This is a genomic window from Streptomyces sp. NBC_00236, assembly GCF_036195045.1.
Classification (GTDB): domain Bacteria; phylum Actinomycetota; class Actinomycetes; order Streptomycetales; family Streptomycetaceae; genus Streptomyces.
In genome coordinates this window covers 6,744,200-6,799,937 of the sequence record NZ_CP108100.1, presented here as the reverse complement: position 1 = coordinate 6,799,937, position 55,738 = coordinate 6,744,200, and the positions used below count along the sequence as shown (strand labels likewise).

The 55,738-nt window shown below is 72.6% G+C and carries 51 protein-coding genes and 1 pseudogene (1 of these 52 only partly in view); 24 read left to right on the top strand and 28 right to left on the bottom strand.

The window, feature by feature from the left end; genetic code table 11:
* A protein-coding gene (gene treZ, locus OG446_RS30325; RefSeq protein ID WP_328896989.1) for a malto-oligosyltrehalose trehalohydrolase crosses the window boundary here: on the top strand, positions 1 to 1,434 show its 3' portion. 327 nt of this gene lie to the left of the window's left edge; 1,434 of the gene's 1,761 nt are visible here — the last part of the coding sequence; its start codon lies beyond the left edge, outside the window; its stop codon occupies positions 1,432 to 1,434.
* 10 nt (positions 1,435 to 1,444) lie between these two features.
* Here the strand turns inward: treZ and OG446_RS30320 are convergent, their stop codons facing one another.
* Positions 1,445 to 2,575, bottom strand: a complete 1,131-nt coding sequence (locus OG446_RS30320; RefSeq protein ID WP_328896988.1) for an aminopeptidase P family protein — start codon at positions 2,573 to 2,575, stop codon at positions 1,445 to 1,447.
* 67 nt (positions 2,576 to 2,642) lie between these two features.
* On the bottom strand, positions 2,643 to 3,284 hold the full coding sequence (locus tag OG446_RS30315) for a nucleoside/nucleotide kinase family protein (protein WP_328896987.1): 642 nt from the start codon (positions 3,282 to 3,284) through the stop codon (positions 2,643 to 2,645).
* 66 nt (positions 3,285 to 3,350) lie between these two features.
* Here OG446_RS30315 and OG446_RS30310 point away from each other — a divergent pair, with 66 nt between their 5' ends.
* Complete coding sequence (locus OG446_RS30310; RefSeq protein ID WP_328896986.1) at positions 3,351 to 3,737, top strand: VOC family protein; 387 nt, start codon at positions 3,351 to 3,353, stop codon at positions 3,735 to 3,737.
* 6 nt (positions 3,738 to 3,743) lie between these two features.
* On the opposite strand, the gene OG446_RS30305 is transcribed toward OG446_RS30310, so the two are convergent.
* Both OG446_RS30305 and OG446_RS30300 read right to left on the bottom strand, forming a co-directional pair.
* Positions 3,744 to 4,403: a response regulator transcription factor gene (locus OG446_RS30305; RefSeq protein ID WP_328896985.1), complete on the bottom strand. Its 660-nt coding sequence runs from the start codon at positions 4,401 to 4,403 to the stop codon at positions 3,744 to 3,746.
* Positions 4,391 to 5,620, bottom strand: a complete 1,230-nt coding sequence (locus tag OG446_RS30300) for a sensor histidine kinase (RefSeq protein ID WP_328896984.1) — start codon at positions 5,618 to 5,620, stop codon at positions 4,391 to 4,393. The genes OG446_RS30305 and OG446_RS30300 overlap by 13 nt, the downstream gene beginning before the upstream one ends.
* Positions 5,621 to 5,789: 169 nt before the next feature.
* On the opposite strand from OG446_RS30300, the gene OG446_RS30295 reads away from it, so the two are divergent.
* Complete coding sequence (locus OG446_RS30295) at positions 5,790 to 6,500, top strand: ABC transporter ATP-binding protein (protein ID WP_328896983.1); 711 nt, start codon at positions 5,790 to 5,792, stop codon at positions 6,498 to 6,500.
* The gene (locus OG446_RS30290) at positions 6,497 to 9,109 is read left to right on the top strand and encodes an ABC transporter permease (protein ID WP_328896982.1); all 2,613 of its coding nucleotides are present in this window, start codon (positions 6,497 to 6,499) and stop codon (positions 9,107 to 9,109) included. The genes OG446_RS30295 and OG446_RS30290 overlap by 4 nt, the downstream gene beginning before the upstream one ends.
* Here the strand turns inward: OG446_RS30290 and OG446_RS30285 are convergent.
* From OG446_RS30285 to tdh, 4 genes are all read right to left on the bottom strand, one after another.
* On the bottom strand, positions 9,069 to 9,632 hold the full coding sequence (locus OG446_RS30285; RefSeq protein WP_328896981.1) for a cysteine hydrolase family protein: 564 nt from the start codon (positions 9,630 to 9,632) through the stop codon (positions 9,069 to 9,071). The two genes, OG446_RS30290 and OG446_RS30285, sit on opposite strands and share 41 nt — an antisense overlap.
* A gap of 102 nt (positions 9,633 to 9,734) precedes the next feature.
* Entirely contained in the window at positions 9,735 to 10,655 is a 921-nt protein-coding gene (locus OG446_RS30280) for a LysR family transcriptional regulator (RefSeq protein ID WP_328896980.1), read from the bottom strand.
* Positions 10,656 to 10,698: 43 nt separating this feature from the next.
* Positions 10,699 to 11,892 carry a glycine C-acetyltransferase gene (locus OG446_RS30275; protein WP_328896979.1) on the bottom strand — a complete coding sequence of 398 codons (1,194 nt, stop codon included), beginning with the start codon at positions 11,890 to 11,892 and terminating at the stop codon, positions 10,699 to 10,701.
* 26 nt (positions 11,893 to 11,918) lie between these two features.
* The gene (gene tdh, locus OG446_RS30270; protein WP_328896978.1) at positions 11,919 to 12,947 is read right to left on the bottom strand and encodes an L-threonine 3-dehydrogenase; all 1,029 of its coding nucleotides are present in this window, start codon (positions 12,945 to 12,947) and stop codon (positions 11,919 to 11,921) included.
* Between the two features lie 314 nt (positions 12,948 to 13,261).
* On the opposite strand from tdh, the pseudogene OG446_RS30265 reads away from it, so the two are divergent.
* Positions 13,262 to 13,510 (top strand): annotated as a pseudogene (locus tag OG446_RS30265) (TetR family transcriptional regulator); the annotation flags it as partial.
* A 165-nt stretch (positions 13,511 to 13,675) separates the two neighbouring features.
* Here OG446_RS30265 and OG446_RS30260 read toward each other — a convergent pair.
* The 4 genes from OG446_RS30260 to OG446_RS30245 form a co-directional block, all read right to left on the bottom strand.
* Positions 13,676 to 14,512 carry an alpha/beta fold hydrolase gene (locus tag OG446_RS30260; RefSeq protein WP_328896977.1) on the bottom strand — a complete coding sequence of 279 codons (837 nt, stop codon included), beginning with the start codon at positions 14,510 to 14,512 and terminating at the stop codon, positions 13,676 to 13,678.
* Between the two features lie 71 nt (positions 14,513 to 14,583).
* Complete coding sequence (locus OG446_RS30255; protein ID WP_328896976.1) at positions 14,584 to 16,692, bottom strand: bifunctional serine/threonine-protein kinase/ABC transporter substrate-binding protein; 2,109 nt, start codon at positions 16,690 to 16,692, stop codon at positions 14,584 to 14,586.
* A gap of 6 nt (positions 16,693 to 16,698) precedes the next feature.
* A complete protein-coding gene (locus tag OG446_RS30250) occupies positions 16,699 to 18,843 on the bottom strand; it encodes a bifunctional serine/threonine-protein kinase/ABC transporter substrate-binding protein (RefSeq protein ID WP_328896975.1) in 2,145 nt (714 codons plus the stop codon).
* Positions 18,844 to 18,859: 16 nt separating this feature from the next.
* On the bottom strand, positions 18,860 to 19,615 hold the full coding sequence (locus OG446_RS30245; protein ID WP_328898459.1) for a hypothetical protein: 756 nt from the start codon (positions 19,613 to 19,615) through the stop codon (positions 18,860 to 18,862).
* Positions 19,616 to 19,887: 272 nt separating this feature from the next.
* Here OG446_RS30245 and OG446_RS30240 point away from each other — a divergent pair, with 272 nt between their 5' ends.
* Complete coding sequence (locus OG446_RS30240) at positions 19,888 to 21,867, top strand: RICIN domain-containing protein (protein ID WP_328896974.1); 1,980 nt, start codon at positions 19,888 to 19,890, stop codon at positions 21,865 to 21,867.
* A gap of 76 nt (positions 21,868 to 21,943) precedes the next feature.
* Here OG446_RS30240 and OG446_RS30235 read toward each other — a convergent pair whose 3' ends face one another.
* Positions 21,944 to 22,390: a MarR family winged helix-turn-helix transcriptional regulator gene (locus tag OG446_RS30235; RefSeq protein WP_328896973.1), complete on the bottom strand. Its 447-nt coding sequence runs from the start codon at positions 22,388 to 22,390 to the stop codon at positions 21,944 to 21,946.
* A 255-nt stretch (positions 22,391 to 22,645) separates the two neighbouring features.
* Between OG446_RS30235 and OG446_RS30230 the strand changes: the two genes are divergently transcribed.
* The 3 genes from OG446_RS30230 to OG446_RS30220 all read left to right on the top strand — a co-directional run bounded on the left by OG446_RS30230 (position 22,646) and on the right by OG446_RS30220 (position 24,793).
* On the top strand, positions 22,646 to 23,266 hold the full coding sequence (locus OG446_RS30230; protein ID WP_328896972.1) for an L-threonylcarbamoyladenylate synthase: 621 nt from the start codon (positions 22,646 to 22,648) through the stop codon (positions 23,264 to 23,266).
* 83 nt (positions 23,267 to 23,349) lie between these two features.
* Positions 23,350 to 23,760: a RidA family protein gene (locus OG446_RS30225; RefSeq protein WP_328896971.1), complete on the top strand. Its 411-nt coding sequence runs from the start codon at positions 23,350 to 23,352 to the stop codon at positions 23,758 to 23,760.
* A gap of 262 nt (positions 23,761 to 24,022) precedes the next feature.
* Positions 24,023 to 24,793 (top strand): SDR family oxidoreductase, encoded by a 771-nt coding sequence (locus OG446_RS30220; RefSeq protein WP_328896970.1) that lies wholly within the window; start codon positions 24,023 to 24,025, stop codon positions 24,791 to 24,793.
* 136 nt (positions 24,794 to 24,929) lie between these two features.
* On the opposite strand, the gene OG446_RS30215 is transcribed toward OG446_RS30220, so the two are convergent.
* The 4 genes from OG446_RS30215 to OG446_RS30200 form a co-directional block, all read right to left on the bottom strand.
* Entirely contained in the window at positions 24,930 to 25,103 is a 174-nt protein-coding gene (locus tag OG446_RS30215) for a hypothetical protein (RefSeq protein WP_328896969.1), read from the bottom strand.
* Positions 25,104 to 25,316: 213 nt separating this feature from the next.
* Complete coding sequence (locus tag OG446_RS30210; RefSeq protein ID WP_328896968.1) at positions 25,317 to 26,159, bottom strand: helix-turn-helix transcriptional regulator; 843 nt, start codon at positions 26,157 to 26,159, stop codon at positions 25,317 to 25,319.
* Between the two features lie 313 nt (positions 26,160 to 26,472).
* Positions 26,473 to 27,369 carry a LysR family transcriptional regulator gene (locus OG446_RS30205; protein ID WP_328896967.1) on the bottom strand — a complete coding sequence of 299 codons (897 nt, stop codon included), beginning with the start codon at positions 27,367 to 27,369 and terminating at the stop codon, positions 26,473 to 26,475.
* Between the two features lie 190 nt (positions 27,370 to 27,559).
* Positions 27,560 to 29,536 (bottom strand): serine/threonine-protein kinase, encoded by a 1,977-nt coding sequence (locus OG446_RS30200; protein ID WP_328896966.1) that lies wholly within the window; start codon positions 29,534 to 29,536, stop codon positions 27,560 to 27,562.
* A gap of 596 nt (positions 29,537 to 30,132) precedes the next feature.
* On the opposite strand from OG446_RS30200, the gene OG446_RS30195 reads away from it, so the two are divergent.
* From OG446_RS30195 to OG446_RS30185, 3 genes are all read left to right on the top strand, one after another.
* Positions 30,133 to 30,279, top strand: coding sequence for a hypothetical protein (locus OG446_RS30195; protein ID WP_328896965.1), 147 nt, complete (start codon positions 30,133 to 30,135; stop codon positions 30,277 to 30,279).
* Between the two features lie 205 nt (positions 30,280 to 30,484).
* Positions 30,485 to 32,944: a GTPase-associated protein 1-related protein gene (locus OG446_RS30190; RefSeq protein ID WP_328896964.1), complete on the top strand. Its 2,460-nt coding sequence runs from the start codon at positions 30,485 to 30,487 to the stop codon at positions 32,942 to 32,944.
* A 96-nt stretch (positions 32,945 to 33,040) separates the two neighbouring features.
* Positions 33,041 to 33,502, top strand: a complete 462-nt coding sequence (locus OG446_RS30185) for a hypothetical protein (protein ID WP_328896963.1) — start codon at positions 33,041 to 33,043, stop codon at positions 33,500 to 33,502.
* Positions 33,503 to 33,534: 32 nt separating this feature from the next.
* Here the strand turns inward: OG446_RS30185 and msrB are convergent, their stop codons facing one another.
* The 4 genes from msrB to OG446_RS30165 all read right to left on the bottom strand — a co-directional run bounded on the left by msrB (position 33,535) and on the right by OG446_RS30165 (position 36,747).
* Positions 33,535 to 33,939: a peptide-methionine (R)-S-oxide reductase MsrB gene (gene msrB / locus OG446_RS30180; RefSeq protein ID WP_148021520.1), complete on the bottom strand. Its 405-nt coding sequence runs from the start codon at positions 33,937 to 33,939 to the stop codon at positions 33,535 to 33,537.
* A gap of 10 nt (positions 33,940 to 33,949) precedes the next feature.
* Positions 33,950 to 35,341 carry a UDP-N-acetylmuramate--L-alanine ligase gene (gene murC / locus OG446_RS30175; RefSeq protein ID WP_328896962.1) on the bottom strand — a complete coding sequence of 464 codons (1,392 nt, stop codon included), beginning with the start codon at positions 35,339 to 35,341 and terminating at the stop codon, positions 33,950 to 33,952.
* A gap of 40 nt (positions 35,342 to 35,381) precedes the next feature.
* Complete coding sequence (locus tag OG446_RS30170; protein WP_328896961.1) at positions 35,382 to 35,834, bottom strand: indole-3-glycerol phosphate synthase; 453 nt, start codon at positions 35,832 to 35,834, stop codon at positions 35,382 to 35,384.
* A gap of 142 nt (positions 35,835 to 35,976) precedes the next feature.
* Positions 35,977 to 36,747, bottom strand: a complete 771-nt coding sequence (locus tag OG446_RS30165) for a pyrimidine reductase family protein (protein ID WP_328896960.1) — start codon at positions 36,745 to 36,747, stop codon at positions 35,977 to 35,979.
* A gap of 35 nt (positions 36,748 to 36,782) precedes the next feature.
* Between OG446_RS30165 and zapE the strand changes: the two genes are divergently transcribed.
* The 4 genes from zapE to OG446_RS30145 all read left to right on the top strand — a co-directional run bounded on the left by zapE (position 36,783) and on the right by OG446_RS30145 (position 41,194).
* Positions 36,783 to 37,877 carry a cell division protein ZapE gene (gene zapE, locus OG446_RS30160; protein ID WP_328896959.1) on the top strand — a complete coding sequence of 365 codons (1,095 nt, stop codon included), beginning with the start codon at positions 36,783 to 36,785 and terminating at the stop codon, positions 37,875 to 37,877.
* Between the two features lie 84 nt (positions 37,878 to 37,961).
* Positions 37,962 to 38,387, top strand: a complete 426-nt coding sequence (locus tag OG446_RS30155; RefSeq protein WP_148021515.1) for an OsmC family protein — start codon at positions 37,962 to 37,964, stop codon at positions 38,385 to 38,387.
* A 356-nt stretch (positions 38,388 to 38,743) separates the two neighbouring features.
* Positions 38,744 to 40,117 carry an alkaline phosphatase PhoX gene (locus OG446_RS30150; protein ID WP_328896958.1) on the top strand — a complete coding sequence of 458 codons (1,374 nt, stop codon included), beginning with the start codon at positions 38,744 to 38,746 and terminating at the stop codon, positions 40,115 to 40,117.
* Between the two features lie 213 nt (positions 40,118 to 40,330).
* Complete coding sequence (locus OG446_RS30145; RefSeq protein ID WP_328896957.1) at positions 40,331 to 41,194, top strand: polysaccharide deacetylase family protein; 864 nt, start codon at positions 40,331 to 40,333, stop codon at positions 41,192 to 41,194.
* 16 nt (positions 41,195 to 41,210) lie between these two features.
* Here OG446_RS30145 and OG446_RS30140 read toward each other — a convergent pair whose 3' ends face one another.
* From OG446_RS30140 to OG446_RS30125, 4 genes are read right to left on the bottom strand one after another with little or no spacing between them, the layout of a single operon-like run.
* Positions 41,211 to 41,402, bottom strand: coding sequence for a hypothetical protein (locus tag OG446_RS30140; RefSeq protein ID WP_328896956.1), 192 nt, complete (start codon positions 41,400 to 41,402; stop codon positions 41,211 to 41,213).
* A gap of 14 nt (positions 41,403 to 41,416) precedes the next feature.
* Complete coding sequence (locus OG446_RS30135) at positions 41,417 to 42,088, bottom strand: ABC transporter (protein WP_328896955.1); 672 nt, start codon at positions 42,086 to 42,088, stop codon at positions 41,417 to 41,419.
* Positions 42,085 to 42,894: an ATP-binding cassette domain-containing protein gene (locus tag OG446_RS30130; RefSeq protein ID WP_328898458.1), complete on the bottom strand. Its 810-nt coding sequence runs from the start codon at positions 42,892 to 42,894 to the stop codon at positions 42,085 to 42,087. The genes OG446_RS30135 and OG446_RS30130 overlap by 4 nt, the downstream gene beginning before the upstream one ends.
* A gap of 60 nt (positions 42,895 to 42,954) precedes the next feature.
* Entirely contained in the window at positions 42,955 to 43,632 is a 678-nt protein-coding gene (locus tag OG446_RS30125) for an AIM24 family protein (protein ID WP_328896954.1), read from the bottom strand.
* A 71-nt stretch (positions 43,633 to 43,703) separates the two neighbouring features.
* Between OG446_RS30125 and OG446_RS30120 the strand changes: the two genes are divergently transcribed.
* The 5 genes from OG446_RS30120 to OG446_RS30100 all read left to right on the top strand — a co-directional run bounded on the left by OG446_RS30120 (position 43,704) and on the right by OG446_RS30100 (position 48,883).
* Positions 43,704 to 44,450, top strand: a complete 747-nt coding sequence (locus tag OG446_RS30120) for a peptidyl-tRNA hydrolase (protein ID WP_328896953.1) — start codon at positions 43,704 to 43,706, stop codon at positions 44,448 to 44,450.
* A gap of 400 nt (positions 44,451 to 44,850) precedes the next feature.
* The gene (locus OG446_RS30115; protein ID WP_328896952.1) at positions 44,851 to 45,588 is read left to right on the top strand and encodes a DUF4142 domain-containing protein; all 738 of its coding nucleotides are present in this window, start codon (positions 44,851 to 44,853) and stop codon (positions 45,586 to 45,588) included.
* 123 nt (positions 45,589 to 45,711) lie between these two features.
* Complete coding sequence (locus OG446_RS30110) at positions 45,712 to 47,019, top strand: DUF692 domain-containing protein (protein ID WP_328896951.1); 1,308 nt, start codon at positions 45,712 to 45,714, stop codon at positions 47,017 to 47,019.
* Between the two features lie 6 nt (positions 47,020 to 47,025).
* On the top strand, positions 47,026 to 48,024 hold the full coding sequence (locus OG446_RS30105; RefSeq protein WP_328896950.1) for a TIGR04222 domain-containing membrane protein: 999 nt from the start codon (positions 47,026 to 47,028) through the stop codon (positions 48,022 to 48,024).
* 64 nt (positions 48,025 to 48,088) lie between these two features.
* Positions 48,089 to 48,883: a TIGR04222 domain-containing membrane protein gene (locus OG446_RS30100; protein WP_328896949.1), complete on the top strand. Its 795-nt coding sequence runs from the start codon at positions 48,089 to 48,091 to the stop codon at positions 48,881 to 48,883.
* Positions 48,884 to 49,054: 171 nt separating this feature from the next.
* Here the strand turns inward: OG446_RS30100 and hemQ are convergent, their stop codons facing one another.
* Entirely contained in the window at positions 49,055 to 49,789 is a 735-nt protein-coding gene (gene hemQ / locus OG446_RS30095) for a hydrogen peroxide-dependent heme synthase (protein ID WP_328896948.1), read from the bottom strand.
* Positions 49,790 to 49,793: 4 nt separating this feature from the next.
* Positions 49,794 to 51,293, bottom strand: a complete 1,500-nt coding sequence (gene hemG, locus OG446_RS30090; RefSeq protein ID WP_328896947.1) for a protoporphyrinogen oxidase — start codon at positions 51,291 to 51,293, stop codon at positions 49,794 to 49,796.
* A gap of 127 nt (positions 51,294 to 51,420) precedes the next feature.
* Here hemG and OG446_RS30085 point away from each other — a divergent pair, with 127 nt between their 5' ends.
* Entirely contained in the window at positions 51,421 to 52,356 is a 936-nt protein-coding gene (locus OG446_RS30085; protein ID WP_328896946.1) for a DUF4349 domain-containing protein, read from the top strand.
* An 84-nt stretch (positions 52,357 to 52,440) separates the two neighbouring features.
* A complete protein-coding gene (locus OG446_RS30080; RefSeq protein ID WP_328896945.1) occupies positions 52,441 to 53,823 on the top strand; it encodes an FAD-dependent oxidoreductase in 1,383 nt (460 codons plus the stop codon).
* 54 nt (positions 53,824 to 53,877) lie between these two features.
* Here the strand turns inward: OG446_RS30080 and hemE are convergent, their stop codons facing one another.
* On the bottom strand, positions 53,878 to 54,951 hold the full coding sequence (gene hemE, locus OG446_RS30075; RefSeq protein WP_328896944.1) for a uroporphyrinogen decarboxylase: 1,074 nt from the start codon (positions 54,949 to 54,951) through the stop codon (positions 53,878 to 53,880).
* A 92-nt stretch (positions 54,952 to 55,043) separates the two neighbouring features.
* Between hemE and OG446_RS30070 the strand changes: the two genes are divergently transcribed.
* A complete protein-coding gene (locus OG446_RS30070) occupies positions 55,044 to 55,703 on the top strand; it encodes a DUF3000 domain-containing protein (RefSeq protein ID WP_328896943.1) in 660 nt (219 codons plus the stop codon).
* Positions 55,704 to 55,738 lie beyond the last annotated feature (35 nt).

The following is a 55,738-nucleotide window of genomic DNA, read 5'->3' as shown; positions in this document are numbered from 1 at the left end:
TTCGACGCGGCGGCGGCCCGGCTGGGGCATCTCGCCGAGCTGGGCATCACCCATGTGTCGCTGATGCCGGTCTGCCCGTTCCCCGGGGTCCACGGGTGGGGGTACGAGGGGGTGTCGCTGTGGGCCGTGCACGAGCCGTACGGCGGCCCCGAAGGGCTGAAGCGCTTTGTCGACACGGCGCACGGGCTCGGGCTCGCGGTCGTCCTGGACGTGGTCCACAACCACCTGGGCCCGTCCGGCAACTACCTTCCCGCCTTCGGCCCGTACTTCACCGAGACGCACCACACCCCCTGGGGCGCGGCCGTCAATCTGGACGCGCCGGGCTCCGACGAGGTGCGGGCCTTCCTGCTGGGCAGCGCGCTCGCCTGGCTCCGCGACTACCGGCTGGACGGGCTCCGGCTCGACGCGGTCCACGCACTGGCCGACACCCGGGCGCTGACGTTCCTGGAGGAGCTGTCCGCCGCCACCGACGCGCTCTCGGCCGAACTGGGCCGTCCGCTCTCCCTCATCGCCGAGTCCGACCTCTGCGACCCGCGGACGACGACTCCGCGCGAGTCCGGCGGCATCGGTCTGCACGCCCAGTGGAACGACGACTTCCACCACTGTCTGCACACCGCGCTGACGGGCGAGGCCCAGGGCTACTACGCGGACTTCGCCGCCGCCCCGCTGGCCGGCCTCGCCAAGACCGTGACGAGCGCCTTCTTCCACGACGGCACGTACTCCAGCTTCCGCGGCCGTACGCACGGCCGCCCCGTCGATGTCACGCGCAGCGCCGCCCACCGCTTCGTCGGCTACGCCCAGACCCATGACCAGATCGGCAACCGGGCGCTCGGCGACCGGCTCGCCGCCTCCCTCTCCCCCGGCATGCTGGCCTGCGCGGCGGCGCTCGTGCTCACCGGGCCCTTCACCCCGATGCTGTTCATGGGCGAGGAGTGGGGCGCCCGTACGCCCTGGCAGTTCTTCACGGACCACACCGATCCGGAGCTCGCCGAGGCCGTACGCACCGGCAGACGGCGGGAGTTCGGGGCGCACGGCTGGGCCGAGGAGGACATCCCGGACCCGCAGGACCCCGCCACCCGCGACCGGTCGTGCCTGGACTGGAGCGAGCCGCGACGCGAACCGCACGCCCGCCTGCACGCCTGGTACCGCGAACTGATCGCGCTGCGCCGCTCCCTGCCCGACCTCTGCGACCCGGATCTGGCGACGGTCCGGACGGCGTACGACGACGAGGCCCGCTGGCTGGCGCTGCGCCGGGGCGACCTGCGGATCGCCGTCAACCTCGACGAGAAGCCGGCCACGATCCCGCTGGGCGGCGGCCGGCACCGCGGTGGCGGGGGCCGGGTGCTGGCCGCCTGGCTGCCCGTCGACGCGCCCGGCCCGGACGGGGCGCTGCATCTGCCGCCGGAGTCGTGCGTGGTGCTGGCCGACGACTGAGAAGGCGCTCCTACTCGACGATCGCCAGCTCGCGGGCGGTGGCGTTGAGGCGCCGGCCGCCGTCCTCGGTGACGGTCACGATGTCCTCGATCCGGACGCCGAACCGGCCCGGCAGATAGATGCCCGGCTCCACGGAGAAGCACATACCGGGAACGAGCGGCTGCTCCTCGCCCTCGATCATGTACGGCGGTTCGTGGGTGGTGACGCCGATGCCGTGTCCGGTGCGGTGGATGAAGCGCTCCCCGTAGCCGAACTCGGTGATGACAGCGCGGGCGGCCCGGTCGATCTCCTGGCAGGCGACACCGGGCCGGACGGCCTTGCAGCCCGCGTCCTGTGCTTCCCGCACGATGTCGTGGACCCGCTGCTCCTCGGCGGTGGGTTCGCCGACGTGGACCGTACGGGAGGTGTCGGAGCCGTACCCGTGCTTGAGGCCGCCGAAGTCGAGCACCACCATGTCGCCGCGCTCGATGGTGCGGTCGCCCGCCTCGTGGTGGGGGTTGGCGCCGTTGGGTCCGGAGCCGACCACGGTGAAGTCGACCTGGGAATGCCCGGACTCGGTGAGCAGCCGGGCCAGGTCGGCCGCGACGTCGGTCTCCCTGCGGCCGGAGAACCGGACCTTCAGGATCTCCTCGTACGTGGCGTCGGCAGCGGCCCCGGCGGCGGCCAGCCGGTCCAGCTCAGGGCCGTCCTTCACGGCGCGCAGCATCGGCAGCGCCTCGGTGAGGGAGGCGTACGACGTCCCGGGCAGCAGCTGCTGGAGGCCGAGCAGATGCATGGCCCAGGCGTTGTCGCTGATCCCGAACCGGCCCTGGCCGTCGAGCAGCGGCGCGGTGATGGCGTAGGGGTCCTTGCCGTCGGTCCAGTCGCGCAGGGTCAGCGCGGGCGCGCCGACGGCCTTCTCGGCGTCCGCGGCCTCCAGAGTCGGTACGACCAGGACCGGGTCCTGGCCCGCGGTGAGGACGAGGAGGGTGAGGCGCTCGGTGTCCGCCGTGGGCCGGTAGCCGGTGAGATGGACCATGTCCGGTCCGGGGGCCACCAGTACACCCGCGAGTCCGGCGGCTGCGGCACTCTCGGCGGCCCGCGTCATCCGGGCCCGGTAGTCGTCGGCGGTGAACGGTACGGGCTGCTTCGGGCTGGACATGCGGAACCTCCTGGCGACGCGGAACGGCTCTGTGCATCCTGCCCGCCCGGGGGCCCGGCCGCGAGCGTCAGGGCGGCGTGCCGTCGGTCAGTCGTACGACGAGGTCGGCCCGGTCACGCCCGGCCGCGACGAGCCGCGCGTTGGCCTCGTCGGAACCGGCCACCCAGCGCTCCGCGTGGGGCCGGGGCTTGCCGAACCGCACATGCCGGTCGACGAGCCTGCGGATCCGTACGTCCTGGTCGAGCTCCAGGAACCACGCCTCGTCGAGCAGCTCCCGCACGGGCGCCCAGTCCCCCTCCCCGTGCAGGAGGTAATTGCCCTCGGTGACGACCAGCGGGACGTCCGGCGGTACGGGGACGGATCCCGCGACCGGCTGATCCAGGGACCGGTCGAAGACGGGGGCGTAGACGACGGTCCCCGCTTCGGGCGCCCGCAGCCGCCGGAGCAGGGCCGCGTACCCGGCGGCGTCGAAGGTGTCGGGCGCGCCCTTGCGCCCGGCCCGGCCGAGCCGTTCCAGTTCGGCCCGTGCCAGGTGGAAGCCGTCCATCGGCACGAGGACGGCGAGCGGGCCGAGCGCGGCGACGAGCTGCTCCGCCAGGGTGGACTTCCCGGCACCGGGCGGCCCGGCGATTCCGAGGATGCGGCGGTCCGCGGCCAGGGCGAGGCGGCGGGCGCGGGCCGTCAGCCCGATGAGGTCGCTGGTGTCCATGGCGGATATTGTCCTGCCAGGTCCTGTCTGGAGCCGCCCGTCCCCTTCCGTACCGCGAGGAATCCCATGTCCCACATCGCTCTGGTCACCCTGGTCGTCCGCGACTACGACGAGGCGCTCGGCTTCTACACCGGCGCCCTCGGCTTCGAGCTGGTGGAGGACACCGACCGGGGCGACGGCACCCGCTGGATCGTGGTGCGTCCGCGCGGAACCGAGGGATCCGGGCTGCTGCTGGCCCGGGCCAAGGACGAGGCGCAGAGTGCCAGTGTCGGAGCCCAGACCGGCGGGCGGGTCGGCTTCTTCCTGCACACCGAGGACTTCGCCGGTGACCACGCGCGCATGCGGGCGGCCGGGGTCCGGTTCCTGGAGGAGCCGCGGCACGAGGTCTACGGCTCGGTCGCGGTCTTCGAGGACCTGTACGGCAACCGCTGGGATCTGCTCCAGCCTGCGTGAGCGCACTCAGCGCGCCCCGTTGCCCTCCAGGTACGCCAGGACCGCGAGGACCCTGCGGTGGACCGATCCGTCGTCCGCTTCGAGTCCGAGCTTGGCGAAGATGGAACCGATGTGTTTGCTCACCGCCCGTTCCGTGACGACGAGTTCGGTGGCGATCGTGCCGTTCGCCTTGCCCTGCGCCATCAGTTCCAGCACCTCCCGCTCCCGGGGGGTGAGGCTGAGCAGCGGCTTCGCGGACGCCTTGCGGGTCAGCAACTGGCTGACCACCTCGGGGTCGAGCGCGGTGCCGCCGGACGCCACCCGGTCCAGGGCCTGGAGGAACTGGTCGACGCGGCCCACCCGGTCCTTGAGCAGATAGCCGATGCCCTGCGCGCCCCGGGCCAGCAGCTCGGCGGCGTACGTCTCCTCGACGTACTGGGAGAGGACCAGGATCGGCAGGCCGGGCATCTCCTCGCGGGCGGCGATGGCGGCGCGCAGCCCCTCGTCACGGAACGTGGGCGGCAGCCGTACGTCGAGCACGGCGGCGTCCGGGCGGTGCTCCAGCAGGGCGGGCAGGACCTCGGGGCCGGCCGCGGCGTCGGCGACCACCTCATGGCCCGAGCTGGTGAGGAGCAGGATCAGCCCCTCCCGCAGCAGGGCGTTGTCCTCGGCGATCACGATCCGCACGGCAGCTCCACTTCGATGTCCGTCGGCCCCCCGGTGGGGCTGCTGATGCGGGTGGTGCCGTCCAGGGCGGCGATCCGCCGCCTGATCCCGACCAGCCCGCTGCCGCCGCGTTCGTCCGCGCCGCCGTGCCCATCGTCGCCGATGGCCACGAGCAGGGCGTCACGGGCCCGGCCGACCCGTACATGGGCCGTTGTGGCACCGCTGTGCTTGCCGATGTTGGTGAGTGCCTCGGCGATCACGAAGTAGGCGGCGGCCTCGATGGCCGCCGGCAGCCGGCGCCCGTCCTCGACGCCGTCGAGCACCACCGTGACGGGGACGGCCGAGTCCGCCGCCAACGCCCTTACGGCTCCCGCGAGTCCACGGTCCGTCAGGATGGGCGGGTGGATGCCGCGGACCACGTGCCGCAGCTCCGCGAGCGCCGCGTCGACGCCGTCCTGGGCCTCGTCGAGGCGTTGCCGTGCGGCAGCCGGGTCCCGGTCCAGGAGCTGCTTGGCCAGGCCGATGCGCATCGACAGGGCGACGATCCGCGCCTGCGCGCCGTCGTGCAGGTCCCTTTCGATACGGCGGAGTTCGGCGCCGTGCGCCTCGACCGCGCCCGCCCTGCTCTCCGTCAACTGAGTGATGCGTTCGGTGAGTTCGGCGGAGTGCGGTGCCGTCAGCAGGGCCCTCGTCCAGCTCGCGGAGAGTTCCGCGAGTACGGGGTGCCAGCGCAGGAGCAGGCCCTGGCGCTCGGGCGGCGTCGTGCCGTACTCGTCGCTGCTCCGCCGGTCCAGCAGGTGCGCGGCGCTGAGCACGATCCCGTCCACCAGCAGGCCCACCGGCCACAGCACCATCGTGGCGTAGCCGATGAGGTTGCCCGCCAGCGCCTGGAACGGCAGCCACACCGCCTCGCGCCGGACGACGGGGTCGGTGAGCGCATGCCTGACCCGCGCGGCGAGTTCGCCGCCGTCGAGCGGGAGATACGGCGTGGGCCGGAAGGCCAATCCGAGGTGGGCCGCCGCCCTGCGCCGCTCGAACTCCGCGAACCGGTGCAGCGCCTTGGCCGCCTCGGGAAGCGCCGGCAGCCCGATGACCACGACCGCGAAGAACAGCGCCGCCACCAGCAGGAACGTGGCGACGTACGCGATCAGTGCGATCGGGATGCCGATGAGGACATAGCGCGAGGCGTGCCAGGAACGCCGGACTGCGACGGTCAGCGGGACGGGGGCGGTGCTCATGCCGCACTACGTTACGGGGGCTCGCCCACCCCCGGAGTGGAGCCGTCACCCCGGGCGGTGGTGGTGCCCGCTACACCCCCGGTCCGGGAGCGTGCACCCTCGCCCCCACACCCGCGCACTCATAGCGTTTACACAGGTCAGAAGGTACGCAAGAGGCGAGGGGACCACGGTGGGGACAACCACGGCAGTGCGCACGGCGGCGCTGGAGCTCAAGTCGGTGAGCCGGCGCCACGGGCGGCGCGGCAGCGGCCGGGAGGCGGTCGCGCTGGATGCGGTGAGCTGTGTGATTCCCGTGGGGAGTTTCACCGCGGTGGTCGGCCCCTCGGGGTCGGGCAAGAGCACGTTCCTCCAGTGCGCGGCGGGCCTGGACCGTCCGTCGTCGGGCACGGTACGGATCGCCGGGACCGATCTCGGCACGCTCTCCGAGGCCGCGCTGACCCGGCTGCGCCGGGACAGGATCGGCTTCGTCTTCCAGTCGCACGCGCTGAACCTGGTGGCATCACTGAGCATCGAGGAGAACGTCGTACTGCCGCTCGTCCTGGCCGGTGCCGATCCCGGGGCCACTGACGTGCTGGACCGTGGACGCCGGTTGCTGGAGCGGGTCGGGCTGTCCGGCCGGGGCAGTGGCGGACCGGCGGCCCTGTCGGGCGGTGAGCAGCAACGGGTGGCGGTCGCGAGGGCGTTGGTGACCGAACCCGATGTGGTCTTCGCGGACGAGCCGACGGCCTCCCTGGACCCCGAGTCCGCGGCGCTGGTGCTGGGGCTGCTGCGGGACGCGGTACGGCTCGACGGCCGCACGGTCGTCATGGTCACCCATGACCCGGTGGCGGCGAGCTGGGCGGACACGGTCATGACGATGGACGGGGGCCGGCTGCGATGACGGTCACCAGGGCGGAGAACCCGGTGCGCGCGAGCGTGCGGACCGGGAGCAGGCGGGCCTCGGCGTTCCTGGCCCGCCGCTCGCTGACATCCCATCGCCGGGCCTGGACCGCGGTGTTCGCCGCGACGGCGGCCGCTGCCGCGCTGCTCGGCGCCTTCGCGCTGGTGCTCGGCTCGCTGTTGCTGGCCCTGCCGCCGGTGGAGCGCTACACCGGGGCCGATGCGGTGGTGGTGGCCGATCAGCGGGTGACGTACACGGCGAAGCCGTGGGGCAGCGAACCGCAGACGGCCACCGCCCATCTGCCGGAGCGGGTACGGCTGGAGCGTTCCGTGCTGGCGCGGGCGGCAGCGGCGGACGGCGTGGCGCGAGCCGTCGCGGACGACTCGGTTCCGGTGACGGTGGGCAAGGGGGCGTCGGCGGTGGGCCGTTCCTGGCCGTCCGCCGCACTCACTCCGTACGAGCTGTCCGAGGGGCGTGCGCCCAGGTCCGCATCCGAGGTGGTCGTGGACGCGGCGCTGGCGTCCCCGGGCAGGCGCGTCACGCTTCAAGTGGGCGGCGCGGCGCGGCAGTACACCGTCAGCGGGGTTGCCGCGACCGGTCACCGGGGCGGCACACCCGCCGTGTTCTTCACCGAGCACCGGCTCACGGCACTGGCAGGGCATCCCGGCACGGTGGACGCGATCGGCGTCGTGGCCGAGCGGGGTGTGTCCGCCGACACGCTGCGGGCCTCGCTGGACAGGGCCGTGGCGGGGCTGGGCGGCGGCGAGCGCGGGCCGCGCGTGCTGACCGGGGCCGGGCGCGGCGAGGCGGAGCACATCGACGCGCTCGGCGGCCGCGGCGATCTGCTGGCGATGCTGGCGTCGATCGCCGGGACGGTGGTCATGGTGGCGCTGCTGGTGATCGCCACGACGATCTCCCAGGCCGTGCACCAGCGCTCCGGTGAACTGGCGCTGCTGCGGGCGGTCGGGGCGACGCCCCGGCAGCTCAGGTCGGCGGTCGGCCGTGAGGCAAGCCGGGTCGCGGGCGCCGCCGCGCTACTGGGCGCGGCCGGGGCCGTGCCGCTCGGCCTGCTGATGCGGTCGCTGCTGACCACGGACCCGCTGCCGCTGCCCGTCCCGGTGTGGCTGCCGGTCGCGGCGGGCGTCGTGGGCGCGCTGCTCGTCGCCCTGGCCGCCCGGCCGGTGGCGCTGCTCGCGGCGCGTGCGGTGACCCGGATGCGGCCTGCGGCGGCCCTGAGCGCGGCGCGGGCACCGGAGCCCGGCGAGCCGGGGCGGCTGCGCACGGGCGCGGGTGTGCTGCTCGCGGTCGCGGGGCTGGGGTCGGCCGGTACGGCGGCCACGCAGAGCGGTCAGGCCGCGGCGCTCGCCGCGTCCGGGGCGGCGACCTCACTGATCGTCGCGGTGGCGCTGCTCGGTCCGTGGATCGCCCGGATCTCGATGCGGGTGCTCGGTGCGCCGGCCCGGCGTGCGGGCGGGGCCGCCGGATTCCTTGCCGCCCGGTCCGCCGCCGCACACCATCGCCGGCTGGGTGCGGCGCTCACCCCGATCGTGCTGGTCGTCGCGTTCGTGTGCGTCCAGCTGGCGGCCGGTACGACGCTGGAGCGGGCCGCCGGCCGGCAGGCGGCCGACGCCCTGCGCGCGGACCTGGTGGTGACGGGCCCGGCGGCGGGTATCCCGGCCGAGGCCGCCGAGGCCGTGCGCGGGGCGCCCGGGGTGGCTGCCGCGACGGGCCTGCTGCGGTCGGCCGTCGTCCTCGCCCACCGCGAGACCGGCGAACCGGCGCTGGACCGCTTCCCGGTGCTGGGCGTCACCGCGGACCAGTTGTCCGGCACGCTCGACGCCCGGGTCACGGACGGTGATCCGGCCGCGCTCACGGGCCGGGGCACGGTCGCCGTGGGCGAGGACCGGGCCGACGATCTGGGCGTCGGTGTCGGGGACGACGTCGCGCTGCGCCTCGGGGACGGGACGCGGGCACGGCTCAGGGTGGTGGCGCTCTATGAACGGTCCCTGGGGCTCGGCGAGTTCATGCTTCCCCGCGAGGCCCTGGCCGGTCATGTCTCGGCTCCGCGCGACCGGCAGATCCTGGTCCGCTCGACGGACGGGGACGCCACGTCCGCCGTACGGCGTGCGCTGGCACCGTACAAGGGCCTCGATGTCCGCCCGGCGACCGCGGACGACGTGCGGATCAGCCCGTCGTCCTCGGACCAGGACGACGCCCTGATCGTCATCGGCGTCGGAGTGATCGGCGGCTTCGCGCTGCTCGCCGTGGTCAGCACCCTCGCCCTGATCTCGGTCGGCCGCCGCCCGGAGTTCCGCCTGCTGCGGCTGGTCGGCACGGGACGCGGGCAGCTGCTGCGCATGCGGGTGCTGGAGACGGGCCTGGTGACGGTGGCCGGTCTGACCATCGGAACCGTGGTCGCGGCGGTCCCGCTGCTCGCGTTCGCGCTCCCGGCGACGGGCGGGCTGCCGTACCTGCCGCCCGTGCAGTACGGGGTGCTCGCACTGGCCGTCACGGTGGCGGCGGCCATGGGCACACTGTTCCCGGGGGCTTCACGGCCCGGGCCGGCCGCTACCGCGGGGCGACGGCCTTCAGCCAGTCCTCGACCGTGATGACGTCGCCCCAGCGCGGGAACAGGGTCTCGGTGAGCGCCCGGTGCAACTCCGTCTCGGTGTCGTGGCAGGCGTCCACCAGGACGGTGAGGCCGAGGTCCAGGTCGACGGCGTGGCACAGGGTGGACAGCACCACACCGCTCGTGGCGATACCGGTGACCACGAGGCTGTCGATGTCGCGGGCCCTGAGCACCAGATCGAAATCGCTGCCCGAGAACGCGCTGCCCCGCCTCTTGGTGACGACGGCGTCGCCCGGCCGGGGCGCGACGGCGGGATGGATCGCGGTGCCGGGCTCGCCCTCGGTGAACCAGCCGGCCCGCACGGCGTTCGTGATCACCCGGTTGCGCGGGCTGACCTCGGGATCTCCGGACGGCAACGCGATGACCACGTAGATCACGGGTATGTCCGCCGCCCGGGCACCCTCGATCGCCCGGTTCAGACGCGACAGGTAGCCGGTGCCGGCACCGGTGATGTCCACGATGTCGCGCTGGACGTCCATCACAAGGAGCGCGCTCTTCGCCATGCCTGCTGTCCTCTCGTCACCGGGAAGCGGGAAACAGGAGCAAGTCTGGCCGGTCGGCCGGGAACGCGGTGCGGATTGCGGAGATCCGCGGCGACCCGGTCCTCAGCCCGTCCTGAGGACGTCGTCCCCCGCCGCCCCCGCCAGCGCCTCCAGCACCGGGGCGATCAGCGGATGCGCCTCCGCGCCCCGCCGCACCGCCGCGAAGACCCGGCGGGTGGGCGCACTGCCCTGCACCGGGCGGACCACCACTCCGGCCAGGGCCACCCCGCGCAGCGCGGAACGCGGGACCAGGGCCACTCCGGCGCCGGCCCCGGCGAGCGCGACCACCGCGTGGAAGTCGTCCGAGGAGTGTTCGAGGTTCGGTGCGAAACCGGCGTACTCGCAGGCCAGGACCACCACGTCGTGGCAGGGGTTGCCCGGGTAGGGGCCGATCCACGCGTCCTTCGCCAGGTCGGCGACGGCCACCTGCTCCTGGCCGGCCAGCCGGTGCCCCACCGGGAGCACCGCGTCGAACGGTTCCGAGTACAGCGGTACGCGGGTGAGCCGCCGGTCGTCCTCACCCGGGGCGCCGCGGTACTCGACGGCGACCGCCACATCGACCTGCCGGTCCAGCACCATGGGGACGCTCGCGTCGCCCTCGGCGTCCTGGACGCGGACCTTGATGCCGGGCGCGGTCCGGCCCAGGGCGGCTATCGCGGGGGCGAGGACCAGGCCGATGCCGGTGGCGAAGGCGGCGACCGTGACCGTACCGGCGTCGCCCGCGCCGTACGCGGCCAGTTCGGCCTCCGCCCGTTCCAACTGGGCCAGCACCGCGTTGGCGTGGGTCAGCAGGATCTCCCCGGCCGGGGTGAGCCGGGCGCCGCGGGCGTTCCGTTCGACCAGCCGGTGGCCGGTCTCCTGTTCCAGCGCGGCGAGCTGCTGGGAGACGGCGGAGGGGGTCAGATACAGCGCGGCGGCCGCGGCCGTCACCGTGCGGTGGTCCGCCACCGCACGCAGGATGCGCAGCCGCCGTGCATCGATCATGTGCCCCATTGTCCCAGGTCGCGAAGGGCGACCCCGTCGGGCCTCACTCCCCCAGCGCCGCCCGGGCGTCGACGAAGGCGTCGACCGCCCGGTTCACGTCCGCCGTGGAGTGGGCGGCGGAGAGCTGGACGCGAATACGGGCCGCGCCCTGCGGGACGACCGGGTACGAGAACCCGATCACGTACACACCGCGCTCCAGGAGCAGCTCCGCCATCCGGCCTGCCTTCGCCGCGTCCCCGATCATCACGGGGGCGATGGCGTGGTCGCCGGGCAGGACGTCGAAGCCTTCCTCGGTCATCCGGGTACGGAAGAGCGCGGTGTTGGCGTTGAGCTGCTCGCGCAGGTCGCCGGCGGACTCCAGCAGGTCGATGACCTTGAGGGAGGCCGCCGCGATGACCGGGGCGAGCGAGTTGGAGAAGAGGTACGGGCGCGAGCGCTGGCGCAGCAGCGCCACGATCTCGGCGCGGGCGGCCACGTAGCCGCCGGACGCGCCGCCCAGCGCCTTGCCGAGGGTGCCGGTGATGATGTCGACGCGGTCCATCACGTCGTGCAGTTCGGGCGTGCCGCGACCGCCGGGGCCGACGAAGCCGACGGCGTGCGAGTCGTCGACCATGACCATGGCGTCGTAGCGCTCGGCCAGGTCGCAGATCTCGCGGAGCGGGGCGACGTACCCGTCCATGGAGAAGACGCCGTCGGTGACGACGAGGCGGCGCCGGGCCCCGGACGCCTCCTTGAGCTGCTGCTCCAGGTCCGCCATGTCGCGGTTGGCGTAGCGGAAGCGCTTGGCCTTGCACAGCCGGATGCCGTCGATGATCGAGGCGTGGTTGAGGGCGTCGGAGATGACCGCGTCCTCCGGGCCGAGGACGGTCTCGAAGACTCCGCCGTTGGCGTCGAAGCAGGAGGAGTAGAGGATCGTGTCCTCCTGGCCCAGGAAGGAGGAGAGCCGCTGCTCCAGCTCCTTGTGGACCTCCTGGGTGCCGCAGATGAAGCGGACGGAGGCCATGCCGTAGCCCCAGCGGTCCAGCGCCTCGTGCGCGGCGGCGATCACGTCGGGGTCGTCGGCGAGGCCCAGGTAGTTGTTGGCGCAGAAGTTCAGCACCTCACCGGGGCGGCCGCCCGCGGTGACGGCCACGGTCGCGGACTGCGGGGTACCGATGACGCGCTCGGGCTTGTGCAGCCCGGCGGCCTCGATCTCTTCGAGGGTGGTGCGCAGATCGTCGCGTACGGAGTCGAACATGCGGGATTCCTTAAGAGGTGTGAGGGTCAGACGGTCCAGTCGAGGATGACCTTGCCGCCGAGTCCGCTCGCCGCGTCGTCGAAGGCCGCCTCGAAGTCGCGGTAGCCGTACCGGCCGGTGATCACGGGGGCGAGGTCGAGGCCGCCCTCCAGCAGGACGGACATGGCGTACCAGGTCTCGTACATCTCGCGGCCGTAGATCCCCTTGACCGTGATCATGGAGGTGACGATCCGGGACCAGTCGACGGCGAACTCCTCGGACGGCAGTCCGAGCATCGCGATGCGGCCGCCGTGCGTCATGTTCGCGATCATGTCGCGCATCGCCTCGGGGCGGCCGGACATCTCCAGGCCGATGTCGAAGCCCTCGCGCAGCCCGAGCTCCCGCTGACCGTCGGCGATGGTCTGCTCGCCGACGTTGAGGGCGAGGCTGACGCCGACCTTGCGGGCGAGCTCCAGGCGGGCCTCGCTGACGTCGGTGATCATCACGTTGCGCGCGCCGGCGTGCTTGGCGACGGCGGCCGCCATGATGCCGATCGGGCCGGCGCCGGTGATGAGGACGTCCTCGCCGACCAGCGGGAACGACAGCGCGGTGTGCACGGCGTTGCCGAACGGGTCGAAGATCGCGGCGATGTCCAGGTCGACGGGGACCCGGTGGACCCACACGTTGGACGCGGGCAGGGCGACGTACTCGGCGAAGGCCCCGTCGCGTCCCACGCCGAGCCCCAGCGTGGAGCGGCAGAGGTGGCGGCGTCCGGCCAGGCAGTTGCGGCACTTGCCGCAGACCAGGTGGCCCTCCCCGCTGACCAGGTCGCCGACGGCGATGTCGACGACGTCGGAGCCGATCGCGGCGACCTCGCCGACGAACTCGTGGCCGAGGACGAGCGGGGTACTGATCGCGTTCTGCGCCCATCCGTCGTAGTTACGGATGTGCAGGTCGGTGCCGCAGATGCCGGTGCGGAGCACCTTGATCAGCACGTCCGAGGGGCCGGTCTCCGGCTCGGGCACGTCCATCAGCCAGAGTCCCGGCTCGGCCTTCTGCTTCACGAGTGCCTTCACGGCTGCGGCTCCCTGTACCTGGTGCGGCGTTGATGTCCCCGGGCCGGGGGCATGCCAAAGGAAGCCTGCGGCCCGGGGAAGTATGAGAGGGACTGCGTGGCAGCGCGTTCGACCGGCTGCCGCGCACCATCCTCCGCCGTCACGGAGAAATCTGCCGTACCCCGCGCCCCAGGTCCATCGAGGTTTTCTTAAGCGCGCCCGCAGCTTGGCTTCACACCCGGCCTCACGGCGTGAGGGCAGCCTGCTCCGTTCGGCGGACGGGACGAGGCTGAAGGGGCCCGGCCGGGGCCCGGCCCTGCCGTCACCCTGACCCGATGACCCAGTACCCCATGACGGCCGGGCGGAGGCCCGCGAACCGGGGCCCGAAGGCCGCCGCCGGCAACCGGGCCGCCCTGATCTCCGCCGCCCGGGAGATCTACGCGACGGACGGCCTGGACGCCCCGCTGTCCGGGATCGCGCGCCGGGCCGGGGTGGGGCAGGCCGTTCTGTACCGGCACTTCCCCGACCGGGACGCCATCGCGGCCGCGGTCCTGGAGGAGAACGTGTGCCAGATCGCGGAGGCGCGACCTTGGCGTGCCCGTCCGCGCAGGGAGCGGCTCGCTGCCACCGATCGCACGGATTCCTGCTGCTGAGAGCAGATAGCTGACCGCATCGGCAAGCAGGCGGCCGGCGAAGGCACCGCGCTCGACGGCGTCCTGGGAGTACTGACATGGTCAGCGGCTGGGCCTTTACGCCGTCCGGAGAAACTCCCGCATGTGCCGGGCGAGTTCCTCCGGCCGGTCCTCCGGGATCAGGGTGTAGCTGTCCCCGATCTCCACCAGCTCGCCCTGGGGCAGCATGCCGGCCAGCCGGCGGCCGTGCTCGGGCGGCATGACCCTGTCCTCCGAGGCCCAGGCGACGAGCGCGGGCCGGTCGAAGGTGCGCAGGGCTTCGGCCCAGCGCAGGAGTTCGGCCTTCGGTGGCACGCCCAGGACGTACTTCCGCAGGTCCCGGCGGATATCCGGGGAGGTCCACAGTGGCCGGAACCAGCCGTCCATGACCGCGTCGGGCACCGGCCGCTTGCTCATCCGGCCCCAGGTCATCGGCAGCCGCCGCATCGGCTTGAACCTCAACAGGGTGAAGGCCATGTTCAGGCCGCCGGGCATCTTGGCGGAGGCGTACAGGTTGTTGCCGGGCAGACCGGGCGGGAAGTTGTCGAACGCCTCGCAGGAGGTGATGACCAGCTTGCCGATCCGCTGGTCCCGGCCGTCCGCGACCAGGGCCTGCGCGCCGCCCCAGTCGTTCATGACCAGCGTGACGTCGATGAGATCGAGCGCTTCGAGGAACTCCGCGACCAGCCGTGCCACGCCGAGGACCGAAAGGTCGGCGTCGGGCTTCATCGGCCGCCGGTGACCGCCGAGCGGCAGCGTCGGCACGACGCACCGGTGGCCGTCCCGCAGATCCGCGACGACGTGCCGCCACAGCGAGCCGTCCATCGCCACACCGTGCAGCAGGACCACGACCGGCCCGTCCCCGCCGGTGTCCTCGTACTCCACGACACCTGCGGAGAGCTGCAACTCGGCCATGCGGTACTCCTCTTCGGTGGGTCCGGCACTCGTCGCTCCACCGTACCGAGCGCGGGGAGGGGAGCCTCGGCTCACACCGACGCGGCGGGCCCCAGGAAGCGGACCCGCCCCTTGTCGACCCGATAGAGAAGGATGCCTGTGGCGTTGTCCACCTGGTGGGTGGAACCGCCGAAGGAGAGCTGCCGGGTGATGCCCCGGTAGCTGCTCCGCGAGATCCGTGCGGCCACCCCGTCGCGCGGGGCGTCGGTGGCGCTGGTGGTGCGGCCGGCCTGTGCGATCAGTCCCACGGCGTCGTACGTCTCCGCCGCCCAGGTGGCGGGTGGGGAACCGAACCGTCTGCGGTGCGCGGCACTGAACGCCTGGGCGGAGGACAGGGCCGACGGATCGGTGTACGCCTCGGCGAAGACCCAGCCCTCGGCGGCCTTGCCCGCGTCCCGGAGGAAGGCCCGGGTGAGGACGGGGCCGACCGCCAGGCCGGTTCCGGTGAAGCCGGCAGCGACCAGGTCCTTGGCGCAGCGGGCGCCCCGGGCGGCGGACGATCCGGCGTAGACGACCGCGCCTGCTCCGGCGGCGACGGCGGCCCGGGCGGCCGGGGCGATGGTGCGGGCGCCGGCTGTAACGGTGTGCACGGTGTACGCGGCCCCGTCGGCCGGGGCGCTCGGCAGCAGGTTCCTGATCGCCCAGCTGCTCTGCGGGTCCTCGGGGTCCTCGATGACGACGACCTGCTTGGCCGGCCGGACGCGGGCCAGGTAATGGTTCAGTCCGATGGCCAGGCTCTTGTCGAACAACCGCAGTACGCAAAGGGACTTGGATTCCACCCACTCGGCCGTGGTGGAGCGTGCCGCGACGATGACCTGGGCGAGGCCCGCCTTCTCGTAACGGCTGACGACCTTCGCGTCCGCGACTTCCCCGGTGGGGCCGACGACGGCGAGCACCCGGGGATCGGCGGCGATCCGGTCCGCGACATCGAGGGCGCGCTCCGCGTCACCCGCGTCGTTCTCCGTGCGCAAGGTGAGCGTGAACGCCTTGTCCGTACGGGCGTTGTGGTCGTCGATCGCGAGTCGGGCCCCGCGCTCATGGGCGAGGCCGACGGCCTTCCCCGGTCCGGTCAGGTCCGCGTGCAGGGCGATCCGGTAGGCGGGAAGGGTGCGGGGTGCCGTTCCGGTGCCGCCGCGCCGGGCGGCGGCCACCCAAGCGGCCGTCCCTCCGCCGGCGAGGAGCACGGCACCGGCGGCTCCCGCGGTGAGCACGCGCCGCCGGGTGGGGCGCGGCGCCCCGGGGTCCTGGACGACCGTGGGCGGTTCGGGGTCGGGCAGGGCCAGTGCGGCGGCCGAGCGGGCGGCGACCGTGGCGGACAGGCCCGGCACCTCCCAGCCCGCACCGCTCCCGGCGAGCTCCCGCGCGGCCTCCCGGGCGCCCGGCCGGTCCGCCGGGTCCTTGGCCAGGCAGGCCGTGATCAGGGGCAGCAGGGCGGCCGGCACCCCCTCCAGATCCGGCGCCTCGTGCACCGTGCGGAAGAGCACCCCGGCCGGGGAGCCCTGACCGAACGGGCGCCGCCCGGTCGCCGCGTACACGAGCACGCAGCCGAGGGAGAACACGTCGCAGCCCGGACCCAGCGGCCCCGCCGAAGCCTGTTCGGGGGCGAGGTAGCCCGGCGTGCCGATCACCGAGTCGGTCGCGGTGAGCGCGGTGGCGCCCTCGTGGCGGGCGATGCCGAAGTCGATGAGCCGGGGGCCGTCCAGCGCGAGGAGCACGTTGCCGGGCTTGACGTCGCGGTGCAGGAGGCCCGCGTCGTGCACGGCGGCGAGCGCTTCGGCCAGCCGGGAGCCGAGCGCCCGGACCGTTGCGGTGGGCAACGCCCCCTGCCCCTCCACGACTTCGCCCAGCGAAGGGCCGGGCACGAACACGGTGGCGAGCCAGGGCTCCGGGGCCTCGGTGTCCGCCCCGGTGACCGGGACCACCCACGGCCCGGTGATCCGCGCCGCTGCCTCGGCCTCGCGACGGAACCGCGCGCGGAATCCGGGGTCCGCGGCGTGCTCGGCGCGGATCACCTTCACGGCGGCGAGCGTGCCGCCCAGGGAGCGGGCCAGGTAGACGACACCCATGCCGCCCGCGCCGAGGCGGACGAGCGTGCGGAACTCGCCGATGGTGCGCGGGTCGTCCGAGGTGAGCGGTCGCATGCCGGATCAGGCCGCGGCCTTCGGCGCGGCGCCGAGGTAGACGTAGCGCCCGTTCCGCACCCCGTACAGGTGGGCGTCATCGCCCACGAGCCGGTGGTCCTCGGCGAAGGCGTACGTGCGGGAGACGCCCTTGTACGTGGACGCGGCGATCTTCGCGACGAGTGCGCTGCGCGACGGGCGCCTCGGCCGGCCTGCCGTCACCTTGGCGAGGGCGGTCACGGCGGCGATCACCATCCCGGCCGCGTCGTACCCCTCGGCGGCCCAGTGCGCGGGCGCGGTGCCGAAGGCGGCGCGGTGGGCCGCGGCGAACTTCTTGGCCGCGGGAACCGACGGGTCGACGTAGGGCGCGGTGAACTCCCAGCGTTCGGCGCCCTGTCCGGCGTCCTCGATGAAGCGCGCGTCCATGGCCGTGTGCATGGCCATCCGGGGCCCCTTGAAGGGAGTTGCCGCGAGCGCGCGAGCGGTGCGGGCGGCGCCGGCCGCGTCACCGGCGTAGAAGAAGGCGTCGCTGGCGTGCGCGAGCATGTCCTTGATCACGGGTGCCAGGTCCTGCGTTCCGGACGGGATCACGCGCGGATAGGTGGTCCCGGTGGTGATCTGGCCCGTCACCATATTGGTGAGGTAGCCGACCTGGTAGGCGGACTGGCCGCCGGCCCGGTCGAGCAGCACCCCGAGCCGTTCGACGTCGGGTCGCAGCACGAGTCGTCTGACGATCGGCTGGGCCAGTACGGCGTCGGCGGGGGCCGCCTGGAAGAAGGACTTCCTGGACCGGGCCGCGTAGGTGAGCTGGAGCGAGGACACGGTGATGAGCGGCAGCATCGCCTCGTCGTACACGCCGAGGACGGCCTCCGTGGCGGCGTCTCCGGTCGGGCCGACGACGGCGAGCACGTCGCGGTCGCGGGCGAACCGGTCGGCGGCCTTCGCCGCGCGAGTGGTGTCACCCCCGTCGTCGACGGCCTTGACGGTCAGCGTGAAGGGCTTGTCCTCACGGGCGTTGAACTGCTCGACGGCCAGCCGCACCCCGCGTTCCTGAGCCTGCCCTGCGGCCTTCCGCGGACCCGAGAGGTCGGCCTGGACGCCGATGGTCCAGGCCCGCTCGCCGGACGTGGCGGCGGAGCCCTCCGTCTCGTCGGTCAGCCATTCCCGTACGGCGAATCCGCCACCGGCCGCGACCACGAGGCCGGCACCGGCGAACAGCAGCACCTTGCGCCGCCCCGGTCCGGGCTGCGGGGTGTTCTCGTCGAGCGTCGGGTCGATGTCGGGCAGCTCCAGCATGGCGGCGGACCGGTCGGCGATCAGCGCCACGACGTCGCTGGGCAGCCAGTCGGCGGTGCCGTCCGGCGCGTCCTCGGTGATCAGCGTGTCGAGGTCCGCCGCCGTGGGCCGCGCGCCGGGGTCCTTGGCCAGCAGGGCAGCGAGCAGCGCGGGGAGTTCGGGGTCGTCGACCCCCGCGAGGTCGGGCTCGTCGTGGACGGTGCGGTAGAGCAGGGCGTCGACGGCCCCGCTGCCGAACGGAGGGCGTCCCGTCGCGGCGTATGCCAGGAGGCAGCCGAGCGAGAAGACGTCGCTCGCGGGCCCGGCCTCCGTGCGGCCTCCGGTGGCCTGTTCCGGGGAGAGGAAGCCGGGGGTGCCGACGACGAGGTCGGTGGCGGTGAGCGCCGTGGCGTCGGCGGCCCGCGCGATCCCGAAGTCGATCAGGCGCGGCCCGTCGACGGTGAGCAGCACGTTGCCCGGCTTGACGTCTCGGTGGACAAGTCCCGCCGTGTGTACGGCGGTCAGGGCTCGGGCGAGCAGACGGCCGAGCACCCGGACGCTGCGTGCGGGCAGCGGTCCGCACCGGGCGACGGCTTCGGACAGTGCGGGACCGGGCACGAACGCGGTGGCCAGCCAGGGCTGTTCGCCTTCCGTGTCCGCGCCGGTGACCGGCACGGCCCAGGGGCTGTCCACCCGCCGGGCGGCCTCGGCCTCGCGCCGGAAGCGGGTCCGGAAGGCGTCGTCGGCGGCGTACTCGGGCAGGATCACCTTGATCGCGGCCAGGGCCCCGGTGTCCGTACGGCCGAGGTAGACGACTCCCATGCCGCCGGTGCCGAGCCGCCCGATCAGCCGGTGCCCGCCGATCCGTGGGGGGTCGGAGGGGCGCAGCTTCTCCATCACGCTCTCCGCTCTCTCAGCTCTGTTTCTCGACTGCGGACCCGAGCCGCAGCAGCATGGTGGCGTGGGCCTGGTTCGCCAGCACGTCGATCTCCTCTGCGCTCCAGCCCTTGGCCCCCTTGCCGGTCACGGCGACGGTGAACTGGAGGCTCTGCGACAGGTACCAGGAGTACGGGTACGGACCGCCGCCGAGCTCCGCGTTCTGATACTCACCGGACTCCAGCAGGAAGTCCTCGGCGCTGTCCATGACGCCCTTCTCCTGCCCCAGCGAGGACGCGATCATCGACCCGATCAGCTCGCCCTGCCGCAGTTGCTGGGTGGGACAGCGCATCGTCTCCTCCACCGATTCGGCCATCTCCCAGCGGGCGTCGTCGCGCGTGCGGTGGACGGTGACGACGGCGGAGAGCCGCATCGGCCCCTTGCCGCCCGCGGCGGGCACCTCGAAGGAGCGGCTCACAGTGGCGAGGACACTGCTCACCGGCTTCTCCTGCCGCCAGACGCAGTCGGTGCCGAGGACGGGCCAGGTGGCCGGATCACTCTCGTACGGGCTCCGCTTGACCACGCCGGGGCCGAACGTCGAGGGTTCCGCGATGACGCGGCCGATGAGGTCGAGGGCTTCCTTGCGGGTGGCCGGCAGCCTGGCCGGGTCCGCGTCGATGCCGCCGGAGTCCTCGGGTGTCGAGCTGGGCTCCGCGCTGACGCCGCCGGTCGCGGAGGCGCTCGTCCCCTCGCCGCCCGGACTTCCACCGCTGCTGGAACAGGCCGCCAGCATCAGTGGAGCCAGCACCAGTACTCCGTATCCGCGTATCGCCCTTGCGCACGCCACGACCGACCACCCCGTCTCCCCCGAAGGCCGTCCCGATCCTATGATCGCGGGTCGCCCAGGGGCAGGAGGCGTCAAAACTGTTGCGCCATCCGGACGTTGAGGCACCGGCCACCGGCCGTCGATTGACATGAACAGGTCTTGACCACTGACACCCCGGCTCCCTAATGTGAGCGGGCATCAGACGTCTGCTGTCCGTTTTCAGAATATGGAGTCGTTCCATGACCGGAAGACGAACCCTGCTCCTCTCGGCCCTGTCGCTACCGCTGGCATCCCTTCTGACCGCGGCCCCCGCCACAGCAGCGCAGGCCGCCGCGCAGTCCTTCTACGTCGACTGCGGTGCCGCAGCCGCGGGCGACGGAACCCAGGCCGCACCCTGGAACGCACTGGCTCCGGTGAACTCCCGCACCTTCCGGCCGGGCGACTCCATCCTCCTCAAGCGCGGTTCGACCTGCACCGGCCAGACGCTCTTCCCCAAGGGCTCGGGCGCGGCCGGAGCGCCGGTCGTGGTCGACGCGTACGGCACGGGCGCCAAGCCGGCACTGGCCGGCGCGGGCCTGGTCACCGACGTCGTCCGGCTCGCGGACCAGCAGTACTGGGAGATCCGCAACCTGGACGTCTCCAACAAGGGTGCGGCCGCGGCGACCCGTCGCGGTGTCCACATCACCAGGACCGACTCGGGTACCGGCACCTACTACCGGCTCACCGGTCTCGACATCCATGACGTCAACGGGAACCAGACCAAGAAGGACGACGACGCCAGCGCCGGAATCTTCTTCGAGGTCCTGGGCAACACGACGCCCACGAAGTTCGACGACGTCGTCCTGACGGGCAACACCGTGCGGGCCGTGGACCGTTACGGGATCCATTTCTGGACCCGGTGGATGCAGCGCCCCGAGCTCGCCAACGCCAACTGCGGGACGACCTGCGGGGCATGGACCCCTCAGACACGGGTCGTCATCCGCGGGAACACCGTCTCCGACATCGGTGGCGACGCGATCGTGCCGCATCACACCGAGGGCGCGCTCCTCGAATACAACAAGGTCGACGGATTCCGCGAGCGCGAGCCCGCGCACTGCGCGGCCGGCCTCTGGGGATGGAACACCCAGGACACGCTGTACCAGTTCAACGAGGTGAGCGGCGGCAAGAGCACCTGCGACGGGCAGGGGCTCGACCTCGACGAGGGCAATATCCGCACCATCTACCAGTACAACTACAGCCACGACAACGAGGGTGGCTTCATCCTCCTGTGCAACGGCTCGGGGTCGACGACCGCCGACAACATCGTCCGGTACAACATCAGCCAGAACGACGGCGGCCAGCTCTTCGACATGGTCTGCGCCAAGACGACGAACACGCAGATCCACAACAACACCTTCTACCTCTCGAAGCCGGTCGAGATCATCAGCAACTCGAACGGTTCGACGGCGGCGAACGCCACGTTCACCAACAACATCTTCCACGTGGCGACGGCCGACGCGAGTTACGTCAACGCCGCAGGTCTCGGGTACGACGCGAACGTCTTCTACGGCACCCACCCGGCCGGTGAGCCGGCCGACGCCCACAAGGTGACGACGGACCCGAAGCTGACGGCCCCCGGCACGGCCACCTCACGCACGGACGCCGACGGCTACCGGCTGCGGGCGGGCTCCTCCGCCCTGGCCAACGGCGCGGTCGTGGCGAACGCGGGTGCACGCGACTACTTCGGCGGCCCGGTCGCGGCCGGCTGCGTACCGGACCGCGGCGCCCACCAGTCGTCCACCACCTGCGTGAAGCCGACGGGACCGACGGCCGGGATCAACCGGATCTCCGCCGGCACCCAGGCGATCGACGTACCGGCGCACTCCACGGCCCAGGGCACCCAACTGGTCGGCTGGCTCTGGAACGGCGGCGACAACCAGAAGTGGAACGTCACGGCCAACACCGACGGCACGTACACCCTGAAGAACGTCACGAGCGGCCTGTGCGCGGAGGTCTACCAGAACTCCAAGGCGGCGGGGGCCGCCATCGACCAGTGGGCGTGCAGCGGCGACGCGAACCAGCGCTGGACCGCGACCCCCGCGGCCGGGGGCTACCGGCTGACGAGCAGGTCCAGCGGGCTGCTCCTCACCGCGGCCTCCACCACGAACGGGGCGCCGCTCACCCAGCAGGCGCCCTCCACCACCGCGGTCCAGACCTGGGCCTTCACCAAGCTGTCCTGACCGGACCGCGGTACACAGGGGCGGGGCCGGGTGCCGAGAAGGCACCCGGCCCCGTTCCGCATCCCTGCCGTCCCGCTCAGTCTCTCGGCCAGGGCCGTCCGTCGAGGCGCTCGATGTCGCGGTTGAGGCGTGCGAGGCAGTCCGCGAGCTGGGCCGCCTCCTGCGGGGTCCACTCGGCCAGTACGCGCTGCAGACCGTCCCGGTTCTCGGCGCGGTCCTTGTCCAGCCGGTGCTCGCCCTCGGCCGTGATGGCGAACTTCCGGGCGATCCCGCCGTCCGGGTCGGGGATGCGCTCGACGACTCCGACCCGGAGCATCGCCGCGGTCTGCCGGTTCAGCGTGGATGTGTCGAGGCCGAAGGCGTCCCGGAGCTGCCCGATGGACATCGGGCCCTGGGCCCGGATGCGACTGAGGAGGATGTAGGCACTCCGGTCGAGCCGCCCGCCGCCTCGCGAGGTCAGCAGACTCATATGCCGCCCGAGCAGCATCGTCTCGAACTCGATCCGGTCCACGGGCATGTCCACGCGAGGCTTCCTTCGACTGCCGGGCTCGCCTCCCCACGGGGCGGGCGACCTCTTTTGTACATATATACCACACGTGTGCATCATGCAATTCATGTGCACTCTACATGTCACATGCCACGTGCACATCGCCGGACGCCTGGCTGAAAAGGTTTGAGTGACGCCCCACCACTCGAAACGGTTGTCCTGCTCCTCCCAGGGGCAGGACAACCCGCTTTCCCCTCGTACCACTCACCACCCCCGCCGTAGACTCGCCGGATGGCGAAGTATTTCGACGTACACCCCGAAAATCCCCAGCGGCGCACCATCACCAACGTGGCCGAAAGCATCCGCTCCGGATCACTCGTCGCGTATCCGACGGACTCCTGCTACGCCCTCGGGTGTCAGCTCGGCAGCCGTGACGGCATCTCCCGCATCCGCGCGATCCGCAACCTCGACGACCGTCATCACTTCACGCTCATGTGCCAGAACTTCGCCCAGCTCGGGCAGTTCGTGCAGATCGACAACGACGTGTTCCGCGCCATCAAGGCCGCGACGCCGGGCCAGTACACCTTCATCCTTCCGGCGACGAAGGAGGTGCCGCGCCAGCTGCTGCACCCGAAGAAGAAGACCGTCGGCGTCCGCATCCCCGACCACCCCGTCGTCCAGGCCCTGTTGGAGGAACTCGGCGAGCCGCTGCTCTCCAGCACCCTGCTCCTGCCCGAAGAGGACGAGCCGATGACCCAGGGCTGGGAGATCAAGGAACGCCTCGACCACGAGGTGGACGTCGTCGTCGACTCCGGCGACTGCGGCACGGAGCCGACCACCGTCATCGACTTCTCCAGCGGCGAGCTGGAGATCGTACGACGCGGAGCCGGCGACCCGGCCCGATTCGAGTAGCCGGACGCGCGCGGGCCGGGACCACACCCCGGCCCGCCGGTCCCGATTCCCCTGCCCCCTCACACCGGAGGACCTGACCGACCATGCCCCGTGCCGTCACCCTCATACGCTCCGCCGCCCTGTCGGACGTCGCCGAGTACGCCTACGCCGCCACGGCCCCTGCCGAGGCGCGGCTGATCTTCCTCGCGGGCGCGTGCCCGTTGAACGAGGACGGTTCGACGGCGGCCGTCGGGGACTACGCGGGCCAGGCCGCGAAAGCCGTGGAGAACATGCGGACCGCGCTGAAGGACGCCGGCGCGTCCCTGGAGGACGTCATCAGCACCCGCGTACTCGTCGCCTCCTCCCGCCAGGAGGACCTGGGCACCGCCTGGAAGGTGGTCCGGGAGGCTTTCGGCGACCACGACGTTCCCAGCACGCTGATGGGCGTCACCGTGCTCGGCTACACCGACCAGCTCGTCGAGATCGAAGCCGTCGCCGCCGTCCTCGACGCCTGACACCGGCTCAGCGCAAGAGGTCCCGCTCCGCACGTACCGTGCTTGACCTCGGCACGCAGCGTGCGCGGAGGTCGCCACCTGACCCACCGCCCGGACCCAATTCGTCGCTACCGGGTCGGTCCAGGGCTGAGCACACAACTCCAGGCGCTATAGGAATCCCCTATAGCGCCTGCTGACATTTGGTCTTTGCCTCTCGTTCTCTCCCGGTCGTACCTTCAGAACAACGCGGAAGCGTACGAATTCACCGAGAGGAACAGCGGCAATGAGCACGACGGAAATCGGATCAGGAACGCGGGAACTCGCCGGAAAGCGGGCCCTGGTCACAGGTGGTTCCCGTGGAATCGGCGCGGCCATCGTGCGCCAACTCCGCGACGCGGGCGCCGAGGTGCTCACCACCGCCCGGTCGGCGCCGGACGCGGTGCCGGAGGGCGTCACCTTCATGGAGGCCGACGTGCGGACACGCGCCGGGGCGGAGGCCATCGCCGCAGCCGCGCAGAAGACGCTCGGCGGGGTGGACATCCTGGTCAACAACGCGGGCGGGGCAGGCCCGTTCCGGCAGACCGCGGACATCCCGGACGAGGAGTGGCAGAACCAGCTGGACCTGAACTACCTGGCCTCCGTACGGCTGGACGCACTGCTGGCGCCGGGGATGCGGAAGCGGGGTTCGGGGGCGATCGTGCACGTGTCGTCGGCAGCGACCCCGTTCACACCCCCGCCGTTCCTCCACTACACGGCGGCGAAGGCCGCGTTGGAGAACTACAGCCGGGGGCTGGCCCTGGAGCTGGCACCGTCCGGCATCCGGGTCAACATCGTCAGCCCCGGCAGGACCGAGACTCCCGGCGGCGAAGCGACGCGGGAGGAGTGGGCGCGCATGGTCCCGGGGACGGGCGCGGACGACAGCGGCGTGCCGTTGGGGCGAGTGGGCCGGCCCGATGACATCGCCGACGCGGTGCTGTTCCTTGTTTCCGACCGGGCGAGCTGGGTGACCGGAAACATTCTCACGGTGGACGGCGGCGAATTTCCCAGGAGTTGACGCGGACCGAATTGCGGGGCGCGGAAAACAATGGCAACCATCGGGCTCCCGGGAAGAATGCGAGCTCACTGACCCGAAAGGGAACCGGCCCCGGACACAAGGTGTCCGGGGCCGGGAACGTGACGCCGGTCGATCCCTACTTCAGGCCGTAGGCCCAGTCGATGGTCTCGACCGTGCGGCTGCCGGCAGAGTCCCACAGCTCGGCCCTGATGGTACCGGAGCCGACCACGGGTATGAGGGCTCCGGTAGCGATCACCGTGGCAACGGCGATCAGCCGTCTGCCACGTCTGCCGCGAGAGGGACTGTTCACGTACGTCTCCTTGGGTGGGGAGCAGAGAATCGGCGCACGCCGAACTCCGGGCACGACGCCCTGGAAGCATGGAGATCCGGCCGGATGATCAGCGCATTCGGAGGCTATAGCCCGTCAGGTCCGGTGTTGAGGTTCCTTCGGTGTCGCATCTGCGCCACCTGCGAACCTCGGCGGACGGGGTCCCGGGCGGAAGGGGGTCCGTCACCGCCGTCCTCAGCCCGGTACCTCGATCCATCCGCAGCGCGCCGCGTGCCAGCCCAGTTGCATGCGGGTCGCCACCCCGGCCCGGTCCATGAGGCTGCGGGCCCGGCGCACGACGGTGCGCCGGGCGATCCCCAGGTGGCGGGCGACCGCGTCGTCGGTGAGCCCGCTGAGCAGAAGAGCCAGCAGACGCGTCTCTTCGGGGTTCAGTTCGCCCTCCTGGGCCCCGACGGCGGCACCGGTGGGGTCCAGGGGCACGCTCTCGGCCCAGACTCGTTCGAACAGCTCGATCAGCCCGTCCAGCAGGGGGCCGTTGGTGATGACGACGGAGGCGCCGGGCCGCAGTGCCACTTCGGCGGGAGCGGAGACGACGGCCCGCTCGCGGTCGACGATCATCATCTTCATCGGAAGCCGGGCAGTGACCCGCGCCTTCTCTCCGGCTTCCAGACACTGATCGATGAGGACCATCGCCCCCGGGTACTCGATGGCCCGCTGTCCGTACACGGTCCGGTAGACCACCCCCTGGGCGAGCTGGTCCAGTTGGGTCCCGTTGTCGGTGGACAGGTACGGCGGCACGTCGAAGTGGAGCACCTCGTGCCGCGCCCGGAGCAGCAGGCTGTCGCGCGGTGACATGACGCGCCAGGGCGGCTGCGGGGCCGCGGCGGGTATCACCGCGGCCACCGGCGGACAGGCGCCGTCCTGCCTCATCGCCCGCCCCTGCCGGACGAGTCCCTCCAGCGCCCGGTCGACGCTCTCAAGTGCCGGGCCCAGCCGGGCCGCGAGCCGGGGTAAACCGCTGGGGCCCTCGCGCACCGGTTCGCCGTGAAGGTGTGCTTCCTCGTCCGACGGCCTCATCGCCTCCACGTTCGCACCCTCTTCCGCGTTCGGCCGCAGGCGGCCCGACCCCCGGTGCCTTGCCGGAGACTATTCCGAATCTTGGGAACTTATCCGGCTTCTGGCAATGGGCCGCCGATGGGAACGGACGTGATCGATTGCACGTTTGGGCAGGCTGAGAGGGGTGCAGGCCGGGCTCGTTCCCTTCACTTGGTCGTCTTGCCCCGTCACCTACCGTTGGGAAAATATGTGATCGCGCGCCCGTCGCCGCTGGCGGAGGGCGCGTAGTGAGGGGTGAAACGCGAACCCAGCGAGGTCTGCTCCTCCTGGCCTGTCAGGACACCGGCGCGAAGGAGGCGGACGCGGTCCAGGTTTCCCGGCGCAGCAGATCGAGCAGAGCCGTCTCCCCCGGCCCCGCACCCTGCCGGAGCACGGCGATGACGGGCTGGGACACGGCCGGGAACACCGGGCGGACGAGGTGCTCGTGGCCCCGGGGCACCGCCGAAGCCGGCACGAGGGCCGCCCCCAGCCCGTGGGCGGCCCAGCGGACGGCCGTCGCGGGCTGGGACACGCGGGCGGCCGTGGACGGGGTGAGGCCGTTGTCCCGCAGCACGCCGAGGAGCACGCCGTCGAGCGCGCTGTCACGGTCGAACCTCACCCACGCCTCCCCGTCCAGCTCGCGCAGGCCGACCCGGTCCGCGGCGAGCCGCCGGTCACCGGGGCCGAGCACCACGACGAACTCCTCGTCGCCGAGGCGGTGGGCGTCGTCGGGGGTCTGCTCGCACGCCGCCATCAGGGCCAGGTCCAGCACGCCCCGGCGGCACAGCCGCTCCAGCTCCGCGGAGCTCGGCTCCTCGAAGACGGTCACCTCCAGCCGGGGGAAACGGCGTCGCAGCGCGTCCAGCGCACCCGGCAACTGCCGCGTTCCGAAGCCCATCTGTGCCGCGACCACCAGCTCGCCGACCAGCTCGTCGGCCCCGGCCCGCGCCGTCGCCCTCGCCTTCCGCGCCGCGCTCACCGCGACCTCCGCCTCCCGCAGGAAGGCGCGGCCGACCGCGGTGGCCACGAGTCCCGTCGGGGTGCGGGAGAACAGCTCCACGCCGAGCTCCCGCTCCAGGCCGCGGATCTGCTGGGAGACCGACGGCTGGGCGACGCGCAGCCGCTCCGCGGCCGCCGTCACCGACCCCTCCTCGGCGACGGCCAGGGCGTACTCGAACTGGCGAAGGCTCATGGGTGCCCGTCCCCTCCGTGCGATGGGCTGCGGTCCGCCCCGCGGTGATCGTCGTTCCGACAGCCGTTACATCGCGGGAGGCGGCGCGGATATTCCGCTCCCCGGCCGGGAACGGAACCCGGCGGCCGGGGCAGGACAGCCCGAGGCACGGGTGCCCGCCGCCTGCTCGGCTCGGGACTCCCCGGCCGCCCTACAGTCCTTCGCACTGCGTCAGTTCCGGCTCCTCCACCTTGTACTCGTCCGGCATGAGGGGCCTCAGGTGCTTGTCGTACAGCTCCATCCACGTCGAGGGCCGTCCCCCGCGCCTCTCCATGATCTTCGAAAGGGCGCGGCAGACCTCCGTCTTGAGCCCCTTCTGGCCGGGGGCCATCGCCACGCCGTATCCCTCGACCCCGCCGTCGAAGGTGTCGACCATCCTCGTGTTGCGGAACCTGCTGGCGTATCCGGCGACGATGACGTCGTCCGTGGCCATCGCGTACACGTTGTTGCCCCTGGTGGTGACCTCTCTGGCGCATTCCTCGTAGCCGGACGGATAGTTCTTCTCCGGGGTCATCCCCTCGTCCGTGATCCACTTCTCGTACATCGACCCCGCCGCCGTACAGACCTCGGCGCTCCTGTCGTTCTTCAGGTCCTGCCGGCTGTTGATGTCCTTGAAGTTGTCCTTCTTCACCAGAAGCGCGCCGAGGGGGTTGAAGTACGTGCCGGCGAAGTCCACCCCGTCCTTCTTCTTCCGCTCCTCGCCGACGCTGTACGTCGCCATGACGAGGTCCACCCGGCCCTTCGTCGTCACCATCGCCGCCCGCGTGCCGGACGTCACGGGGTAGAAGCGGATCTCCTTCTTCCGCGGGTCCGCGCTGTATCCCATCCGGCGGCCGATCTCTTTGGCCAGGTCGACCTCGAACCCCTCGTACCCGCCTCCGGTCTTCTGGCTGAGACCGGGCTGATCGGCCTTGACGCCGAACCACAGCTCCTCGTGCGTGTCCTTGAACCTCGGTGCCGGTGTGTTCTTGTCCGCTGCGGCGGCGTCGCGCTTCACGGAGTCGTCGGGCCGCCCCCACACGTACCATCCGGTTCCGACGAGCAATGCCGTGCAGAGAACGGCGACCGGAACCTTCCACCGGCCCCCGGCCCGCCCGCCGGGCGGTTCGGGCGCCGCGGGCACCCCGGCGTGTGCGGGCGCACCCGGTGCCGCCGCCGGGCGGCCCACCGGCTCCGCGGGGGCGGTCGCGACGGGCACGGGGGCGGGTTCGTGCCGCGCCGGTTCCGTGGGCGAGCGGCCGGCCGGGGGCCCGGGTGCGACGAGGTCCCGGGTGACCTCCTGGAGCATCCGTTCGGCTTCGGCGGCGTCCGGGCGCTGCCGTGGGTCCTTGTGCAGCAGCGCCTCGATCAGCGCGGCGAGCGGCCCGGCGTACCGCATGGGAGGCACCGGGGAGTCGCGGACGGCGATCCAGATCTCGTAGCTGCTCCCGCCGTTGAACGGGCGCCTGCCCTCCACCATCTCGTAGAGCGTGACCCCCAGGGCCCACAGGTCGGACGCCGCCGATGCGGGGTGGGGCTGTTCGGCGGTACGGGTGAGCAGTTCGGGTGCGAGGTACTGGGCGGTGCCGATCACCTCGTGCGTCCGGGTCACCTGCACGGCGCCCTCGAAGGTGGCGATCCCGAAGTCCGTGAGGAGGGCGCGTCCGTCGGATCGGAACAGGACGTTGTGCGGCTTCATGTCGCGGTGCAGCACCCCGGCCTCGTGCGCGGCGGTCAGTCCACGCAGCACCTGGAGACCGATCCGGGCCGCGTGCGGTACGGGGAGCTGCTGCCGCTCCTGCAACAGGTCGGCCAGCGAGCGGGGGTCGAGCAGTTCCATGACGATCCAGACCTGATCGCCGTCCTCGATCACGTCGTGCACGGCGACCACGTTCCGGTGCCCGATCCGGGCGATGGCCCGCGCCTCACGGCGTGCCCGGCTCACCCATTCCGACTGGGCGTCGGAGGAAACGGCGCCGGGATGGAGCAGCCCTTTCACGGCGACCTTCCGGTCCAGGCTGGAGTCGAAGGCCTCCCAGACCACACCCATTCCGCCCCGCCCGAGCCGGCGCTGCAAGTGGTAGCGGCCCGCGATGACCGTGCCCGAGCCGTCGCCCGAACCGGGACCGGTCGTTCCCTCGCTGTGCATCCAACCCCCAGAGTGTGCCGTGTAGTCCGCAACAATAGAGGGGGTTCCAGGGGGTTCGGGGTGTGTCGGTGTTGCGTTCCAGCCGCCCTCTCGCGTGGCCGGGGCCGCCGCCGTGCACCCCCCGGCCCCCTCCGTCGCGGATGGGTCCGTGCCCAGTACGCGAAGCTGGAGCGGCCCGTCTTCGCGGTGGCGATGCCGCTGCCGGCCGTAAGTACGGTCACCGGCCAGAGCGACGGGGTGTCCGTGCCGTCACCGAGCTGGGCGTTGGCGGAGACGCGGGCCACGCCTTCGAGGTGGGCGACGTCGCCGGCCACGTTGCTGTCGGCGGTGGAGTCGTTGCCGAGTCCGCCCTCCGTGTTCTTCCCCAAGGACTTGACCGCGAAGGGCGGGCAGCGGCCCTGGCAGTGGTTCAGCACCGACCGGCGGGAGAGCGTGGAGCGGATCCGGCCCGCCGAGGAGAGCTGGGTGGAGAGCCGGCCGAGCCGTGAGCGCGTGGCGGGCTGGTTCCTGGGCAACACGGACGACTACCGGCTCCACGCAGTGATCGACGGTCCGTCACGGGCCGTACCGGACCGCGTTCTTCAGCGCACCGGCCCATGTCCGAGTCGGAGAAGCAGCGGTGCGCCGCCGCCCGGCCGATGACCACCACGCCGGTGGGCGCCGACGCCCCCGCGGGTTCGGCGGACAGGGGGATGGACGACATCCCCGTGCCCACCGCACCGGGCGTCCGCACGCCGAACTGATCCGGCGCGCGAAGGCGGGGCGGGGCACCCGGCCCCGGCCCCGTCTTCGCGACCTCGGGGGCCCCAGTCCTTGATAGCGTCGCCCCAGCGACTGCGGACCACTCCCCGCCGGGGTCGTCGCTCTGCCGGGACGGCGCTGCCACCACGCGACGGCGGGTGCGGGTGGCAGGGGGACCTTCACGGCAGGGACGAAGAGAGCCGACGCATGAGCCTCGCGCAGTTGCACTACACCTCCGCGACCGGCGGGGACGGTCCCGGCACCGGCGAGGCCGAACCGATACCGGCCCGCTTCACCGCAGTTGACGCCGCGATACCCGCGTCCGTGCTCACCGAGGCGGGACCGCTCCTGGCCTACGGGACGCCCACCGGAACGGAACCCCGGCTCGCGGAAGCCGCGTTGCGCGCGCTGCCCGAGGCGTTGAGTTACAGCGTCCTCTCCGACGGCAGCCATCTGCTGGCCAGGACCGTGGCGGTCCGGCCCGGGCCCGGCTCCGACGTGGGCTTCCACGCACACGCGGTCCATCTCCCCGTCGGCACCCGGCTGCCGGGCGGCGCCCTCCCGATCACCGCCTGCCGGTCCGCCCGCTGGGCCGCCGCGACACCGGACCGTACGCTGCCCGGCCCCCTCGCCGCCCTGCCCGCCACCGGCCACGCCCGGGACCGCGAGGGGCTCAACGACTTCGCCGTCTCCCGGGGCCCCTGGCTCGCCGGTGTGCTGGCCGACCTGCGCCGGCTGTACGGACAGGACGGCGACGGCCGGGTCGTGCTCGTCGAGCGGCAGAGCGCGGACGTGGCCCGGTGGATCGCGCTGGCCTGCGTCGCGCTGCCCGACGAACTCGCCGAACGGCTGACCTTCACCACGTACGCCCGCCACCCGCGGCGCGCCCCGCAGCAGATCGTCGGAACGCTGCCGCAGGACGCGCACGAGCTGACGGGCCCCGGTTTCCACGTGCACACCTGCACCGGCCCGCGCCCGGAAGGGACCGTGGCCGACACCTGGGCGGAGACGGCCGCCCGGATCTGGCGCAGCCGCGCACCGGAACTGTTCCGGGAGGCCGCCGAGCTGCCCGGGGAGCCGTTCGCCGCGGGGCCGGTGGCCGTGACGGCCCTGTGCGCGGGCATCACGCTGGGCACGGGCGGGCGCGCCGCCGCGGCCGGCTGGGCCGCCGAGCGGCCCTACGCGCTGGACGCCAAGCGCACCCGGCAGCTCGTCGACGCGCTGACCGCGCCCGGGGTCGACGACCGCACCGGTCCCGAGTTCGACGCCGCGGGACGGCTGTTCGCCGCACTCGACGGCCGCTCCCCCGCGACGACCACGGCACCGCTGGCCGCGATGCTGGTCACGGAGGCGGTCCGCGGCGGCAACGGCTCCGTGGAGCTGCCCGGCCGTACCGCCTTCAGCGGTCCCGAGGGTGCGGCCGTCGCCTCGGTGCTGGGCCCGGAGATCCTGACCGAGCTGAGCGGCGCGGGCGTCGGTCTCGACGTGGCGAGGACGGTGCAGCTGCTGCGGGTGGCCCGGCTGCTCGGCGTGGACTGCGCGGAGCTGCTGCCCGCGGTCGTCCGCCGGCTCGCGCCCGCGCTGCTGGAGCCCGGGGACGGTGAGCCGGGCTGGGCGCCCGCGCTGCTGGAACTGATGGATGAGCAGTTCGACGTCCGTACGGCCCTGCTCGGTGCGCTGGACCGGATCGCGCCGCAGGACCCGTCGGGCGTCGAGCGGCTGCTGGGCCGGGTCCCGCTGCCCTTCACCGGCACCCAGTCGCTGCCGCATCTACGGATGTGCGCCGAGGCGCCGGAGGCCAAGGCCGGCTGCGGGGCGGACCGGGTGGGCGCGGTGCACCGGGTGCTCCGGGCCGCCGGGATGTCGCCGTTCGCGGAGCCGCTGGTGCTGCGGACGGCCGTGGGGCTGGTGTGGGAGGAGAACGCGGAGAAGGACACGATGACGGCGGGCGAGGGCCGGCTGCTGCTGGAGGCCGCCACGTCGGACGCCCATCGGACGGCCGGCACCTGGTCGCACCTGGTGGCCGCGGCGCTCGGCGCGCCCGCCACCGACGAGGAGGCGCCGGAGCTCGCCCACGACCTGCTGCGCGGCTTCCCGCAGGAGATCGCGGGCCGGGAACGCGCGGCCCTGCTGCTCCTGGAGTTCGCCCGCGAGATCCGGTCGGACGCGGCGGCGCCGGAGTGGGCGGAGCGGGCCCGCGCACTGCGCGAGGGCGCCGAGCCGGTGGAACCGGAGGTGCTGGACCATGCGTACGGGGCGCTCGCCGCACGGCTGCTCGCGCCGGACCGGCCGGAGGCCGAGCTGTACGCCCTGGTGCACAGCGGCGACCCGGATCTCGTCGCCGCGTACGACCGGGCCGCGCGCGAGGCCGGTGTCCTTTCCCGGCTGAAGGCGGAACCGGCGTACACCGCGGACTGCTTCGCCGTCTGGACCGCTCATCCGCACGCCGGAGCGGCGTGGAGCCGGACCGCGGACGCCCTGCTGGAGGAGGTGCTGCGCCCCGCCGTGCGCACGCTCTCCGCCGACGGGGTCGCCGCGGTGGAGGAGGCCGTGGGACGCTCGGGGAGCAGCGGCCGGGCGGAGGCCTTCCACGACTGGAACCGCCGGGGCCGGGGCACCCTGGGGCGGATCGGGCGGCGGATCGCGGGGCGGGTGCGCCGGGGCTGAACGCGCGAGTCGTCGGGGGCACCGTCCGCCGGGTACCTTTGGGGCACAACGATCTCGTGGGCTCCTGGCGGGCTGCGTGAACCCCAGGAGGAACAGATGACGACGAACCGTGGGCGCAAGGACGTGATCCGCGACCGGATGGCGGCGACCGGTGAGTCGTACAACGTGGCCGCCCGCAACCTCAAGGCGATGAAGGACATGGGCGCCACCCGTGACGCCGTCCTCACGCAGCGCTGGCGCCCGGCCGAGTCCCTCGACGTGCCGTGTCCCTGCGGGGGCACGTGCGAGCCGGGCGAGCGTTGCGAGCGCTGCCACGCGCTGCACCGGCACGTGGCCCGCTACCCGGGCAGTGCCACGGACGTGGAGACGTGGGTCGACCGGTACGAGTGCCTGGGCTGCCCCGCTTCGTACACGCTGATCGTCCGGCTGCCCGGCCGTCCCTGGGGTGTCGCGGAGACCGTGATCCAGGGCGGTTCGGCCGAGTCTGTCGTGCGGGCCCGGGTCTTCCCCGGTGTGGTGCACCCGCTGCTGAAGCCGGAGACGCCGGAAGGGGACTGACGGGCCGCGTCAGTCCCCTTCCTGGCCGGTTCTCAGGCGTCGGGCGTCAGTCGCAGCGAGATCGAGTTGATGCAGTACCGCTGGTCCGTCGGGGTGGGGTAACCCTCTCCCTCGAAGACGTGGCCCAGGTGCGAGCCGCAGCGGGCGCAGCGGACCTCGGTGCGGACCATGCCGTGGCTGCGGTCCTGGATCAGTTCGACCGCGTCCGTGTCCTTCGGGTCGTAGAAGGACGGCCAGCCGCAGTGCGACTCGAACTTCGTGTCGGAGCGGAACAGCTCCGCGTCACAGGCGCGGCAGGAGTAGACGCCGGTGGTCTTGGTGTCGGTGTACTCGCCGACGAACGCCGGCTCGGTGCCCGCCTTGCGCAGGACGGCGTACTCGGCGGGGGACAGTTCCTCCCGCCACTGCTCGTCCGGCTTCTCGATGTCGTACGGCACGGTGGCTCCCTCAGCTCGACAGGTGGTCCAGGATCTGCGGGCCGAGGTCCGTGACATCGCCCGCCCCCATGGTGAGAACGAGGTCGCCGGGCTTCGCCATTCCCGCGATGACCTCGGGGACCGTCGCCTTGTCGTGCACGGCGGTGACGTCGGCGCCGGCGGCCTTCGCGGCGTCGATGATCAGGGTGCTGGTGATGCCGGGGATCGGGTCCTCGCGGGCCGGGTAGATGTCCAGGACCACGGAGGCGTCGGCCAGCGCCAGGGCCTGGCCCATCTCGGTGCCGAGCTCCTGGGTGCGGGAGAAGAGGTGGGGCTGGAAGACGACCAGGATCCGGGCGTCGGTGGCGCCGCGCATCGCTTCGAGGTCGGCCGTCATCTCGGTCGGGTGGTGGGCGTAGCTGTCGATGACCTGGACGCCGGCCGCCTCGCCCTTGAGCTGGAGGCGTCGCTTGACCCCGGTGTACTTGCCGAGGGCCGAGGCGAGGTTGTGGGCGGGGATCCCGAGGGCGACGCCCGCGGCCAGGGCGGCCACGGCGTTCAGCGCGTAGTGGCGGCCGGGGACGGAGACGGTGAAGGTGAGGTACTTGCCGTTCAGGACGACCGTGACCTCGCTGGTCAGACCGCGCGGGGTGATCTTGTGGACGCGGACGTCCGCGGTCTCGGCCTCACCGTAGGTGACGACCTTGAGGGCGGACAGGTCGCGCACCCGGCGGGTCAGCTCGACGGCGCCGGACTGGTCGGCGGAGATCACCAGGGTGCCGTCGGGGACGATCTTGCCGGCGAAGGTCTCGAAGGAGTCGTAGATCTCGTCCATCGAGGCGTAGTTCGCGTGGTGGTCCAGCTCGACGTTGAGGACGATCGCGACCTCGGGGTCGTACTTCTGGAAGCTCCGGTCGCTCTCGTCGGCCTCGGCCACGAAGATCGCGCCCTCGCCGTGCGTGGCGTTGGTGCCGGGGCCGGCGAGGTCGCCGCCGATCGCGTACGAGGGGTCGAGGCCCAGCTCGGTGAGGGCGACGGCCAGCATCGACGTGGTGGTCGTCTTGCCGTGGGTGCCCGCGACGGCGATGGGCCGCAGCCCCTGCATGAGGGAGGCGAGCGCGTCGGAGCGGTGCACGACGGGGATCGAGAGCTCCCCGGCGCGCACCAGCTCCGGGTTGTCGGCGCGGATGGCACTGGAGACGACCACGCAGGTGGCGTCGTCCGCCAGGTGGCCGGCGGCGTGCCCGATGTGGACGGTCGCCCCCAGCGCGCGCAGCGCCTCGGCCGTGGCGGACTCCTTGGAGTCACTGCCCGCGACCTTCGCACCCCGCCGGGTGAGGATCTTCGCGATGCCCGACATTCCGGCGCCGCCGATGCCGATGAAGTGCGGCCGTTCCATGGCGGCAGGAATACCGGGTGCCATGCGTGTGTCTCCCAGGGTGGTACGGGTAGGGGCTCCCAGCCTATTCGCTGTGCGCGAAGAGCTTGAGCACCGGTACGCCGACCTTGTGCCGGGCGCGGGACGCCCAGTCGCGGTGGAAGAACTCCTCCACGTAGTGCGGCGCGGTCAGGACGATGACCTCGTCGGCCTCCGCCTCGTCGACGACGGACTTGAGCTTGTCCAGGGGGTGGTCCTCGATCACCTGTCCGACGGCTTCCGAGCCGGCCTGGCGCAGGGCCTCCAGGGACACTTCGAGCGCGAGTTCGGCGGACTGTCTGGCGTTCTTGCCCTCCGGCTCCTCGCTCTCCCTGGCCGCTTCCTTCAGTTCGCCCATCGCCAGGTCGTCGATGGCCCGCAACAGCACATCCGCCTGGTCACCACGCGGCTGCATGAGCACGACGAAGGAGATCTGCTCCTCCCCGTGCAGGGTGGTGACGAACTCGACGTCCTCGGAAGTGAGGGGCTTCTCGATCATCAAAACGCTGGTGAACACCACAGGGCCCTTCTGCTTCAGTGACCGTCGCCGATCACTGCGGAAACCATCCTTCCCCGTGCTCGCACGGGGTCTGCGAGATCCATTCTGCCCACCGAACGCTAAGCGGAACGGTAAATTCCGCTCATTGTCGGATCCGACGGTACCGAGCGAACAGGAAACCGGCCTCTTCCAGCAGTGATGCCAGGGAGAATCGTTCCGGCACGGCCACCGACGGACCGCCCGCGATCCGCTGCGCGTCACCGGCCGTGAGCATGGGTGCCAGGGTCAGGCACATCTCGTCCAGCACGTCCGCCGCCACGAACTGACCGAGCAGCCGGGGCCCGCCCTCCGTCAGCAGCCGACGGTGCCCGCGGTCGGCCAGCTCCCGCACGGCACGGGCGGGATCCACCCGGGAGCCCTCCCCCGCGATCACCACCTCGGCGCCTGCCTTCCGGGCCGTCTCGATCCGGTCGGGCGGCGCCCCCGCACCGGTGAGCACGAGCGTCGGGACCAGCGGCGAGACGAAGAGCGGCAGCGAGAAGTCCAGGTCCAGGCTGCCGCTCACCACGGCGACCGCGGGCGCGGGCCCCTGCCCGGCGGCCTCCCGGCGCGCCGCGAAGGCCTCCCGGGCCCGGGCAGGGCGGTAGCCCTCCAGCCTCACCGTCTCCGCACCAGCGATCACCACGTCGGCCAGGCCCCTCAGGGTGCCGAAGATCCGCATGTCGCCGTCGCAGGAGATCGGCCGCGAACGGCCGTCGTGCTGAGCGGCGCCGTCGAGGGTCGACACCATGTTGGCGCGCAGCCAGGAGCCGTCCGTCTCGGGGTAGGCGTAGGCGTCGGCGAGGGCGTCCAGGCTCCACTCGCCTCGGTCGTCGGCCGCTGTCAGGTCGGTCACAGGGAACAGGCGTCGCATGGTCCGCAGTCTGGCACGGCCTAAGCTGGGTGGTTGTGTCCTCCTCCACTGCCGTGCCGGGGTCCAGCCCCATAGCCGAAACGGCCCCGCTGTCCCTGTGCGCCCTTGAGCCGCACGTCCCCGCCGACCGTCTGGTCGCCGAGATGGTGCCGCCGCCGCGCTTCGACTCGGTGCGCTTCGACACCTACGTCCCCGACCCGAACCAGCCGAGCCAGATCGAGGCCGTCAAGGTCCTCTCCGACTTCGCGGCCGGGCTCGGCGGAGCGCACGCGACGGGCGCCGGCAAGCGCAAGTGGTTCGGCGGTAAGAAGACCGTGGCGCCCAGTGGCCCGCGCGGGGTCTATCTCGACGGCGGCTACGGCGTCGGCAAGACCCATCTGCTCGCCTCGCTCTGGCACGCCACGCCCGCCGCGCCCTCCCTGAAGGCGTTCGGCACCTTCGTGGAGCTGACCAACCTCGTGGGCGCGCTGGGCTTCCAGCAGACCGTGCGGACGCTGAGCGGGCACCGGCTGCTGTGCATCGACGAGTTCGAGCTCGACGACCCGGGCGACACCGTACTGGTCTCCTCGCTGCTGAGCCGGCTGGTCGAGGCGGGGGTGGCGCTCGCCGCGACCTCCAACACGCTGCCGGGCAAGCTCGGCGAGGGCCGGTTCGCCGCGGCCGACTTCCTGCGGGAGATCCAGGGGCTGTCCTCGCACTTCCGCCCGCTGCGCATCGACGGCGAGGACTACCGCCACCGCGGCCTGCCCGACGCCCCGCCGCCCTACTCCGAGGAGCAGGTCACCAGGGCCGCGTACGCGACCGAGGGTGCCAGCCTGGACGACTTCCCCGCGCTGCTCGACCACCTGGCCCGCGTCCATCCGAGCCGGTACGGCGCGCTGACGGACGGCGTCCGGGCGGTGTGCCTCACCGAGGTGCAGCCGGTGCCCGACCAGTCGACCGCGCTGCGGCTCGTGGTGCTCGCGGACCGGCTGTACGACCGGGAGGTTCCGGTGCTCGCCTCGGGGCTGCCCTTCGACCGCCTGTTCAGCGAGGAGATGCTGAACGGCGGGTACCGGAAGAAGTACTTCCGGGCAATCTCCCGGCTGACGGCTCTGGCGCGTGACGCAAAGGGGCTGGTGGCGCAGTAGGTTCGGGGGCGTAACACCGGGGAGGCACGACGGAGTGCCTCGCCACCCCCGTACAACCGCGCATTCCGTTTGAAGGGAACCAGCATGGCTACCACGCGTCAGGCGCACACGGTCTGGGAAGGCAACCTGATCGAGGGCAAGGGTGTCGTCACCCTCGACTCCTCCGGGATCGGGGAGTACCCGGTCTCCTGGCCGTCCCGCGCGGAGAAGGCGAACGGCAAGACCAGCCCGGAGGAGCTGATCGCGGCCGCGCACTCCAGCTGCTTCTCGATGGCGCTCTCCAACGGTCTCGCCACGGCCGGCACCCCGCCGACCCGGCTGAACACCCAGGCCGAGGTCACCTTCCAGCCGGGCACCGGCATCACCGGGATCCACCTCACCGTCCAGGGCGAGGTGCCGGGTCTCGACGAGGCGGGCTTCGTCAAGGCCGCCGAGGACGCGAAGGCGAACTGCCCGGTCAGCCAGGCGCTGACGGGCACGACGATCACCCTGAGCGCCTCGCTCGCCTGAGCAGTTCCTCGACGCCCCCGGGGCCGGCCGCGGCCGGCCCCGGGGGCATCGCCGTTCCCGCGCGGCGCCGCGTCCACCTGTCGGGCATCTTGAATCCTCCTGAAATACACCCGCGTTTCTCATCGCTTCGCGAGGCGCTCGTCGGGCGCGGCTCGGCCACCGCTCTGCGCGTGACCTCGACCGGCGCATCCGGTCACACCCGGCCGGGCGCGGGATCGGCCTTCCGTCTGCTTCTGCCCCGGAGCGTCGGGACCGGACCGGCCGGTCGGCCGTGACAACGTTCACCGAGGGCCTCGAACGGGCAGGCCTGCTTTTGACAATGCCATGTCACCTGTCCGCCAACAGGGAGTTGCCACATGTCAACCGCATCCCGACCTTTCGCGACACGCCGTCAGGTCCTGGCCACCAGCGGCGCAGCCGCCGCAATCGCCTTCACCGGGGCCTTCGGTGAACTCTTCGCGGGAACGGCCGCCGCCCGCGGCCACGCGGGCTACGGCCCACTGGTGCCCGACCCGGACGGGCTCCTCGACCTCCCGAGGGGCTTCCGCTACCGGGTGCTTTCCCGGGAGGGCGACCCGCTGCGCTCCGGCGAGGGCCCGGTGCCCAGCAACCACGACGGCATGGCCGCGTTCGCCGGCCGCCGCGGGCACGTGACCCTCGTGCGCAACCACGAGAACCGGGTCACCGCGAAGATCGCCGTGCCGACCGTCAAGGGGCTCACGTACGACCCGATGGGCAAGGGCGGCTGTACGGCCCTGGAGCTCGACGGGCGTAACAACGTCCTCGGCGAACACGTCGCGATCGCCGGTACCGCGGTCAACTGCGCCGGTGGCCGCACCCCGTGGGACACCTGGCTCACCTGCGAGGAGACCGAGGACAAGGCCGGCACCAACGGCTACACCAAGGACCACGGCTTCATCTTCGAGGTGGACGGCGCGAATCCGCACCGTACCGGCGCCGTACCGCTGACCGCGATGGGCCGCTTCCAGCACGAGGCGATCGCGATCGATCCGCGGAACGGGATCGTGTACGAGACCGAGGACGCGTTCGAGAAGCCGTTCGGGCTCTTCTACCGCTTCCTTCCGGAGAAGCCCCTCGGCGGCACGGGCTCGCTGCGGGCCGGCGGCCGGCTGGAGGCCATGCGGGTGCCGGGGGTCCCCGACCTCTCGGCGGTCCAGGAGACCGGGACGAGCTTCGAGGGCATCGAGTGGGTTCCCGTACCGGATCCGCTGGCCGCCGAAACGGCCATCCGCTTCCAGGACTTCGGGCCGAAGGGCATCACCCACGGCCAGAAACTGGAGGGCTGTTACTGGGGCGGCTCCTCGGTCTACTTCGTCTCCAGCTTCGCGCACAGCGCGGAGGGCTCGGCCGCCGATCACTTCGGACAGGTCTGGCGTTACGAGCCGAAGCGGCGCCGGCTGACGCTGGTCATCGCCTTCGGTCCGGACACGGACATCCAGCTGCCGGGCGAGTCCCCGGACAACATCTGCCTCGCCTCCGACGGCGGACTGATGGTCTGCGAGGACGGCGGCGGGGCGCAGCACGTGTTCGGTCTGACGCGGGGCGGCGAGGTGTACGCCATGGCACGCGGCCGGCAGAACATCGGGACGGCCGAGGAGCCGGAGTGGGGCGAGTTCGCCGGGGTCACGTTCGCGCCGGACCGGGAGACGATGTTCGTCAACTGCTACACGCCGGGGACGACGTTCGCGGTGACGGGCCCGTGGCGTTGACGCACTGACACACCGGCACCGGCCGGCTGAGCACAGCGGCGGCGCGCCCCGTTCCCGATGCGGACGGCATCGTGGACTCGACCGGGTTCGACGGACGCGGGCGCGCCGGTGCCGCCGCGCGGCGCCACCCACCCGGCCGAACGCGTCACGGCGCAGGCCGTTCCCGGTCAGTTGATCAGCTATTTTCCGTGAGTGACAAACTTTGCACGGAAAATGACGGTTATGACCGTTCTGGGAGCGGTCCTCGGTGGTGGGCTTGTCGCCTGCTCGGCCTCCGGCGACTCCCGTGGCGACCGGCACCCGGGCGCGGACCGTACGACCGCCGCCGCACGCGCCTCGGCCCACGCGCCCGCGGCAACGCCCGGGGTCGCGGAGAAGCCGCCCACGATGGCGCCCGGCCCCGCCGGCCTCACCCCCGTTCTCGAGCGCGGGCCGAACCGTTCGGACAAGGTCGTGGCGCTCACCTTCGACGCCGACATGACCGCCGACGAGGGGCCGCGCGCGGCCGCCGGCGAGCACTTCGACAATCCGGAACTGATCGCGCTGCTGCGTCGGCTGAAGGTACCGGCGACCGTCTTCATGACCGGCCGGTGGGCCGAGGAGTACCCCGCCCAGGCCCGCTCCATCGGCACGGACCCGCTCTTCGAGATCGCCAACCACTCGTACAGCCACTACGCCTTCACCTCACCCTGCTACGGGCTGCCGGCCGTGGAGAAGGACGCGATGCACCACGAGGTGAAGCGGGCCTTCGACGCGATCCGCAGGACCGGTGCCCGCAATGTGGTGCCGTACTTCCGCTTCCCCGGTGGCTGTTACGACGACGCCACCCTGCGCGCGCTCGCGCCTGAGAAGGTGACCGCGGTGCAGTGGGACGTCGTCAGTGGTGACGCCTTCGCGACGGATGCGGACGCCGTGGCGCAGCAGGTGCTGGACGGGGTGAAACCCGGTTCGCTGGTCGTCATGCACTGCACCCGCAGCGCGGCACCGGTCACGGACGAGGCGGTGGACCGGGTGGTGCCGGAACTGCGGAAGCGTGGATACCGCTTCGTGAAGGTGTCGGAGCTGATGGCCGGCTGACACCGAACGGCATGCGTCAGCCGGAGCAGGCCGTGCGCTGGGCCTCCTGCCATTCGCAGACCGGACAGAGCGTGATGCCCTTGACGGAAGCGGCGTACTCGGTCGGCTTCCGGCACAGCACGCACTCGGCGTACGGCTGCCCTGCGGCGGCACCGGGCGTCGGAACGTCCGGCGTCTCGCAGTACGACTCGCTCACGGGTTCGTCCATGCCTACGAGCCTACTCAGCCCCGCACGGACGTGAGTCGGCAGGCGACCGCGGCAGCCGCCGCTGCCACGGCCCCCGCCCCGAGGAGCGGGAGGACGGGCACATGGACCGCCCCGGTGAGCGAGCCGGTGACCAGCCCCGTCACCGCGTACTTCGCGGGCGACCCACTGGTCACCAGGGCCAGCAGCGCCGCGAGCGCGGTCGCGGCGATGGACCAGCCGCGCCGGTGCAGCAGCGGCCGGGTGCACAGCGCCCCGACCGCCACCCCCAGCAGGACGCAGCAGACCGCGGCGAGCAGCCCGGCGAGCCCGGCGGACGGCAGCGGGACCTCGACCGTGTGGTCCGTGCTCGCCGGCTCGCTGATCAGCAGCACGACCGCGGTGGCGGCCGCGCCCAGGAGCCCTGCGCACCCCAGCGCGGCGAGCAGGGCCGCCAGATGGGCCCGTGGCTGTCCGCCCACGGCTGCGGCGACGACCGTCCGGGCAGCGGGCGGTTCCTGCGTGACGCAGACCTGCACGAGCCACGCGGTGACGGGGAGCAGGCCGGCCGCGGTGTAGCCGAGCGAGTCCAGGACCGGCTGTCCGGAGCGGACTCCGACGCCGAGGAACGCCACGTACAGCAGGACGGGGGCGAGCCAGCGCTGGGAGCGCAGCAGGAGGGCGGCCTGGTAGCGGATCAGTGCGGTCATGCCACCTCGTCGGGGCGGGGGCCGGAGGCCGAGAGGTGTCTGATGTGCCACGGCGGGCGGGCCGCGAGCAGGGCGCCCAGCAGGGCGTCCGAGTGCGCGGCGGCGACGGTCAGCCGCAGCGCCCCGTCCCCGGCCGCGGTCGGTACGGGGGCGCCTGGCAGCCCGGCGGGGAGCGGGGTGCCGGGCGGGCCCGTGACCTCGATCCGTACCCGGGGGCCGTCCGTCGCCCCGACGGGGGCCGGGGGCGCCACGACGAGTCCGGTCCCCTCGACGCGCAGAGCCGTGTCGACCGCGCCCGCCAGCCGACGCGGGTCGTGGTCGACGAAGACGACAGCGGAGCCGGCGGCAACGCGCTCGGCCACGGCCCGGTCCAGTTCGTCCCGGGCCGAGGTGTCCAGGCCGGTCCATGCCTCGTCCAGGACCAGCAACTCCGGCTCGGCCAGGAGTGCCTGGGCGACGGCGACCTTCTGGCTGGTGCCCTTGGAGAGCTCCGCGAGCGGAGTGCGGGCGTGTTCCGCGGCACCGAAGCGGGTCAGCCACTCCCCCGCCCGGCCGGCCGCCTCGGTCCGGCGCAGTCCCTGGATCCGGCCGAGGTGAACGAGGTACCCGACTGCGGTGAAGGGCAGCGCCGCCGGGAACCGCTCGGGGACGTACGCCGTACGCGGCCGGCGGCCGGTGATCCGGCCCTCGGTGGGGGCGTCGATCCCGGCGAGGAGCCGCAACAGGGTGGACTTGCCGGTGCCGTTGGCCCCTTCGACGCGGACGAGGGCGCGCGCGGGCAGCGCGAGGTCGACTCCGCGCAGCACCCAGGGGCCGGTGAGGCCGTACCGCCGGCCCACCCCCCCGCAACCGCAGGACCTCGGTGCTCAGTTGGACGACGCCTTCTCGGTCTTGAGCTCGCTGGGACGTACGATCACGAACCCTTCGCCTTCCAGGCGCAGTTGGACGGCCTCTCCCGAACCGCCGCGCAGCATCGAGCCGACGCTCTGCGAGCGGTGCAGTGACGTGTTCAGATGGGCGCTCCAGCCGACGACCGCGTCCGTGTCGACGCACACCGGCTGCTGGGACGTGACGGGGATCACGATGGGGTGCCCCTCGCACATCAGGCCGAGCTTCCCGTAGCCGGTGAAGACGCTGTTGAAGAGTCCGCCGCCGGTCATCCCGGCGCCCTTCACGGTCTTGATCTCGTACGCGAGCGTGGCGTCGAAGCACAGGACGTTGCGGCCGTTGATGGTGAGGACGTCGCCCTGTTCCATCTCCACGATGAAGCAGTTGGCCGCCTCGTGCGCGAACCACGCCTCACCCTGGCCGCGCACCGCCATCAAGGGCAGGCCCTCACCGGTGACGGCACGCTTGAGCATGCCGCCGAGCCCTTGGCCCTTGCGCTCGAACTGGAGATCACCGCGGAAGGCGATCATCGATCCCTGGCGCGCGTGCATCTCGCCGTTGACCGCGTACTTGATGGATTTGGCGTTCTGCAGGGTCATTCCGGGGGCGGTGGCCTGCTGTGCCATGTGCTCGCTGGAAAAGAGATCGCTCTTCATGCACCGCATCCTCACCCGGAGGGTCACGTTCCGCCAAGGAGTGGACTCGGGGCGGCTGGCAGACTGGACGGGTGAGCAGCAACGACACCCCCGCATCCCCGTCCGTTCCCGTAGGCATGCCCTCGGACAGCCCGTTCCGTTCCGAGCGGACAAGCCGGGACGAAGCACCTCAGTACGTACTGCCGTTGGTGGTGCACATCGAGAAGACGGCGCCCCCGGCCCGTACGGACGCCCTGCGCACGGCCGCCCGGGCGGTACTGGTGATGCTCTCCGACGAGCGGTCGACGGGCGAGGGCGAGTGGGCGCAGGTGATGCGCGACTGGCAGGACGCCCGGATCCGGAAGGTGGTGCGCCGGGCGCGCGGCGCGGAGTGGCGGAAGGCCTCCGCGCTGCCCGGGATCACGGTCACGGGAGAGAGCGCCGAGGTGCGGGCCTATCCGCCGGTGCCGCTCGACGGCTGGCCGAAGGAGCTCGCCAAGCTCCAGGTCTCGGGGACGGATCTGGACGACCCCGAGCCCCCCGCCGCCCCCGACCTCACCGGCCCGGTCCTCTGGCTGAACCCGGACCTCGGCATGTCGGCGGGCAAGGAGATGGCGCAGGCGGGGCACGGGGCCCAGCTCGCCTGGTGGGAACTGTCGGAGACGGAGCGCAAGGCATGGCGCGAGGCAGGCTTCCCGCTCTCGGTCGCCACCCCTGACGCGGACCGCTGGCGGGACCTCACGGTGAGCGGGCTGCCGGTGGTGCGGGACGCGGGGTTCACCGAGATCGCCCCGGGCTCGTGCACGGTGGTCGCCGACCATCCGGCCCTGCGCCGCTGACGGCCCTGCGCCGCTGACGGCCGGGCGCCACTGGCGGCCCTGCGCCGCTGACGGCCGGGCGCCACTGGCGGCCCTGCGCCGCTGACGGCCGGGCGCCACTGGCGGCCCTGCGCCGCTGACGGCCGGGCGCCACTGGCGGCCCTGCGCCGCTGACGGCCGGGCGCCACTGGCGGCCCTGCGCCGCTGGCGGCGGGGCGCCGCGTCGCGCCAGTGCTGCGGCAGCCAGGTTCGCCCGCGGATTCCTCCCGGCGCCCTGAACAACCCGGTCCGCCGATACGTACCTCCTGACGCCGCCGCTCTGGCAATACTGCCCGGTAGCTCGCAACGGCCGTTCAGTCCGCGGCCGTTGCGACCGGCGGTTGATTGGACGCCGTCACGCCTCGGCCCGGGAGAATCCTCTGTGCGACGCATCAACGGAACGGCCCTCATCATCGCGGCGCTCGTCGCCACGCTCGGCGCCCTCGCCTACCCGGTCTGGTCGTACGCCGACCGCTCCGGCACCGGGGAGGCCAACCTCGACGCATCGTCCACCTCGACCCAGTGGGGTCCGCTCTCCGCGACCGACCGCGACTTCCTGGTGAAGGTCCGCCTGGCCGGGCTCTGGGAACTGCCGGCCGGGCAACAGGCGATCGAGCGGGCGCCGACCGAGGCGATCAAGGCGGCCGGGGACCATCTGGTCGTCGGGCACACCGATCTGGACCGCAGGTCGCGTGATGTCGCCGCCAAGCTGGGTGTGGAGCTGCCCAACCAGCCGACCGAGCAGCAGCAGGGCTGGCTGCGGGAGATGACGGCGGCGAGCGGCCAGGAGTACGAGCGGAAGTTCGCCAATCTGCTGCGGGCCGCGCACGGCAAGGTCTTCGCGTTGATCGCCCAGGTTCGGCACACCACCCGGAACTCGCTGATCCGGCAACTGGCGACCGACGCCAACGTGACCGTGCTCGACCACATCACCATGCTGGAGGGCACCGGGTTGGTGGACTTCGACGCCTTGGCCCGTGAGGCCGCGGGAGCCGCGACGGCCAGCCCGACCGGCCCTCCGGTGGCGCCCCGTGACTCCGTGCTGCCGCAGCCGGTTCCGGCGGAACCGACCGGGGACCAGTCGTTCACCTCACGGCCCTCCACGGCGCCGATGCCCTGAAAGACGGCTCCCGCCCGGCGGAGCGGCGGGAACCTCAAATCGAGCTCTGAACGTCCCCCACTTCGGGTTCACCGCTGTGCGGCGGGGTCATGACCCCTGCACGGAGCGGCGAAGGGGGACACCATGGAGCTGGGAATCGGGATCGGCTGGCGGCCGGAGATCGCCGACGCGGTGGAGGCGCTGCCGGGGATCGACTGGGTGGAAGCGGTCGCGGAGAACCTCTGCGCCGATCATCTGCCCGCCTCCCTGGTACGCCTGAGGGAGCGCGGTGTCACCGTGGTGCCGCACGGCGTCTCGCTGGGCCTCGGCGGGGCCGACCGCCCCGACGTCGGCCGGCTCGCCGGCCTCGCGGCGCGGGCCACCCTGCTGGGCACGCCCCTGGTGACCGAGCACATCGCGTTCGTCCGGGCGGGCGGGGCGCGCACCGCCTCGCCCGTGCTGGAGGCCGGACACCTGCTGCCCGTGCCGCGTACCTGGGCGGCGCTGGACGTGCTGTGCGAGAACGTGCGCGTGGCGCAGGACTCGCTGCCGGTGCCCCTGGCGCTGGAGAACATCGCGGCGCTGATCTCCTGGCCCGACGAGGAGCTGACCGAGGGGCAGTTCCTGGCGGAGCTGGTCGAGCGCACGGGGGTGCGGCTGCTCATCGACGTGGCCAATCTGCACACGAACCACGTGAACCGGGGCGAGGACCCGGCCGCGGCCCTCGACGAACTGCCCGTGGAGGCCATCGCGTACGTCCACGTGGCGGGCGGCGTGGAGAAGGACGGCGTCTGGCACGACACACACGCCCATCCGGTCACCGCTCCGGTGCTGGGCGTCCTCGCCGAGCTCCGCTCCCGTATCGCGCCGCCCGGCGTCCTGCTGGAGCGCGACGACGACTTCCCGCCGGCTGCCGAGCTGGCGGGCGAACTGGACACGATCCGCGCCACGCTCGAAACGGACGCGGACCGGGACGGCGTGCGCAAGCCCGTCCGCCGCACGCCGAGGACCGCGTCCCCGGCGCCCGGCCCCGGGGACCCGGAGGCGCTGCGTGACGGGCTCGCGGTCGCGCAGACCTCCCTGCTGTCCGCCCTCGTCGCGGGCACCCCCGCCCCCGAGGGGTTCGACCACCGCAGGCTCGGCGTACAGAGCCGGGCCCTGGCCGCCAAGCGCGCCGACGTCGTCGCCAAGGTGGCCCCCGAGCTCCCGCAGATCCTGGGCCATGGCTACCGGGACGCGTTCCTCGCGTACGCCAGGAGCCGCCCGATGTCCGCCGGATACCGGCGCGACGCCCTGGACTTCGCCGAGCAGCTGCTCATCGCCGGCCGCCCCTCGGACGAGGCGGCCCGCCGCCGTCTGACCCATTGGTGGCAGGACCGGACGGCTCCCCGGCCACCCCGCCGCATCACCCGGCTGGGGCGGGCGGCCCGTTCCGTACTCGCGGGGAGGTGACGGGGCATGAACATCTTCGCCCTGGTCCTGACACTGGCCGTGGTGGTGTCCTCGACGTTGCTGATCGTGGGGGCGGGCCGCGCCCGTCCCCGTACGGACGGCGCCGTCCACGACCTGTCCGAGGTCGCGTTCCTGAACGGCGGGCCCGGCCGCGTGGTGGACACCGCACTCGCCGCGATGCTGGAGGACGGCCGGCTGCTCCTCGGCGGTCCGGGGATCGTCGTGGTCCAGCGGCCGGTCGCCCACGACCCGGTGGAGCGGGCCGTGCTCCATGAGCAGGCCGCCGCTCCGAGCGGCGCCCTGCACACCCTGCGGAACGCGGTGATGCGCCATCCCGCCGTGCAGGAGGTCGGGGACGGCCTGGCCGCGCGCGGTCTGCTGAACGTGCCCGGGGCGAACCGGACGTGGCGTCGCTGGGGCACGACGCAGGCAGTGACCTGCCTGCTCGGCCTGCCGCTCTCCTTCGCGCTGACCATCGCCGAGTTCACCTCGTCCGACAGCCTCGGACAGACGCCGGCGCCGTTCATCGTCAAGGTGCTCCCGGCGCTGCTCGGCGGAGCCGTCGTCGGGCTGGTCGTCGCGGGCGCCGCCCGCGCCCGGATCACCAAGGCGGGCCGCAGAGCAGCGGCGGCGTTCCGGATCGCCTGCGGGCACGGCACGGGCGCGGCTCATCTGGTGGCCACGGCGGGGCCGCGGGCGCTCCGTGACCCGGAGCTGCGGACGCATCTCGTCACGGCGGCCCGGATGCGGCCGGTGGGACCGATGCCCTCGCACCACTCGTCCGACTCCTCGGGGCTGCTGCTCGTGCCGACGGTGTGGTGCGCCGGGTCGAGCCCTGGCGACGGTGGCTGCGGCAGCTCGGCCGGGAACAGCGGCGGAGGCGGGGGCGGCTCCGGGTGCGGGTCCGGGTCCAGTTGCGGTTCGGGGTCCAGTTGCGGTTCCGGATCGAGCTGCGGGAGCAGTTCGGGCTCCAGCTGCGGCTCCAGCTGCGGCAGCAGTTCCTGAGCAGTCGCTGTCCGCATCGTGAAATCCCCTGGCGCTCCCGGCCCGGGCAGCATAGAAATCCGGCATGCTCTGGGTTCTGTTCCTGCTGGTCGCATGGGGTGCGGCGGCCGTCTCCTGTGTCAGGCTCTGCCTCGCCGCCGCCCGCCTGGCTCCGCCGCGAAGCGGGCTGTCGCAGGAGACCCGGCGCGCGGCGGACGGTCCTGAACTCACGCTGTACGAGACCGCGTTCCTGGCCGGCGGCCCGCACCGGGTCGCCGATCTCGCACTCGTCACCATGCACCTGCGCCGCCGGCTGCTGCTCGCGCACACCGGCTGGGCGACGGTCGTCGACCCGGACGGCCGCGACGACGTGGAGCGCACGGTGATCCGTGCCATCGGCCCGCAGGGCCAGTCCCCCATCCCGCCGGTCCGCGCTGCCGCGGCCGCCGCCGACGCCGTGCGCGCCCTCGCCGACCGGCTGGTCGCCGCTGGACTGGCGCTGCCGGGCGGGGCGGGGACGGACCTCGTGTCGGCGGTGCGGGCGGTGCGCGGGGCCACGTTGCTGGTGGCCGCGACGGGCGCCGCGGCCCTGCTCACACCAGGCCGGGAGCAGGGACCGGGCGGCTCGGGGGTACCCGTTCTCGTCTGGTTCGGGCTGCCGCTCGTGCTGACCCTGGGCTGTCTGGCCATCGCCCGGATGGAGGTGCACCCGTACAGCTCCTGGGCCTCCCCCGCCGGACAGCGGCTGCTGGATGTGCGCACGGCCGCCGCGGACGGCCCGGAGGGCGATGTGCTGGTGGCGGTCGCCGTGCGGGGTGTGCGCGCGGTGGCCGACCCGGCGCTGCGGGCCGCGCTCGGCGGCGCACGGAACGTCCGGTAGAAGAACACCTCGGCGGCGCACGGAACGTCCGGTGGAAAAACACCGGTGCGGCGCGCTTGGAAGCGCGCCGCACCGGGAGCCGAACCCGGTGTCGCTGGAACGGCGGCCGGCACAGGGTGCCGGGGGTTCCGCCGTCTGATCTTCCGGGTTGGGGTGGTCGGAACCCGCTCGCTACGCGAGCCCGGCCACCAGGTCTGCGACCGACTTGCGCCGGCCGGTGTAGAAGGGGACCTCTTCGCGGACGTGCATCCGCGCCTCGGAGGCCCGCAGGTGACGCATGAGGTCGACGATGCGGTGCAGCTCGTCGGCCTCGAAGGCCAGCACCCACTCGTAGTCGCCGAGCGAGAAGGAGGCCACGGTGTTGGCGCGCACGTCGGGGAAGCCGCGGGCCATCTTGCCGTGGTCGGCGAGCATGCGGCGGCGGTCCTCGTCCGGCAGCAGGTACCAGTCGTAGGAGCGCACGAAGGGGTACACGCTGATGTAGTCGCGCGGCGTCTCGTCGGCGAGGAACGCCGGGACGTGCGACTTGTTGAACTCGGCGGGGCGGTGCAGCGCCATGTTCGACCAGACCGGGTCGAGGCTCTTGCCGAGGCGGGTGCGGCGGAAGAGGTTGTACGCCTCCTGCAGCGCGTCCGACGTCTCCGCGTGCCACCAGATCATGACGTCGGCGTCGGCGCGCAGGCCGGAGACGTCATAGGTGCCGCGCACGGTGGTGTCCTTGGCCGCGAGCTGGTCGAACAGCTCCTGGACCTCACCGGAGTACGCCGCACGGTCCGTGTCCGCGGGCAGCACGTCGCGCAGCTTGAAGACGGACCACAGCGTGTAGCGGACAACGTCGTTGAGGTCCTTCGCCTTCTTGCCGGCGTTGGGGGCCTTGCTTGATGTCACAGTCTCAGGAGCACTCATACGGCTATTGTCCCGCCTCGCTCCGTGTGCCCTGAACCAGGGTCCCAGTGGCGATGATCTCTCCGTCGTTCTCCCCGCCGCTCCCTCCCGCGACGTCCCCGACGATCTCGTCCGCGGCCCGGTGCGCGCTCGCGATGCAGGCGGGGATGCCAACCCCGTCGTAGACCGCGCCGCAGACGCGCAGCGCGGGCATCTTCGCGACCTCCTCGCGGATCCGGGCAACGCGGCCGAGATGGCCCACGGGGTACTGGGGCAGTCCGCCGATCCACCGGGTGACCTCGGTGGCGACGGGCTTCGCGGCCAGTCCGGTCGCCGCGGCGAGGTCGCTCAGCGACACGTCGACGAGTTCGGCGTCCTCGCGGTGCAGATGGTCCTCCTCGCCGTAGCGGCCCACCGAGGTCCGCAGGACGAACAGGTCCGGTGCCGCGTCGGCGACCCACTGCCACTTGTGGGTGGAGAAGGTGGCGGCCTTGATGGTGCGGCCGTCGACCGGGGGCACGAGAAAGCCGGAGCGGCCGTCGAAGGCCCGGGAGCCCGTCATGTCGGAGCGCCGGAAGGCCATGGTGACCAGGGCCATCGACGCGTACTCGACCCCGGCGAGCTCGGCGGAGGCGGCCGGGGACTCGGCGGCGAGCAGGGTGGAGGCGGACCAGGCGGGGGTGGCGAGGACGATGCCGTCGGCGGTGATCACCCGGGCGTCCGTGCGCACGTCCCAGCCTTCGGCGCTGCGGGTCAGGCCCAGCACGGGGGTCTCGGTGAGGATCTCGCCGCCCCCGGCGCGTACGGCGTCGGCCACCGCGCCCGGCAGGGTGCCCAGGCCGCCGGCGATCCCCTGGAAGACCGGTCCGGTCTGCTGCCGGGCGGCGGCCTGCTCCTGGATCCGGGTGACGCCGTCGAGCAGGGAGCCCGCCTGCCGGGCGACCTCGAAGAGCTGCGGTACGGCGGCGCGCATCGAGATCCGGTAGGCGTCACCCGCGTACACCCCGCCCAGGAGCGGCTCGACCAGCCGGTCCACGACCTCGCGGCCGAGCCGGTCCGCCACGTACGCGCCGACGGCCACGTCGTCACCCACGGCGGTCGGGGTCAGATCGCGTTCCTGGGCGATACGTGCGAGGCCTTCGGGCGACAGCACCTCTCCGAGGACCGACGGGTCGCCCGGTACGCCCATCACATGGCCCTTGGGCATGGGGCGCAGCACGTCGCGCGTCCACAGCGAGGCGGCAGCGGTGGCGGGCGGCTGGAGCCGGTCACCGAGGCCGACGGCGCGGGCCAGGGCGACCGCCTCGGGCCGGCGGGCGAGCATCGACTCGGCGCCGAGGTCGACCTGCACGCCCGCGACCTCACCGGTCATGAGCTTGCCGCCGAGCCGGTCGGTGGCCTCCAGGAGGGTGACCCTCAGACCGGCGCCGAGGAGCCGGTGGGCGGCCGCGAGTCCGGCGATGCCGCCGCCGATGACGACGACGTGGCCGGGGGCCCTGTCCGCACGGTGTGTTGAACGCTGCATGCCCCCACTCTCTCAAACCTCGTCCGAGTCCTGACCGTGACCGCTTCGAAACCGGGATTCAGCAACCCGTTCCACCACCCCGTACGTCGAACCGGAGCCATCGATCACCCGTCCTGGGGGGACAGTTATGCAGGCAGCACCCATCACCCGACACCACAGACGCACAGCCCGCCGCACTCGCATCGCGCTCGCCGCCGGGCTGCTCACCGCAGTCCTGGCACTGAGCGGCTGCGGCGCGGCCAGTGACAGCGGCGACTCCGGCACGGCCGCCGACGAACACGCCCTGTCCGCCGGCCGGAACAAGTCGGACGCCGCCGCCGGGGAGGCGGCCGCGGACAGCAAGGAAGGCGCGGCCGATTCGGGCACGCGGAAGAAGCCGAATCCGGTGACCGCCACGCACGTCATCCGTACCGCCTCCCTGTCCGTGGAGGTGAGGAGCGCGTCCCGGGCGGCGGCAGCCGCGCGTACGGTCGTGCAGAACGCGGGCGGTCTGGTCGCCAACGAGTCGACCGAGCAGGTGGACGACACCCACGACTCCTCGCATCTCGTCCTGCGCGTGCCCCAGGCCGAGTACGACGGTGTGCTGCGGGAGCTCTCCGGGGCGGGGAAGCTCGTCTCCCGCTCGTCGACCGCGAAGGACGTCACCGACCAGGTCGTCGACGTGGAGAGCAGGATCGCCACGCAGCGGGCGAGTGTGACGCGGGTGCGCAAGCTGATGGACCAGGCCGAGAAGCTGGCCGATGTGGTGACCCTGGAAGGCGAACTGAGCAGCCGTCAGGCCTCACTGGAGTCCCTGCTCGCCCAGCAGGCCTCGCTCAAGGACCGTACGACGCTGGCCACGATCACGCTCGACCTGATGGAACCGGAGACCGCGCCCGAGGCCGATGAGGATCCGGGGTTCGTGGACGCGCTCAGCGGCGGCTGGCACGCCTTCGTGACGATGCTGCGGTGGCTGGCCATGGCCGTGGGCGCGGCGGCCCCGTTCCTGGCCGCGGCGGCCGTCCTGCTGGTCGTGTGGCGGGTGCTGCGGCGCAGAGGCGGGAAGACACCGGCCGGCGAATAGCAGACCCCCGGGGGCGCCGCCGCGCCCCCGGGGTTCACGGCGCCGTAGCGTGGGCCTTTCGCAGGGACGTCGAAGGGACCTGGCATGGCGGCGGAACGACTGGTGGTCATCGGCGGTGACGCGGCGGGCATGTCCGCCGCGTCCCAGGCACGGCGGCTCAAGGCCCCCGACGAACTGAGCATCACCGCCTTCGAGCGGGGCCACTTCGCGTCGTACTCCGCCTGCGGCATCCCGTACTGGGTCGGCGGCGACGTCGAGCAGCGGGACGACCTGGTCGCCCGCACCCCCGAGGAGCACCGGGCCCGCGCCATCGACCTGCGGATGCGCACCGAGGTGACGGAGATCGATGTCGCGGGGCAGCGGGTACGCACCCTGGACCGGGACTCGGGCGAGACCTCCTGGACCGGCTTCGACAAGCTGGTGATCGCGACGGGAGCCCGCCCGGTGCGGCCCGCGCTGCCCGGGATGGACGCGGCCGGGGTGCACGGTGTGCAGACCCTGGACGACGGGCAGGCACTGCTGGACACCCTGGACCGGGCGACCGGGCGGCGTGCGGTCGTCGTCGGCGCCGGCTACATCGGCGTCGAGATGGCCGAGGCGATGCTGAAGCGCGGCTTCGAGGTGACGGTGCTCAACCGCGGCGAGCAGCCGATGGCGACGCTCGACCCGGACATGGGGCGTCTCGTCCACGACGCGATGGACGGGCTCGGGATCACGACGGTGAACGGGGCCGCGGTCACCGCGATCCGTACCGGGGCGGACGGCCGGGTCGCCGCCGTCGAGACGGCCGGCGCGTCCTACCCGGCGGACGTGGTGGTGCTCGGCATCGGTGTCGAGCCGGAGACGACACTGGCCCGGGCGGTCGGGCTGCCGGTCGGCCCGCACGGCGGGCTGCTCACCGATCTGTCGATGCGGGTCGTGGGCCACGACAACATCTGGGCGGGCGGCGACTGCGTCGAGGTCCTCGACCTGGTGGCGGGCCGCACCCGCCACATCGCACTGGGCACCCATGCCAACAAGCACGGCCAGATCATCGGGTCCAACGTCGGCGGCGGCTACGGGACGTTCCCGGGCGTGGTCGGCACGGCGGTGAGCAAGGTCTGCGATCTGGAGATCGCCCGCACGGGTCTGCGCGAGAAGGACGCCCGTGCGGTGGGCCTGCGCTTCGTCACGGCGACGATCGAGTCGACGGGCCGGGCGGGCTACTACCCGGGGGCGCGGCCGATGACGGTGAAGATGCTGGCGGAGTACCGCACGGGGCGGCTGCTGGGCGTGCAGATCGTCGGCCGGGACGGGGCGGCGAAGCGGGTCGACGTGGCGGCCGTGGCGCTCACCGCCGGAATGACGGTCGAGCAGATGACGGCGCTCGACCTGGGCTACGCGCCGCCGTTCTCCCCGGTCTGGGACCCGGTCCTGGTGGCCGCCCGCAAGACCGTCACGGTGCTGCGGAAGGCGGGCACCGCCTGAGAGGCTGTCGGGTGACCTGACAGCCTCTGAACGGCGCCCGCCTTCCGGCCGGTGTCAGCGGGCGGTGCTGGTGTGCACGTACTCGACGAGGCGGGTCAGTGCGTCCGCGGACATGTTCGGCATTACACCGTGGCCGAGGTTGAAGATGTGGCCCTCCAGCCCGGCGGCGGCGTCCAGCACCTCCTGGGTCTTGGCCTCCACGACGGAGGTCGGGGCGAACAGGACGGCGGGGTCGAGGTTGCCCTGGAGCGCCTTGCCGGGACCGACGCGGCGCGCGGCCTCGTCCAGCGGGACGCGCCAGTCGACGCCGACGACGTCCGCGCCGGCCTCGCCCATCAGGCCGAGCAGTTCGCCGGTGCCGACACCGAAGTGGATGCGCGGGACGTCGTACGGGGCGACGGCGTCGAAGACCTTCGCGGAGGCGGGCAGCACCGAGCGGCGGTAGTCGGCGGGGGCCAGGGCGCCGACCCAGGAGTCGAAGAGCTGCACGGCGGAGGCGCCGGCGTCGATCTGGACCTTGAGGAAGGCGCCGGTGATCTCGGCGAGGCGGTCGAGCAGGTCGGCCCAGAGCTCCGGGTCGCCGTACATCAGGGCCTTGGTGTGCTCGTGGTTGCGGGACGGGCCGCCCTCCACGAGGTAGCTCGCGAGGGTGAACGGCGCGCCCGCGAAACCGATCAGCGGGGTGGACCCGAGTTCGGCGGTGAGCAGGCCGATGGCCTCGGTGACGTACGGGACGTCCTCGGGCGTGAGGTCGCGCAGCCGGGCGAGGTCGGCGCGGGTGCGGATCGGCTCGGCGATCACCGGTCCGACGCCGGGCTTGATGTCGAGGTCGATGCCGATGGCCTTGAGCGGGACGACGATGTCGCTGTAGTAGACCGCGGCGTCGACCTTGTGGCGGCGGACGGGCTGCATCGTGATCTCGGCGACGAGCTCCGGCATCGTGCAGGACTGGAGCATCGGGATGCCTTCGCGCACCTTCAGGTACTCCGGCAGCGAGCGCCCCGCCTGGCGCATGAACCAGACCGGCGTGTGCGGCACGGGCTCGCGGCGGCACGCCTTCAGGAACACCGAGTCCTGGGTGGCGGAGGTCTTCGTCTGGTGGCCCGAGGGGCGGTCAATGGCACTCACGCACCGAATCTTCGCATGCGCGCGGAATGAGCCCTGCCCCGCACGGGTGTCCTTCCGCGCGTGAGGCTCCGGTTCCGCCTACTCTTCCCCGCATGGCTCCGGCGCAGGGACACTTCTCCGATCAATCCGATGGTGCTGACGGCACGGACAGTGCGGAGGGTGGTTCCGTCCCGCCCGCGTTCCGTTCGGCGGTGGACGCGCTGCGCTCGGCGCGGCTCCGGACCGAGCTGGAGGTGGAGCCGACGCGGCCACCGAAGCGCCTGGCCCCGTACGCGTACGCCCTGGAGGCGGCGGTCGTCGACGGCGATGACGATCTTGCCGACGGGCGGCTCGTCCTGCTCCACGACCCGGCCGGGCACGAGGCCTGGCAGGGCAATTTCCGGCTGGTGACGCTGGTGCGCGCCGAACTGGAGCCGGAGATGGCCTCCGACCCGCTGCTGCCGGAGGTGTGCTGGTCATGGCTGACCGGTGCGCTGGAGGCGCGCGGCCTGTCGTACGGGGAGGCGGGCGGCACGGTCACCCGGGCGAGTTCGCACTCCTTCGGTGAGCTGGCGACCAGGCGCCCGGCGACGCAGATCGAGATCCGGGCGTCGTGGACCCCGCGCGAGGGCCGCGGCGGTGTGCCGGACACGGCGGCGCATCTGATGGCGTGGGGCGACCTGCTGTGCCAGATCGCCGGTCTGCCGCCTTCGGAGCCGGTGGACGCGGCGGTGGTGACGCTGCCGCAGCGGCGCGGACCCCAGGTGTCGTAGGCCGCTTCCCCGCGCGTGCCACCGGCCGCCAGGTT

Excerpts from the sequence above, each read along its gene's own strand:
- OG446_RS30320 (WP_328896988.1), bottom strand. The coding sequence starts at position 2,575 with ATGTCCAGCCCGAAGCAGCCCGTACCGTTCACCGCCGACGACTACCGG.
- OG446_RS30315 (WP_328896987.1), bottom strand. The coding sequence starts at position 3,284 with ATGGACACCAGCGACCTCATCGGGCTGACGGCCCGCGCCCGCCGCCTC.
- OG446_RS30310 (WP_328896986.1), top strand. The coding sequence starts at position 3,351 with ATGTCCCACATCGCTCTGGTCACCCTGGTCGTCCGCGACTACGACGAG.
- OG446_RS30300 (WP_328896984.1), bottom strand. The coding sequence starts at position 5,620 with ATGAGCACCGCCCCCGTCCCGCTGACCGTCGCAGTCCGGCGTTCCTGG.
- OG446_RS30290 (WP_328896982.1), top strand. The coding sequence starts at position 6,497 with ATGACGGTCACCAGGGCGGAGAACCCGGTGCGCGCGAGCGTGCGGACC.
- OG446_RS30285 (WP_328896981.1), bottom strand. The coding sequence starts at position 9,632 with ATGGCGAAGAGCGCGCTCCTTGTGATGGACGTCCAGCGCGACATCGTG.
- OG446_RS30280 (WP_328896980.1), bottom strand. The coding sequence starts at position 10,655 with ATGATCGATGCACGGCGGCTGCGCATCCTGCGTGCGGTGGCGGACCAC.
- OG446_RS30275 (WP_328896979.1), bottom strand. The coding sequence starts at position 11,892 with ATGTTCGACTCCGTACGCGACGATCTGCGCACCACCCTCGAAGAGATC.
- OG446_RS30260 (WP_328896977.1), bottom strand. The coding sequence starts at position 14,512 with ATGGCCGAGTTGCAGCTCTCCGCAGGTGTCGTGGAGTACGAGGACACC.
- OG446_RS30255 (WP_328896976.1), bottom strand. The coding sequence starts at position 16,692 with ATGCGACCGCTCACCTCGGACGACCCGCGCACCATCGGCGAGTTCCGC.
- OG446_RS30250 (WP_328896975.1), bottom strand. The coding sequence starts at position 18,843 with ATGGAGAAGCTGCGCCCCTCCGACCCCCCACGGATCGGCGGGCACCGG.
- OG446_RS30245 (WP_328898459.1), bottom strand. The coding sequence starts at position 19,615 with ATGCTGGCGGCCTGTTCCAGCAGCGGTGGAAGTCCGGGCGGCGAGGGG.
- OG446_RS30240 (WP_328896974.1), top strand. The coding sequence starts at position 19,888 with ATGACCGGAAGACGAACCCTGCTCCTCTCGGCCCTGTCGCTACCGCTG.
- OG446_RS30230 (WP_328896972.1), top strand. The coding sequence starts at position 22,646 with ATGGCGAAGTATTTCGACGTACACCCCGAAAATCCCCAGCGGCGCACC.
- OG446_RS30225 (WP_328896971.1), top strand. The coding sequence starts at position 23,350 with ATGCCCCGTGCCGTCACCCTCATACGCTCCGCCGCCCTGTCGGACGTC.
- OG446_RS30220 (WP_328896970.1), top strand. The coding sequence starts at position 24,023 with ATGAGCACGACGGAAATCGGATCAGGAACGCGGGAACTCGCCGGAAAG.
- OG446_RS30210 (WP_328896968.1), bottom strand. The coding sequence starts at position 26,159 with ATGAGGCCGTCGGACGAGGAAGCACACCTTCACGGCGAACCGGTGCGC.
- OG446_RS30205 (WP_328896967.1), bottom strand. The coding sequence starts at position 27,369 with ATGAGCCTTCGCCAGTTCGAGTACGCCCTGGCCGTCGCCGAGGAGGGG.
- OG446_RS30200 (WP_328896966.1), bottom strand. The coding sequence starts at position 29,536 with ATGCACAGCGAGGGAACGACCGGTCCCGGTTCGGGCGACGGCTCGGGC.
- OG446_RS30195 (WP_328896965.1), top strand. The coding sequence starts at position 30,133 with ATGTCCGAGTCGGAGAAGCAGCGGTGCGCCGCCGCCCGGCCGATGACC.
- OG446_RS30190 (WP_328896964.1), top strand. The coding sequence starts at position 30,485 with ATGAGCCTCGCGCAGTTGCACTACACCTCCGCGACCGGCGGGGACGGT.
- OG446_RS30185 (WP_328896963.1), top strand. The coding sequence starts at position 33,041 with ATGACGACGAACCGTGGGCGCAAGGACGTGATCCGCGACCGGATGGCG.
- murC (WP_328896962.1), bottom strand. The coding sequence starts at position 35,341 with ATGGCACCCGGTATTCCTGCCGCCATGGAACGGCCGCACTTCATCGGC.
- OG446_RS30170 (WP_328896961.1), bottom strand. The coding sequence starts at position 35,834 with ATGATCGAGAAGCCCCTCACTTCCGAGGACGTCGAGTTCGTCACCACC.
- OG446_RS30165 (WP_328896960.1), bottom strand. The coding sequence starts at position 36,747 with ATGCGACGCCTGTTCCCTGTGACCGACCTGACAGCGGCCGACGACCGA.
- OG446_RS30155 (WP_148021515.1), top strand. The coding sequence starts at position 37,962 with ATGGCTACCACGCGTCAGGCGCACACGGTCTGGGAAGGCAACCTGATC.
- OG446_RS30150 (WP_328896958.1), top strand. The coding sequence starts at position 38,744 with ATGTCAACCGCATCCCGACCTTTCGCGACACGCCGTCAGGTCCTGGCC.
- OG446_RS30145 (WP_328896957.1), top strand. The coding sequence starts at position 40,331 with ATGACGGTTATGACCGTTCTGGGAGCGGTCCTCGGTGGTGGGCTTGTC.
- OG446_RS30140 (WP_328896956.1), bottom strand. The coding sequence starts at position 41,402 with ATGGACGAACCCGTGAGCGAGTCGTACTGCGAGACGCCGGACGTTCCG.
- OG446_RS30135 (WP_328896955.1), bottom strand. The coding sequence starts at position 42,088 with ATGACCGCACTGATCCGCTACCAGGCCGCCCTCCTGCTGCGCTCCCAG.
- OG446_RS30125 (WP_328896954.1), bottom strand. The coding sequence starts at position 43,632 with ATGAAGAGCGATCTCTTTTCCAGCGAGCACATGGCACAGCAGGCCACC.
- OG446_RS30110 (WP_328896951.1), top strand. The coding sequence starts at position 45,712 with ATGGAGCTGGGAATCGGGATCGGCTGGCGGCCGGAGATCGCCGACGCG.
- OG446_RS30105 (WP_328896950.1), top strand. The coding sequence starts at position 47,026 with ATGAACATCTTCGCCCTGGTCCTGACACTGGCCGTGGTGGTGTCCTCG.
- OG446_RS30100 (WP_328896949.1), top strand. The coding sequence starts at position 48,089 with ATGCTCTGGGTTCTGTTCCTGCTGGTCGCATGGGGTGCGGCGGCCGTC.
- hemQ (WP_328896948.1), bottom strand. The coding sequence starts at position 49,789 with ATGAGTGCTCCTGAGACTGTGACATCAAGCAAGGCCCCCAACGCCGGC.
- hemG (WP_328896947.1), bottom strand. The coding sequence starts at position 51,293 with ATGCAGCGTTCAACACACCGTGCGGACAGGGCCCCCGGCCACGTCGTC.
- OG446_RS30085 (WP_328896946.1), top strand. The coding sequence starts at position 51,421 with ATGCAGGCAGCACCCATCACCCGACACCACAGACGCACAGCCCGCCGC.
- OG446_RS30080 (WP_328896945.1), top strand. The coding sequence starts at position 52,441 with ATGGCGGCGGAACGACTGGTGGTCATCGGCGGTGACGCGGCGGGCATG.
- OG446_RS30070 (WP_328896943.1), top strand. The coding sequence starts at position 55,044 with ATGGCTCCGGCGCAGGGACACTTCTCCGATCAATCCGATGGTGCTGAC.